At 69.7% G+C, this 52275-nt stretch carries 55 protein-coding genes, 1 pseudogene and 1 riboswitch; of the genes and pseudogenes, 5 read left to right on the top strand and 51 right to left on the bottom strand.

Features of this window, described 5'->3' with window-relative positions; all coding sequences use genetic code 11:
- Positions 1-1374 (top strand): annotated as a pseudogene (locus ACWER9_RS23760) (hypothetical protein); the annotation flags it as partial.
- Positions 1375-1566: 192 nt separating this feature from the next.
- Here ACWER9_RS23760 and thiC read toward each other — a convergent pair.
- The 7 genes from thiC to thiE all read right to left on the bottom strand — a co-directional run bounded on the left by thiC (position 1567) and on the right by thiE (position 7332).
- Positions 1567-3159, bottom strand: coding sequence for a phosphomethylpyrimidine synthase ThiC (gene thiC / locus ACWER9_RS23755; protein WP_452303908.1), 1593 nt, complete (start codon positions 3157-3159; stop codon positions 1567-1569).
- A 17-nt stretch (positions 3160-3176) separates the two neighbouring features.
- Positions 3177-3962: a bifunctional hydroxymethylpyrimidine kinase/phosphomethylpyrimidine kinase gene (gene thiD, locus ACWER9_RS23750; protein WP_452303907.1), complete on the bottom strand. Its 786-nt coding sequence runs from the start codon at positions 3960-3962 to the stop codon at positions 3177-3179.
- Positions 3959-4591 carry a thiamine phosphate synthase gene (locus ACWER9_RS23745; protein WP_452303906.1) on the bottom strand — a complete coding sequence of 211 codons (633 nt, stop codon included), beginning with the start codon at positions 4589-4591 and terminating at the stop codon, positions 3959-3961. The genes thiD and ACWER9_RS23745 overlap by 4 nt, the downstream gene beginning before the upstream one ends.
- Positions 4588-5367 (bottom strand): thiazole synthase, encoded by a 780-nt coding sequence (locus ACWER9_RS23740; protein ID WP_452303905.1) that lies wholly within the window; start codon positions 5365-5367, stop codon positions 4588-4590. Before ACWER9_RS23740 ends, ACWER9_RS23745 begins: the two co-directional genes overlap by 4 nt.
- Positions 5364-5564 carry a sulfur carrier protein ThiS gene (gene thiS / locus ACWER9_RS23735; RefSeq protein WP_452303904.1) on the bottom strand — a complete coding sequence of 67 codons (201 nt, stop codon included), beginning with the start codon at positions 5562-5564 and terminating at the stop codon, positions 5364-5366. Before thiS ends, ACWER9_RS23740 begins: the two co-directional genes overlap by 4 nt.
- A complete protein-coding gene (thiO, locus tag ACWER9_RS23730) occupies positions 5555-6709 on the bottom strand; it encodes a glycine oxidase ThiO (protein ID WP_452303910.1) in 1155 nt (384 codons plus the stop codon). Before thiO ends, thiS begins: the two co-directional genes overlap by 10 nt.
- Complete coding sequence (thiE, locus tag ACWER9_RS23725) at positions 6706-7332, bottom strand: thiamine phosphate synthase (protein ID WP_452303903.1); 627 nt, start codon at positions 7330-7332, stop codon at positions 6706-6708. The genes thiO and thiE overlap by 4 nt, the downstream gene beginning before the upstream one ends.
- Positions 7327-7436: riboswitch (TPP riboswitch) on the bottom strand. Its footprint overlaps the gene before it by 6 nt.
- A gap of 311 nt (positions 7437-7747) precedes the next feature.
- On the opposite strand from thiE, the gene ACWER9_RS23720 reads away from it, so the two are divergent.
- Positions 7748-13579: a ThuA domain-containing protein gene (locus tag ACWER9_RS23720; RefSeq protein WP_452303902.1), complete on the top strand. Its 5832-nt coding sequence runs from the start codon at positions 7748-7750 to the stop codon at positions 13577-13579.
- Between the two features lie 72 nt (positions 13580-13651).
- Positions 13652-14188 carry a hypothetical protein gene (locus tag ACWER9_RS23715; RefSeq protein ID WP_452303901.1) on the top strand — a complete coding sequence of 179 codons (537 nt, stop codon included), beginning with the start codon at positions 13652-13654 and terminating at the stop codon, positions 14186-14188.
- 296 nt (positions 14189-14484) lie between these two features.
- Here the strand turns inward: ACWER9_RS23715 and ACWER9_RS23710 are convergent, their stop codons facing one another.
- Together ACWER9_RS23710 and ACWER9_RS23705 are read right to left on the bottom strand one after the other, a co-directional pair.
- Positions 14485-15447 (bottom strand): aldo/keto reductase, encoded by a 963-nt coding sequence (locus ACWER9_RS23710; protein ID WP_452303900.1) that lies wholly within the window; start codon positions 15445-15447, stop codon positions 14485-14487.
- A gap of 176 nt (positions 15448-15623) precedes the next feature.
- Positions 15624-16196 (bottom strand): peptidoglycan-binding domain-containing protein, encoded by a 573-nt coding sequence (locus ACWER9_RS23705; RefSeq protein ID WP_452303899.1) that lies wholly within the window; start codon positions 16194-16196, stop codon positions 15624-15626.
- Between the two features lie 165 nt (positions 16197-16361).
- Between ACWER9_RS23705 and ACWER9_RS23700 the strand changes: the two genes are divergently transcribed.
- Positions 16362-19163, top strand: coding sequence for a BTAD domain-containing putative transcriptional regulator (locus ACWER9_RS23700; RefSeq protein ID WP_452303898.1), 2802 nt, complete (start codon positions 16362-16364; stop codon positions 19161-19163).
- Positions 19164-19197: 34 nt separating this feature from the next.
- Here the strand turns inward: ACWER9_RS23700 and ACWER9_RS23695 are convergent, their stop codons facing one another.
- Both ACWER9_RS23695 and ACWER9_RS23690 read right to left on the bottom strand, forming a co-directional pair.
- Positions 19198-20877: an ABC-F family ATP-binding cassette domain-containing protein gene (locus ACWER9_RS23695; RefSeq protein WP_452303897.1), complete on the bottom strand. Its 1680-nt coding sequence runs from the start codon at positions 20875-20877 to the stop codon at positions 19198-19200.
- Between the two features lie 40 nt (positions 20878-20917).
- Entirely contained in the window at positions 20918-21523 is a 606-nt protein-coding gene (locus ACWER9_RS23690) for a class I SAM-dependent methyltransferase (RefSeq protein ID WP_452303896.1), read from the bottom strand.
- A 102-nt stretch (positions 21524-21625) separates the two neighbouring features.
- Here ACWER9_RS23690 and ACWER9_RS23685 point away from each other — a divergent pair, with 102 nt between their 5' ends.
- A complete protein-coding gene (locus tag ACWER9_RS23685; RefSeq protein WP_452303895.1) occupies positions 21626-22738 on the top strand; it encodes a hypothetical protein in 1113 nt (370 codons plus the stop codon).
- A gap of 11 nt (positions 22739-22749) precedes the next feature.
- Here ACWER9_RS23685 and truA read toward each other — a convergent pair whose 3' ends face one another.
- From truA to ACWER9_RS23485, 40 genes are all read right to left on the bottom strand, one after another.
- Positions 22750-23580, bottom strand: a complete 831-nt coding sequence (gene truA, locus ACWER9_RS23680) for a tRNA pseudouridine(38-40) synthase TruA (protein WP_452303894.1) — start codon at positions 23578-23580, stop codon at positions 22750-22752.
- A gap of 68 nt (positions 23581-23648) precedes the next feature.
- Positions 23649-24206: a 50S ribosomal protein L17 gene (gene rplQ, locus ACWER9_RS23675; protein ID WP_452303893.1), complete on the bottom strand. Its 558-nt coding sequence runs from the start codon at positions 24204-24206 to the stop codon at positions 23649-23651.
- A 34-nt stretch (positions 24207-24240) separates the two neighbouring features.
- A complete protein-coding gene (locus tag ACWER9_RS23670) occupies positions 24241-25263 on the bottom strand; it encodes a DNA-directed RNA polymerase subunit alpha (RefSeq protein WP_007465227.1) in 1023 nt (340 codons plus the stop codon).
- 98 nt (positions 25264-25361) lie between these two features.
- A complete protein-coding gene (gene rpsD, locus ACWER9_RS23665; RefSeq protein WP_007465229.1) occupies positions 25362-25988 on the bottom strand; it encodes a 30S ribosomal protein S4 in 627 nt (208 codons plus the stop codon).
- Between the two features lie 13 nt (positions 25989-26001).
- Positions 26002-26409 (bottom strand): 30S ribosomal protein S11, encoded by a 408-nt coding sequence (gene rpsK, locus ACWER9_RS23660; RefSeq protein WP_007073011.1) that lies wholly within the window; start codon positions 26407-26409, stop codon positions 26002-26004.
- 86 nt (positions 26410-26495) lie between these two features.
- A complete protein-coding gene (gene rpsM / locus ACWER9_RS23655) occupies positions 26496-26876 on the bottom strand; it encodes a 30S ribosomal protein S13 (RefSeq protein ID WP_030329917.1) in 381 nt (126 codons plus the stop codon).
- Positions 26877-27142: 266 nt separating this feature from the next.
- Entirely contained in the window at positions 27143-27256 is a 114-nt protein-coding gene (rpmJ, locus tag ACWER9_RS23650; protein WP_043965539.1) for a 50S ribosomal protein L36, read from the bottom strand.
- A gap of 89 nt (positions 27257-27345) precedes the next feature.
- On the bottom strand, positions 27346-27567 hold the full coding sequence (gene infA, locus ACWER9_RS23645; protein ID WP_007073013.1) for a translation initiation factor IF-1: 222 nt from the start codon (positions 27565-27567) through the stop codon (positions 27346-27348).
- 339 nt (positions 27568-27906) lie between these two features.
- Positions 27907-28458 carry a DUF1707 SHOCT-like domain-containing protein gene (locus ACWER9_RS23640; protein WP_452303892.1) on the bottom strand — a complete coding sequence of 184 codons (552 nt, stop codon included), beginning with the start codon at positions 28456-28458 and terminating at the stop codon, positions 27907-27909.
- A gap of 122 nt (positions 28459-28580) precedes the next feature.
- On the bottom strand, positions 28581-29432 hold the full coding sequence (gene map, locus ACWER9_RS23635) for a type I methionyl aminopeptidase (RefSeq protein ID WP_452303891.1): 852 nt from the start codon (positions 29430-29432) through the stop codon (positions 28581-28583).
- Between the two features lie 87 nt (positions 29433-29519).
- Positions 29520-30173 carry an adenylate kinase gene (locus tag ACWER9_RS23630; protein WP_452303890.1) on the bottom strand — a complete coding sequence of 218 codons (654 nt, stop codon included), beginning with the start codon at positions 30171-30173 and terminating at the stop codon, positions 29520-29522.
- The gene (gene secY / locus ACWER9_RS23625; RefSeq protein WP_452303889.1) at positions 30174-31502 is read right to left on the bottom strand and encodes a preprotein translocase subunit SecY; all 1329 of its coding nucleotides are present in this window, start codon (positions 31500-31502) and stop codon (positions 30174-30176) included. It lies immediately after the preceding gene.
- Between the two features lie 232 nt (positions 31503-31734).
- On the bottom strand, positions 31735-32178 hold the full coding sequence (gene rplO, locus ACWER9_RS23620) for a 50S ribosomal protein L15 (protein WP_030329906.1): 444 nt from the start codon (positions 32176-32178) through the stop codon (positions 31735-31737).
- Positions 32178-32360, bottom strand: coding sequence for a 50S ribosomal protein L30 (gene rpmD, locus ACWER9_RS23615; protein ID WP_007465262.1), 183 nt, complete (start codon positions 32358-32360; stop codon positions 32178-32180). The genes rplO and rpmD overlap by 1 nt, the downstream gene beginning before the upstream one ends.
- Positions 32360-32974, bottom strand: coding sequence for a 30S ribosomal protein S5 (rpsE, locus tag ACWER9_RS23610; protein WP_088987583.1), 615 nt, complete (start codon positions 32972-32974; stop codon positions 32360-32362). The genes rpmD and rpsE overlap by 1 nt, the downstream gene beginning before the upstream one ends.
- A gap of 33 nt (positions 32975-33007) precedes the next feature.
- The gene (rplR, locus tag ACWER9_RS23605; RefSeq protein WP_091402381.1) at positions 33008-33397 is read right to left on the bottom strand and encodes a 50S ribosomal protein L18; all 390 of its coding nucleotides are present in this window, start codon (positions 33395-33397) and stop codon (positions 33008-33010) included.
- The gene (gene rplF, locus ACWER9_RS23600) at positions 33394-33936 is read right to left on the bottom strand and encodes a 50S ribosomal protein L6 (RefSeq protein ID WP_357355002.1); all 543 of its coding nucleotides are present in this window, start codon (positions 33934-33936) and stop codon (positions 33394-33396) included. The genes rplR and rplF overlap by 4 nt, the downstream gene beginning before the upstream one ends.
- Before the next feature lie 16 nt (positions 33937-33952).
- Complete coding sequence (gene rpsH, locus ACWER9_RS23595) at positions 33953-34360, bottom strand: 30S ribosomal protein S8 (RefSeq protein WP_007465270.1); 408 nt, start codon at positions 34358-34360, stop codon at positions 33953-33955.
- Between the two features lie 116 nt (positions 34361-34476).
- Positions 34477-34662: a type Z 30S ribosomal protein S14 gene (locus ACWER9_RS23590; protein ID WP_007465272.1), complete on the bottom strand. Its 186-nt coding sequence runs from the start codon at positions 34660-34662 to the stop codon at positions 34477-34479.
- A 1-nt stretch (position 34663) separates the two neighbouring features.
- Entirely contained in the window at positions 34664-35230 is a 567-nt protein-coding gene (gene rplE / locus ACWER9_RS23585; protein ID WP_452303888.1) for a 50S ribosomal protein L5, read from the bottom strand.
- A complete protein-coding gene (gene rplX / locus ACWER9_RS23580; protein ID WP_007465276.1) occupies positions 35230-35550 on the bottom strand; it encodes a 50S ribosomal protein L24 in 321 nt (106 codons plus the stop codon). Before rplX ends, rplE begins: the two co-directional genes overlap by 1 nt.
- Positions 35547-35915 carry a 50S ribosomal protein L14 gene (rplN, locus tag ACWER9_RS23575; RefSeq protein WP_007073026.1) on the bottom strand — a complete coding sequence of 123 codons (369 nt, stop codon included), beginning with the start codon at positions 35913-35915 and terminating at the stop codon, positions 35547-35549. The genes rplX and rplN overlap by 4 nt, the downstream gene beginning before the upstream one ends.
- 97 nt (positions 35916-36012) lie before the next feature.
- The gene (rpsQ, locus tag ACWER9_RS23570; protein ID WP_112584814.1) at positions 36013-36291 is read right to left on the bottom strand and encodes a 30S ribosomal protein S17; all 279 of its coding nucleotides are present in this window, start codon (positions 36289-36291) and stop codon (positions 36013-36015) included.
- On the bottom strand, positions 36288-36524 hold the full coding sequence (gene rpmC, locus ACWER9_RS23565) for a 50S ribosomal protein L29 (RefSeq protein ID WP_007465283.1): 237 nt from the start codon (positions 36522-36524) through the stop codon (positions 36288-36290). The genes rpsQ and rpmC overlap by 4 nt, the downstream gene beginning before the upstream one ends.
- The gene (gene rplP / locus ACWER9_RS23560; protein ID WP_007465292.1) at positions 36524-36949 is read right to left on the bottom strand and encodes a 50S ribosomal protein L16; all 426 of its coding nucleotides are present in this window, start codon (positions 36947-36949) and stop codon (positions 36524-36526) included. Before rplP ends, rpmC begins: the two co-directional genes overlap by 1 nt.
- Before the next feature lie 3 nt (positions 36950-36952).
- Positions 36953-37822: a 30S ribosomal protein S3 gene (rpsC, locus tag ACWER9_RS23555; protein ID WP_091402401.1), complete on the bottom strand. Its 870-nt coding sequence runs from the start codon at positions 37820-37822 to the stop codon at positions 36953-36955.
- Positions 37822-38280, bottom strand: a complete 459-nt coding sequence (gene rplV, locus ACWER9_RS23550; protein ID WP_007465297.1) for a 50S ribosomal protein L22 — start codon at positions 38278-38280, stop codon at positions 37822-37824. The genes rpsC and rplV overlap by 1 nt, the downstream gene beginning before the upstream one ends.
- 41 nt (positions 38281-38321) lie before the next feature.
- Positions 38322-38603, bottom strand: coding sequence for a 30S ribosomal protein S19 (gene rpsS, locus ACWER9_RS23545; protein ID WP_007465299.1), 282 nt, complete (start codon positions 38601-38603; stop codon positions 38322-38324).
- A 12-nt stretch (positions 38604-38615) separates the two neighbouring features.
- On the bottom strand, positions 38616-39455 hold the full coding sequence (gene rplB, locus ACWER9_RS23540; protein ID WP_030329891.1) for a 50S ribosomal protein L2: 840 nt from the start codon (positions 39453-39455) through the stop codon (positions 38616-38618).
- A gap of 12 nt (positions 39456-39467) precedes the next feature.
- The gene (gene rplW, locus ACWER9_RS23535) at positions 39468-39770 is read right to left on the bottom strand and encodes a 50S ribosomal protein L23 (protein WP_007465304.1); all 303 of its coding nucleotides are present in this window, start codon (positions 39768-39770) and stop codon (positions 39468-39470) included.
- Positions 39767-40417: a 50S ribosomal protein L4 gene (rplD, locus tag ACWER9_RS23530; RefSeq protein ID WP_030329890.1), complete on the bottom strand. Its 651-nt coding sequence runs from the start codon at positions 40415-40417 to the stop codon at positions 39767-39769. The genes rplW and rplD overlap by 4 nt, the downstream gene beginning before the upstream one ends.
- Positions 40414-41079 (bottom strand): 50S ribosomal protein L3, encoded by a 666-nt coding sequence (gene rplC / locus ACWER9_RS23525; protein WP_452303887.1) that lies wholly within the window; start codon positions 41077-41079, stop codon positions 40414-40416. The genes rplD and rplC overlap by 4 nt, the downstream gene beginning before the upstream one ends.
- Positions 41080-41090: 11 nt before the next feature.
- On the bottom strand, positions 41091-41399 hold the full coding sequence (rpsJ, locus tag ACWER9_RS23520) for a 30S ribosomal protein S10 (protein WP_007073037.1): 309 nt from the start codon (positions 41397-41399) through the stop codon (positions 41091-41093).
- Between the two features lie 350 nt (positions 41400-41749).
- Positions 41750-42943: an elongation factor Tu gene (gene tuf, locus ACWER9_RS23515; RefSeq protein WP_030489585.1), complete on the bottom strand. Its 1194-nt coding sequence runs from the start codon at positions 42941-42943 to the stop codon at positions 41750-41752.
- A gap of 210 nt (positions 42944-43153) precedes the next feature.
- On the bottom strand, positions 43154-45250 hold the full coding sequence (gene fusA, locus ACWER9_RS23510; protein ID WP_452303886.1) for an elongation factor G: 2097 nt from the start codon (positions 45248-45250) through the stop codon (positions 43154-43156).
- A gap of 74 nt (positions 45251-45324) precedes the next feature.
- Positions 45325-45795: a 30S ribosomal protein S7 gene (gene rpsG, locus ACWER9_RS23505; RefSeq protein WP_007465317.1), complete on the bottom strand. Its 471-nt coding sequence runs from the start codon at positions 45793-45795 to the stop codon at positions 45325-45327.
- 1 nt (position 45796) lies between these two features.
- Positions 45797-46171, bottom strand: coding sequence for a 30S ribosomal protein S12 (gene rpsL / locus ACWER9_RS23500; RefSeq protein WP_007465318.1), 375 nt, complete (start codon positions 46169-46171; stop codon positions 45797-45799).
- A 505-nt stretch (positions 46172-46676) separates the two neighbouring features.
- Positions 46677-47057: a hypothetical protein gene (locus tag ACWER9_RS23495; protein WP_452303909.1), complete on the bottom strand. Its 381-nt coding sequence runs from the start codon at positions 47055-47057 to the stop codon at positions 46677-46679.
- Positions 47058-47856: 799 nt separating this feature from the next.
- Positions 47857-48225 (bottom strand): hypothetical protein, encoded by a 369-nt coding sequence (locus tag ACWER9_RS23490; RefSeq protein ID WP_452303885.1) that lies wholly within the window; start codon positions 48223-48225, stop codon positions 47857-47859.
- Between the two features lie 94 nt (positions 48226-48319).
- Positions 48320-52207, bottom strand: coding sequence for a DNA-directed RNA polymerase subunit beta' (locus ACWER9_RS23485; RefSeq protein ID WP_452303884.1), 3888 nt, complete (start codon positions 52205-52207; stop codon positions 48320-48322).
- Between the last annotated feature and the right edge of the window lie 68 nt (positions 52208-52275).

The following is a 52275-nucleotide window of genomic DNA, read 5'->3' as shown; positions in this document are numbered from 1 at the left end:
GCCGCAGGCCCGGCCGCCGCAGGCCCGACCGCCGCAGGCCCGACCGCCGCAGGCCCGACCGCCGCAGGCCCGACCGCCGCAGGCCCGACCGACCCGGACGCACCCGTCTCCGCCACCCGCAGCGCTGCCCGGACGGGCACCGTCACGACCAGCGCGGACACCGACACGACCAGCACGGGCACCGACACGACCAGTGCTGGCGCTTCCGATCACGGGACACCCGAGGCAGCGCCGACGAGCAAGCCGCGACGGACCCGCAAGGCGAAGGCCAATCCGGACACCACCACCTCCGACGCGGCTGACGACACGGCCCCGGCCAGCCCGGCAACCACCCCCGAGCCGAGCACCGGCCGCGCCACGAAGGGCACGCGGCCAGGCAAGTCCGCCGACACCACCGGCTCCGAGGTGAAGCGCGCACCGGCCGCCACCGCCTCCGACGCGAAGCAGGCACCGGCCACCGCGGCAACCGTCGGAGCCGGCGCGACGCAGGCGCCGGCCGGCCCGAAGCCCCCCGCGACGGCCGACGCCGCACCGGCACCGACCACCGCCTCCGGCACCGCTGGTGCCGACGCCACCGCATCCCCGAGGGTCCCGAAGACCGGCACGGGCAGCACCACGGCACCGGCCGCCGCGACCAGGGGTTCCGCAGTGGCCGGGGCCGGTGACACGGACACCGCACGGCCCGCCGCCGAGGACGTTTCCGCCGCAGGGTTGTTCGAGGCCACCGCCGCCGGTGACCCGGACGCCCACCTGTGGACGCCGACGCCGTCGGCCTGGCCGGTCACCTCGACCTGGGCGGTGCCACCACAGGCCGCACAGCCGGGAGCGACGGCATCGGAGGGGCCGAGCGGGTCTGCCGAGCCGACCGGCCCGACAGCCCGGCCCCGGCACCGGGCGCCGTTGCCGGACCTGAGCCGGGCTGGCACCTGGAACGCATTCGACACCTCCCGGCGGGGCAGGTCGGCGGGATCGCCGGACAGTTCGCCGGCACCGACGGCGCCTACCGATGCCAGCGAGACGACCGCTCCGGCCGAACGTCCGGGCCCGACCGGCGCGCCCGCGAACGCCGCAAGCGCCCCCACCGGCACTGCCGATACGGCGCCTGCCGACGGCACGTCCGCAGCGTCGACGTCGCCGAAGGTGGCAGAGCAGCCGTCCCGGCGTGGGCGGCTCGGCGGGCTGTTCCGCCGCAACCGGTCCCGCGCCGACGAGGAGAGCCCCAAGACGTCGGACGAGGCGGAGCCGCTGGCGTCCCAGGACGAGGAGTTCGTCGACTGGGTGGCCGGTCTGAGCAAGCCGGTGACGGACAACGACCCCGGGCAGGAGAACGACCGCAGATCACTGCGCTCCACCGGTCGACACCACCGCGACTGACCCACCCCGACCGACCTGCCGCGGTCGACCTGCCCCGGTCGACCTGCGTCACGCGGCGTTCAGACCCACCGCCCAACCGCTTGATCGACTCGGGTTCATTGATACCGGGCCAACCCACCGACCGGGACACCCCGACATCCGTGAACCCGAGTTGATCAATCGAAGCAGCCGCGCCGGACCGGGCTGGGCAGATCAGGCGAGCGGGAGGTACACCCGGCCGCCACCGGAGACGAACTCCTCCGACTTGTCCTTCATGCCGCGTGCCGCGTACTCCTTGAGCTCTTGGGTGATCTTCATGGAGCAGAACTTCGGGCCACACATCGAGCAGAAGTGCGCGGTCTTCGCGGGCTCGGCGGGCAGGGTCGCGTCGTGGTACGAGCGCGCCGTCTCCGGGTCCAGCGAGAGGTTGAACTGGTCCTCCCAGCGGAACTCGAACCGCGCCTTCGAGAGAGCGTCGTCCCAGGCCTGCGCGCCGGGGTGCCCCTTGGCCAGGTCCGCCGCGTGCGCCGCGATCTTGTACGCGATCACGCCCGCCTTCACGTCGTCCCGGTCCGGTAGGCCGAGGTGCTCCTTCGGCGTGACGTAGCAGAGCATCGCGGTGCCGAACATGCCGATCATCGCGGCGCCGATCGCCGAGGTGATGTGGTCGTACGCCGGAGCGATGTCGGTGGTCAGCGGACCGAGCGTGTAGAAGGGCGCCTCGTGGCACCACTCCTGCTGGAGGTCCACGTTCTCCTTGATCTTGTGCATCGGCACGTGACCAGGGCCCTCGATCATCACCTGGACGTCGTACGCCCAGGCCACCTTGGTCAGCTCGCCGAGGGTGCGCAGCTCGGCGAACTGCGCCTCGTCGTTGGCGTCCGCGATCGACCCCGGGCGCAGCCCGTCACCGAGGGAGAACGTCACGTCGTACTTCGCGAGGATCGCGCACAACTCCTCGAAGTTCGTGTAGAGGAAGTTCTCCTCGTGGTGCGCCAGGCACCACGCCGCCATGATCGAACCGCCCCGGGACACGATCCCGGTCACCCGGTCCACGGCCAGCGGCACGTACGGCAGGAGCACCCCGGCGTGCACGGTCATGTAGTCCACGCCCTGCTCGGCCTGCTCGATCACGGTCTCCCGGAACACCTCCCAGCTCAGCTTCACCGGGTCGCCGCCGACCTTCTCCAGCGCCTGGTAGATCGGCACCGTCCCGATCGGCACCGGCGAGTTCCGGACGATCGCCTCCCGGGTCTCGTGGATCCGCTTGCCGGTGGACAGGTCCATCACGGTGTCCGCGCCCCAGCGGGTGGCCCAGGTCAGCTTCTCCACCTCCTCGGCCACCGAGGAGCTGACCGCCGAGGTGCCGATGTTGGCGTTCACCTTGACCAGGAACGCCTTGCCGATGATCGCCGGCTCGCACTCCGGGTGGTTCACGTTGAGCGGGAGCACCGCCCGACCGGCCGCGATCTCGGCCCGTACCAGCTCCGGGTCGACGTTCTCCCGGATCGCCACGAACTCCATCTCGGGCGTCACCACACCGGCCCGCGCGTACGCCAACTGGGTGGGCCGACGGTTACCCCGCCCGGCGAGCGGCGTGCCCGCACCCCGCACCGGCGCCACGTCACCCCGCTCGGCGATCCACGGGCCCCGCAGTGCGGGCAACCCCACCGACGGGTCCGAACCGGGCCCGGACGTGTCGTAGAGCCGCACCGGCGGCAGGTCGCCGGTCAGCCCCACCTCCGCAAACGGCACCCGGACATCCGGCCGGGACCCCTCGACGTACACCTTGCCTCGTGCGTGCATGACAGCCTCCCTGGTGATCAAGCGGACCAGCCGAAGTGGTTCAACGGCCCGCGCCCCGCGCCCAGCTCCCAGCCCCGCGCGCCGGTCAGCGCACGGAGCACGTACTCCTTGGCGGTCCCCACGGCGGCCGGCACCGGATCGCCCAGACCGAGCCGCACCGCGATCGCCGCCGAGAACGAGCACCCGGTGCCGTGGGTGTGCCGGGTCTCCACCCGGGGCGCGCGCAACAGGGTGGTGACGCCGCCACCGTGCAGCACGTCGACCGCCTCACCCCCGTCCAGGTCACCGCCGGTGACCACCACGTACTCCGGGCCACCGGCCCCCAGGGCCTCGGCGGCCACGACCATCGCGGCCACGTCGTCCACCGGGCGTCCGGTGAGCGCCGCGGCCTCCGCACAGTTCGGGGTCGCCACCCGGGCGTACGGCAGGAGCCGCTCCACCGCGCCCACCACGCCGAGCCGGTGACCACTCGTGGCGACGAGCACCGGGTCGACGACGAGCTGCGGCAGTCGACCGTCCCGCGCCGCCTCGGCCACCACGTCCGCGATCGCCGGGGTGCCGAGCATTCCCGTCTTCACCGCGCAGACGGCGAAGTCGCTGAGCACGCTGTCCAACTGCTCGGTGACCGTGCGTGGAGGCAACGGCAGCACCGCGTCGACACCCCGGGTGTTCTGCGCGGTGACCGCGGTGAGGACGCTGGTGCCGTACGCGCCCAACGCGGCGAAGACCTTCAGGTCGGCCTGGATGCCGGCGCCGCCGCCGGAGTCCGAGCCGGCAATGGTGAGGGTGGTGCGCGGTGTCACGTATCCCCCTTGGTTGCGGTTTGGGTCAGCTCAGGGGTGACCGCCTCTTGGAAAGCGCTGGTCAGGGTGGCGGCTGTTTCGGTGGTGTTCTTTGCTCGCATGAGCGCGCCCAGCACTGCCACTCCGGTGGCTCCGGCTCCTACGCAGGCGGTCACCTGGTCTGGGGTTTCGATTCCGCCGAGGGCCAGCACGGGCACCGGGCTGACCTCGATCAGCTTGCGGAGGCCGTCGGTGCCCAGGGGCGGGCCGTAGCCGGGTTTGGTCTTCGTCGGCCAGACCGGGGAGACGGTGGCGTAGTGCTCGGTGGACAGGCGGTCCAGCTCGCTCCGGTCGTGGCAGGAGCGGCCGACGAGGCCGTGGGTCGGCGGTGGGTACGGGCCGGCAGCGGGCAGGTGCACGGCGTCGCCGCCGAGCGGGTCGGGGCCGGCCACGACGAGGGTTCCGCCGACGTCGGCGAGGATGGCGCGCAGGTCGGCGGCGAGGGCGGCCCGCTCGGCGCGCGGCAGATCCTTCTCCCGCAGCACCACCCAGCGCACTCCCCCGGCCACCGCCCCCGCCACGACCCGGTCGAGCCCACCGCGCGCGACGAGCCGATCGGTCAGGACGACGATCCCGGACGGCGGGGTCACAGCTCGGGTCTTCCCTCGTCGGGCGTGGAGGCGAGCGCGTGGAAGCGACGCTCGATCCGGCCGGCGCCGGCGGCGAGACGCCCGGCCTCGACCGCGTACCGCATGGCGGTGGCCATCGCCACCGGGTCGGCCGCCCGGGTGACGGCGCTCGCCAGCAGCACCCCGTCGCAGCCCAGCTCCATGGCCAGGGCCGCGTCGGACGCCGTGCCGATGCCGGCGTCGAGGATCACCGGCACGTCCACGACCTGCCGGATGAGTCGAATGTGGTGCGGGTTGCCGACCCCGAGCCCCGACCCGATCGGGGAGCCGGCCGGCATCACCGCGGCGCAGCCCACGTCGGCGAGACGGCGGGCGAGCACCGGATCGTCGCTCGTGTACGGCAGCACGGTGAAACCGTCGGAGACCAACTCCTCGGCGGCGCGGAGCAGCTCCACCCCGTCGGGCAGGAGCGTCCGCTCGTCGCCGATCACCTCCAGCTTGACCCAGTCGGTGTCGAACGCGTCCCGGGCCAGCCGGGCCACCTTCACCGCCTCGGTCGCGGTGTGGCAGCCTGCGGTGTTCGGCAGCAGGCGTACGCCGCAGCGGTCCAGCAACTCCAGCAGCCCGCCCGTGGAGCCCGGTGCGGTGCCCACCCGGCGCAGCGCCAGCGTGACCAGCTCGGTGCCGGAAGCCCGGATCGCCTGCTCCAGCACGTGCAGGTTCGCGGCACCGCCGGTGCCGAGGATCAACCGCGAGGTGAAGGTCTGTCCACCCAGCTCGAACGGCACCCCGCTCACCCGCCCTGCGCCGCGGTGAGCACCTCGACCCGGTCACCGTCGCACAGCGCGCGGGCCGACCAGCCGGTTCGGGGCACCACCTCGCCGTTGATCGCCACCGCCACGCCGCGCGCGTGCGGCACGATGTCGCTGACCAGGTCCGCCACGGAAGCGCCAGCGGCGACGTTGCGCCCGGCCCCGTTCACCGTCAACTCCACAGCTCCCCCTCGGTCGTCGGTTCAGGCCCGCCCCGGGCGGCAGCGCCGTAACGGTCGGCGCGGAAGGGCGTCAGCAGCGGGTCGGGTACGCCGCCGAGCACCAGATCGGCGATCAGGTCGGCGGTGACCGGGGTGAGCACGATGCCGTGCCGGTGGTGCCCGGTGGCGGCCAGGACGTCCGGCCGATCGGGCAGCGGCCCGAGGATCGGCGCGTTGTCCGGGGTGCCGGGGCGCAGCCCGGCGACCGCCTCGACCAGCTCGTACTCGGCGAGTTCGGGCAGCAGGTCGACCCCGGCGCGCAGCAGCCGCTGCACGGCGCCGGCGGTGACAGTGGTGTCCGAGCGCTCCTCGACAGTCGCGCCGAGCACCACCTCACCGCCGGCGCGGGGCACGAGGTAGACGTGCTCGCCGTCGGCGTACCCCCGGATGACGTGCCGGAAGCCCGGCGCGACGCCGTCGGGCGCGCGGAGCCGGAGGACCTGGCCCTTCACCGGCCGCACGGGCAGGCCGGTGAGCGCAGCGGTCTCGCAGCCAGCGGCGACCACGGTGACCTTGGCGTCCACATCGGACAGGTGTCGGACCGGCCGTGGCACGAGCACCGCGCCGGCCCGCTGCGCGGCCGTGCGCAGCGCCGGCACCAGCAGACGGGGGTCGACCTGGTGGTCGGTGGGCGCGAGCGCGCCACCGCGCACCCGTGGGGCGAGCGCCGGCTCGCGGTCGCGCAGCTCGCTGGGGCGCAGCGGCGTCACGGGCAGGCCCAGACCCTGCTGGTACGCCCAGAGCCGGCGCGCCTCGGCCAGGTCGTCGCCGGTGAGGCCGACCATCAGGGTGCCCTCGGTCCGGTAGCCGATCTCGACGCCGGTCGTAGCGGTGAGCTCGGCGGCGAACGCCGGCCAGCGGGCGGCGGACGCCAGCAGCAACCCGGTCAGCTGCCGCTCGCCGAAGTACGCCTCGGCGACCGGGGAGAGCATGCCGGCGGCGACCGCCGACGCCCCCGAGCCGGGTGCCGGGTCGTGCAGCTCCACCCGCAGCCCTCGGGTCGCGCAACGCCAGGCGATCGCCAGCCCGATGGGCCCCGCCCCCACCACTGCCACGTCCGGCCGGGCCCGGTCGCTCGACGGCGGTGACGGGGACCGGCCGGTCAGCACGTCAAAGCCTCGATCAGCTCCGCGGTCGCCCGTGCCGGGTCGGCGGCGGCACCGACGGCACCGACCACCGCCACCCCGTACGCCCCGGCGGCCCGCAGCGCCGGCACCCGGGCGGCGGTCACCCCGCCGATCGCGATGACCGGGACGTCGACGGCCTCGACGACGGCGCGCACCCCGGCGGGCCCGATGGGATCTGGCAGCCCGGTCTTGGTGCTGGTGCTGTGGCACGGCCCGACGCCGAGGTAGCTGGCTCCCGCCGCGACGGCCTCGCGTGCCGGGCCCGGCGCGCGGGCGGTGGCCCCCAGCACGCCGGTGGGGCCGAGCACCCGGCGGGCAGCGGCCACCGGCAGGTCGTCGGCACCGACGTGGCCACCGGCGGCGCCCACCGCCAGCGCCACGTGCAACCGGTCGTTGACCAGGCAGGTCGCCTCGTACGACACGCAGAGCGCCAGCACCCGCCGGGCCAGGTCGTACGCCTCGCGGTCGGTGGCCGAGTCCTCGACCCGCACCTGCACCACGAGGTCGGCGCGGGCCACGCTGAGGGCGGCCTGAACCACGGCGAGTGGGTCACGACCGGGTCGGGTGTCGGTGATGAGATGCAATCGCCCCAGGGACGGCACGGCAACGCTCCTCCCTGCGCCGGCATTACCCGGATCAGGTTCGACGGTCGGGGGCTGTCAGCCCCCCTCTCAGCCCGGTACACCGGGCTCCCGTGGGTTACTTGCGTGTCACCGTACGACAGATCCGCCGGCCTGCCAAGGCGCGGTCGGCGACGGCCGGCGGGGTGGGCCGGCGGGAGAACGAGCAAGATCCATGGGGCACTTCATACGGTCCTGTTCGGAATGTCGCCCCCCGTTGCAGAACCGTTACCCGTCCGCATCTTGCCCGACATCGAGCCAGCCGAATTAATTTGTTCAGCGATTCGACAAAATGTCGGTGGGGGCACCTTGGCACGGTGTGACCACCGGCTCCATCAGGGACGGCCTTCGGCGAGCCGACTCCCGCGAGCTCTGTCACTACGACACAGGAGGCGGCGTGTCCCGTTCTCGTCGTGCCCGCGTACCCATCACCGCAACCCTGATCTCCCTGGCCATGGCCTCGACCACCCTGTTCGGCGCGCCTGCCCAGGCGGCCGCCCAGGTTCCCCCACGGGATGCGCAAGCCGCAGCCCCGGTCAGCCAGGTGGTGCCGAAGGCGCCAAAGGCCGCGGCCGATCCCTTCTCCGTCCTGATCTTCTCCAAGACCGCCGGCTTCCGGCACGACTCCATCCCCACCGGCATCGCCGCCATCCAGCAGCTCGGCGCTGCCAACGGATTCACGGTGGACAACTCCGAGGACGGCGCAGCATTCACCGACGCCAACCTGGCCAAGTACAAGGCCGTGATCTGGCTCTCCACCACGGGTGACGTGCTCAACGCCGACCAGCAGGCGGCGTTCGAGCGCTACGTGAAGGCGGGCGGCGGCTACGTCGGCATCCACGCCGCGTCGGACACCGAGTACAGCTGGGCCTGGTACGGCGACCTGGTCGGCGCGTACTTCGCCAACCACCCGCAGAACCAGACGGCCACGGTCAAGGTGGAAGACCACGCGCACCCGTCCACGGCCGGTCTGCCGGACCGCTGGTCCCGGTTCGACGAGTGGTACAACTACCAGTCCAACCCCCGGCCGGACGTACACGTGCTGGCCAGCCTGGACGAGAAGAGCTACACCCCCGGTGCCGGCGCGATGGGTGCGGACCACCCGGTCGCCTGGTGTCAGGACTACGACGGTGGCCGGTCCTGGTACACGGGCCTGGGGCACACCCGGGAGTCGTACGCCGAGCCCGAGTTCCTCTCCCACCTGCTCGGCGGGATCCGGACCGCGGCCGGCGTCGAGAACGCCGACTGCGGCGCCTCGAAGACGTCGAACTTCGAGAAGGTCACGCTGGACAGCAACACCAGCAACCCGATGGAGCTGGACATCGCCCCCGACGGGCGGGTCTTCTACATCGAGCGCGACGGTCGCGTGCAGATCGTGAAGCCGGACACCGGCAGCACCGTCACCGCCGTCGACCTGGACGTCTTCACCGGCAACGAGGACGGTCTGATCGGCATCCGGCTCGACCCGGACTTCGCCACCAACAACTGGGTGTACCTGTACTACGCCCCGAACGACGGGGTCACCCGCAACCTGCTGTCCCGCTTCACGGTCACCGGCGACACCATCAGCCTGGCCAGCGAGAAGCAGGTGCTGCGGGTCGACACCCAACGCAACACCTGTTGCCACGCCGGCGGCAGCATGACCTTCGACGGCGACGGCAACCTGTACCTGGCCACCGGTGACAACACCAACCCGTTCGAGTCGAACTCGTACACCCCGATCGACGAGCGGGCGGGCCGCCAGGACTACGACGCGCAGCGCACCTCCGCGAACACCAACGACCTGCGCGGCAAGGTGATCCGGATCCACCCGGAGGACGACGGCACGTACACCGTTCCGGCCGGCAACCTCTTCCCGGCGGGCACCGAGAAGACCCGTCCCGAGATCTACGCGATGGGCTTCCGCAACCCGTTCCGGATCGGCACCGACCCGAAGACCAACACGCTGTACGTCGGCGACTACGGGCCGGACGCCAACACCGACAACCCGAACCGGGGCCCCCGCGGTCTGGTCGAGTGGAACATCGTCACCCCGGGCAACTACGGCTGGCCGTACTGCACGGGCACGAACGAGGCGTACAACGACTACACGTTCCCGTCCGGCCCGAGCGGCGCGAAGTTCGACTGCGCCGCACCGGTGAACAACTCGCCGAACAACACCGGCCTGACCAACCTCCCGCCGGTGGTCCCGGCGACCGTCGACTACGGGTACGCCGGTGACGCGCGCTACCCGGAGATCGGCGGCGGCGGCGCCCCGATGGGTGGCCCGGTCTACCGCTACGACGCCGACCTCAACTCCAACCGGAAGTGGCCGGCGTACTACGACGGTAAGGCGCTGCTCGGCGAGTGGAACCAGAACAAGATGTACACCATGCAGGTGACCCCCGACGGCAAGTCGTTGGTGGACATCAACCAACTGCTCACCGGCATGAGCATGATCCGGCCGATGGACTTCGAGTTCGGCCCGGACGGCGCGCTGTACCTGATCGAGTGGGGCAGCGGCTTCGGCGGCAACAACGACAACTCCGCGGTCTACCGGATCGACTACACCGCCGGTGACCGTGCGCCGATCGCGGCGGCGTCCGCCGACCCGACCTCGGGTCCGGCGCCGTTGACAGTCACCTTCTCCAGTGCCGGCTCCCGGGACCCGGACGGTGGCACGCTCAGCTACGCCTGGACGTTCGGCGACGGGCAGACCTCGACCGAGGCCAACCCGACGCACACGTACGCCACGGCGGGCAACTACACCGCCCAGCTCACCGTCACCAACCCCAAGGGCCGGACCGCGGTGGCGAACGTGCCGGTCACCGTGGGCAACACCGCGCCGACGGTCTCCATCGAGTTCCCGCCGGAGGGCGGCTTCTTCAACTGGGGCGATCAGGTCCGTTACTCGATCAAGGTGACCGACCCGGAGGACGGGCAGATCGACTGTGCCAAGGTGGGGCTGCAGGTGCTGCTCGGTCACGACGAGCACGCCCACCCGCTGGAGCAGCACACCGGCTGCACCGGCACCGTCCAGACGTCGCTCGCCTCCGGGCACGGCGCCGAGGCGAACGTCTTCGCGGTCTTCGAGGCCACCTACACCGACGAGGGTGGTGCCGGCGGTTCCGGTGCCCTGACCGGCCGGCAGATCGAGGTCCTGCAGCCCAAGCAGAAGCAGGCCGAGTACTTCACCGCCACCGGGCGCGCCCCGGTGAGCACCGGCGGGGGCGACCCCGGCGTGCAGCGGGAGACCGGCGCCGACACCGCCGGCGGTGGTCAGAACATCGGGTTCATCGAGGACGGTGACTGGTGGTCGGTCGCTCCGGCGAACCTGACCAACATCACCGAGATCCGGTTCCGGGCCGCCTCGGCCGCCGCTGGCGGTCGGATCGAGGTTCGCGCGGGTGCTGTCGACGGACCTGTGGTCGCCACGGCCACCGTGCCGGCGACCGGCGGGTGGCAGACGTACACGGACGTGAGCGCACCGGTCACCGGCGCCGCGAGCGGCTCGCTGTACTTCCTGGCCCGCGACCCGAACGGCGGAACTGGTTCGCTGTTCAACGTCAACTGGATGGACTTCGTCGGCCGCGGTGTCACCGAGAACGGGCCGCCGGTGGTCAGCGCCACGGCCACCCCGGCCACCGGCACCGCACCGGTCACCGTCGCCTTCGACGGCACGGCCACCGACGCCGAGGGCGACACCCCGCTGACGTACGCCTGGGACTTCGGTGACGGCGGCACGGCGACCACCCTGGACGCCAGCCACACCTACACCAGCGCGGGCACCTTCACGGCCACCCTCACGGTGACCGACAGCAAGGGCGCCAAGTCGTACGCCACCGTGCCGGTGCGGGTCGATGCCCCGGACACGTCCTGCTTCGGGGCGCGTTCGGACGACTTCAACGGCAACAGCCTCGACAAGGAGCGCTGGACCAGCGTCATCCGGGAGAACCAGCTCTACTCGCTCAGTGGCGGAGCGCTCCAGCTGCCCACCGCGGTGGGTGACCTCTACGGCGCTCGCAACGACGCCACGAACCTGGTGCTCCAGCCGGCGCCCACCGGCGCCTGGGAGATGACCACCAAGGTCACCCTCCCGGTGACGGCCAACTACCAGCAGGCAGGCCTGCTGGTGTACGGCGACGACGACAACTACGCCAAGGTGGATCTGCTGTACAACGGCAGCCGTCGGGTGGAGTTCATCCGGGAGACGGCCGGCACGCCTCGCAACGAGGCCGCCGACGCCACCAACGCACCGGCGGGTGACACCGTGTACCTGCGGGTCACCAGCGACGGGACGAACCTGACCGCGGCCGTCTCGGCCGACGGGCAGACCTTCACCCCGGTCGGCCGTTCGGCCGCGCTCGCCGGCATCACCAACCCGCGGATCGGGGTCTTCGCCCTCAACGGCGGCACCGAGGCGCCGGTCGTCAACGCGGCCTTCGACTCGTTCCAGGTGACGCCGGACGCCCCGGCCGGGCCGGTCGACCCGTCGGACGAGTTCAACGGCAGCACGCTTGACAAGTGCCGCTGGGACGCGATCCTGCGGGAGGACCCGAACGGTTACCGGGTCACCGGTGGCGCGCTGCGCATCGACGTGCCGAACGGTGACATCTACGGCACCGACAACACCGGGCCGAAGAACTTCATCCTCCAGACCGCGCCGTCGGGCGACTGGACCCTGGAGACGAAGGTCGACGGCAGTCTGCTGAACGAGCAGTACCAGCAGGCCGGTCTGCTCGTGCAGGCCGACGACGACAACTACCTGAAGCTCGACTTCATCGCGGACAACACGGCCGGCTCGGCGGTGACGCGGCGGATCGAGTTCCGCAGCGAGATCGCCGGGGCGGTACAGAACCCGCAGCCGGAGGTGACCGGGCTGACCACCGCCGTGTGGTTCCTGCGCTTGGCTCGCACCGGCGACACGTTCACCGCGTCGTACTCGGCCGACGGGACGACCTGGACCGCGTTGACGGCGCTGACCAACAGTGCGGTCGGGGCGACCCCGAAGGTCGGGCTGTTCACCCTCGGCGCCAACCAGACGGCGTCGAAGACGGCAGCGTTCGACTACTTCCGGTTGAGCACGAAGGTGGCCGACGAGACCGCGCCGGTGACCACGTCGGCGGTGTCCGGCACCCCCACCGAGGGGTGGCACACCGGGCCGGTGACGGTGACCCTCACCGCCGCCGACGAGGCCGGCGGTAGCGGGCTCGCCAGCACCGAGTACCAGCTGGACGGGGCCACCACCTGGACGGCCTACACCGCTCCGGTGGCCATCAGCGGCGACGGCGAGCACGAGCTTCGGTTCCGCTCGACGGACAAGGCCGGCAACGTGGAGGCGACGAAGACCGTCTCGGTCAAGATCGACGCCACCGCGCCGGTGACCACGGCGACGTTCGCTCCGGCGAACGACTCCGGCTGGCACAACGGGACCATCCCGGTGGTGCTGGCCGCGACCGACGCCGGTTCCGGCGTCAAGACGGTCGAGTGGTCGCTTGACGGTGGCGCTTGGACGCCGTACTCGACGCCGGTCGAGGTGACCGGTGACGGCCAGCACGAGCTGCTGTTCCGGTCGACGGACAAGGCGAGCAACGTCGAGACGCTCAAGTCGGCGGTCTTGAAGATCGACGGCACCAAGCCGACGCTGCTGGTGTCCGGGCTGGCCGACGGTCAGCTCTACGGCGACAGCCAGGACGTCCGGGTGTCGTGGCAGGCCGTCGACCCGACCTCGGGCATCGCGTCCGTGGTCGGCCAGTTGGACGGTCAGACGTACGCCAGCGGCACGCTGCAGGCCATGTGCGACCTGTCACTCGGCCTGCACGAGCTGACCGTCACCGCGACCGACAAGGCGGGCAACAAGACCACCTCGTCGGTCCGGTTCTTCGTCACCACCTCGTTCCGGGACATGCAGAGTCTGCTGGACCGGTTCAAGGCGACGGGGCGGCTCTCGACCAAGGCGCACAAGCAGTTGTCGAACAAGCTCGACGCTGTCCGTGCGTCCGAGGCGGCCGGTGACGACAAGGCGGCCGTCCGGCAGCTAACCGCGTTCCGGACGCTCGCCTCCGACACCGCGCTCGTGGGCGAGGCAGAGGTCCGGAACGTCCTGATCCGGGACGCCGACGCCATGATCGTTCGGCTCGGCGGCGCGGCCAGCAAGGCCGGGGTCAAGGCGAACGACGGTGACCCGGTCAAGGGCACCGGACGGCTCGGTGGCGATGCCACCCGGCTGGCACCCGGTCGCCAGCTCTGATCCGACGAGGCCCCCTCTCCGGCGCTGCGGCGTCGGGGAGGGGCCTCCCTCATCGGTAGTGAGGAGATGTCCGTGACGGGTATCCGCAAGGTGTTTGCCGCCGTGTTCGTCGGACTGGCCCTGTTCGCCGCCGCCCCGGCGGCGCAAGCCGCTTGGGCCGCCCCGGCGCCTGCCGACAAGCTCAAGATCACGGTGGCCGGCGACGGCGCCGAGGGCGTCACCATCCAGGCCACCCACCCCGATGGCCGCCGGCTGGAGCAGGTGGTCCGGTTGGTCCTCACCGCCACCGGCCCGGACGGGCAGCGGGTCGGCCCGGTGCAACTGGATCCACAGCCCGAAGGGCACGGCTTCTACAGCAGCGGCCCGGTTCTCTCCACCGGCACCTGGAAGGTGACGGTGAACTCCCCCGCCCCACTGGCGGGCAAGGCCACCGCGACGGTGCAGGCGAAGGCGGCACAGTCACCGCCGGCGCCCGCGCCGGTCGCGGTAACCACGCCGACGGACGACGCCGGCGGCGCCGCCTGGTGGCCGTTCGCGGCGGCCGGACTCGTGCTCGTCGCCGTCGCGATGGGGGTGGCCATGCTGTTCGGCCGCCGACGCACCACCTGACCGACCGGAGCACCACCTGACCGACCGGCGCACCGAGCAGTGACAACGACCGGGCCGGGCCGCTACGAGCGGCCCGGCCCGGTCTTGCTTCATCGGCCGTTGATCGACTCGGTATTCCGGAAGTCGGGGTGTCCCGCACGAGCGGTCACCCCGACTTCAAGAAACGCGAGTGGATCACGACCCCGCGCACGCCCACGACCCCGCGCACGCCCACGACCCCGCGCACGCCCACGACCCCGCGCACGCCCACGACCCCGCGCACGCCCACGACCCCGCGCACGCCCACGACCCGGCGCTCAGAGGATGGCGCGCAGTGCCGCCAGATCGTCGTCGCTGGGCTCCCAGGTGCCGGCGGCGGCGTTGGCGAGCACCTGCTCGGGCGTGGTGGCACCGGCGATCACCGAGGTCACCGCCGGCTGGGCGGCCAGCCCGCCGATCGCCACCTGGAGCATCGTCAGATCCCGCTCGGCGGCGTACGCCTCGATCGCCTCGAGGGTGTCCCAGTCGGCCGCGGCGAACCGCTCCGCGTACCGGCCACCGCCGGAGAGGCGGCTGCCGGCCGGAGGCTGCTCAGTGCGCCTGTACTTGCCGGTGAGCAGACCGTTGGCGAGCGGGAAGAACGGCAGCATGCCGAGGCCGAACCGCTCGCACGCCGGGATCACCTCGGCCTCCACCGCGCGCTCGACGAGGCTGTAGTGGTTCTGGGCGCTGATGAAGCGGGACCGGCCGTTGGACGAGGCGACCCAGTCCGCGTCGGCGATCTGCCAGCCGGCGAAGTTGGAGTTGCCCAGGTACCGCACCTTCCCGTCCCGGACCAGGTCGTCCAGGGCGGCGAGGGTCTCGTCGATCGGGGTGCCCGGGTCGGGCTCGTGCATCTGGTACAGGTCGATGTGGTCGGTGCCGAGCCGGCGCAGCGACGCCTCCACCGCGCGGGCGATGTACCGCCGGGCGCCACGCGCGCCGTAGTCCGGCCCGTTGAGGCCGTTCATGTCCATGCCGAACTTGGTGGCCACCACCACGTCGTCCCGGCGGCCCTTGAGCGCCTGCCCGAGCAACTCCTCGGAGCTGCCCTGCGGCTCGCCGTAGATGTCGGCGGTGTCGAAGAGGTTGATCCCGGCGTCCAGGGCCGCGTCCACCACCGCTCGGGTGCCGTCGAGGTCCAACTTGCGGCCGAAGTTGTTGCAGCCGATGCCGACCACGGACACCACGAGCCCGGAGTCGCCCAGCCGGCGATAGGTCATCTCAGTCACGAGATCCACCCTATGCCGGCCGGACGTGCCCCACCTCGGCGGCGGCTCGACCGAGCGCACCTCGGTGCAGAGCTCACGGGCAGCGCCGCGGCAAGCTCGGCAGGGCCTCGGCCGACGGCCCGGCCCTCCAGGGGCCGCCGGGCGATCAACGCCCAGCGACCCCTGGAGACGCGCGGAGCTGGGGATCAGCAGGAACGGCTGTTGTAGGTGGCCCAGTAGGGGCCGCCGCCCTGAGGCGGGTAGAACCTGTAGTTCCCGTCGGGCGACCGCTGCAGGACGAACTGGTGCGCGCTGTACGGGCTGCGGGAACCCCTTGCCCCGTGGTACACCACGTACCGCCACCCGTTCTGGTCGTCGTCCTGCACGAGCTTGTCGCCGGCCTTCGTCCAGCTGTTGCGGCCAGCTGAGCCGTCCGCGCCGAGGCTCTTGTCGCGCTGGAAGTTCCTCGTTGCGGCATCGGTCTGGTCGCCGAAGACGCCATCGATGCCGGACGAGGGCAGGTAACCATTTGCCCACAGGATCGTCTGCCACAGGCAGGTGACGTTCGAGTTGCGGTGCGTGCTGACGTTGACGACGCCCTCGTCGTCGAAGTCGTCAGATACCCCACCGGTGCCGTGGACGTACGCCCGGCCGGTGTAGGAGCCGCTTGCCGCAGCCGGCGTGGCGACCGTGACGTTGATGCCGATGGCCAGTGCCGCGCCGACTGCGGGCACCGCAGCCTTACGGAGTACGCGGCGGACGGAGTGGAACGAAGACATGCATCTCCTTGCCTGGGTGGTGTCTACTTCGGATGGGCGACGGAACGCTTGAAAGGTAAGGTGGGGCCGGTACATACGCCGTACAACTGGCGTACAGGTCACCCGCCCCGTCATCCCGCGTGCGGCGCGCCTCCGGATTGCAACGACCACCTGTGAGGTGCCTGGTTGCGTTTCGAGATCCTTGGTCCGTTCCGGGTGTACCGCGAAGGCCAGCCGGTTCCGCTGGGCTCGGTGAAGCAACGTCTCCTGTTGGCCACTCTGTTGCTGCGTCCCAACGAGGTCGTCGGCACCAACGAGTTGACCTCGATGCTGTGGGGCGACGAAGAGCCGGCGTCGGCCGCCGCGAACCTGCGCACCTACGTGCGCGGGTTGCGGCAGTCACTGGGCGACGGGGCGTCCTGGGACGGGATAACCGCTGTGGCGGGCGGATACGTGCTCCGGGTGGGCCTCGACGAGCGGGACCTCGACCTCTTCGACGCCGCGGCGGCTCGGGGGCGCGACGCTCTCGCCGCCTCCGACGTCGCGCGTGCCGAGGCCGAGCTCTCCGCCGCGCTGGGCCTGTGGCGCGGGGCACCACTGTCGGACCTGCCCCTGCGTTCGGCGCTCGCGAGGCGGGTGGCGCAGTTCGAGGAACGCAGGCTACTCGTCGAGGAGGACTACGCCGAGGCGGTGCTGGCGCTCGACGCTCCGGCCGACGTGGTGCGCCGACTGCGGGCCCTGCTCGACCGGCACCCGCTGCGGCAGCGGGCCTGGGGCCAGCTGATGGTGGGCCTGTACCGCATCGGAGACGTGGCCGGCGCCCTGGACGCCTTCCGGCAGGCTCGGCAGGCGCTGGCGGAGGAGACCGGCCTCGATCCCGCACCGGAACTCGTCAAGGTCTATGACGACATCCTGCATCACCGGCCGGAATTGGCAGCGCAACCGCCATCGGGGTCGGACGGGCCGGTGCCGGGGCCGCACATCCTGCGTCCCGAGCAGTTGCCGCGAGCGGTACCCGAGTTCGTCGGCCGCAGCGCCGAGCTGGCCGACCTCGACGCGCTACTGGGCGGCAGTGCACAGAGGTCGAGCACCGTGGTCATCTCCGCGGTGTCCGGCATGGCTGGCGTTGGCAAGACCGCCCTGGCGCTGCACTGGGCGCACCGGGTCGCCGACCGCTTCCCCGACGGCCAGCTCTATGTCAACCTCCGGGGTTACGACGAGGCCGGGGTGGTGTCCCCGCTCGACGCCCTGTCCGAGTTCCTCGAAGCGCTCGGCGTGCCCCACGCCCGGATACCCGCCGGCATGGAGGCCCGTTCTGGCCTCTACCGCAGTCTGCTGGCCTCCCGCCGGATGCTCGTGGTGCTCGACAACGCCCGCGACTCCACCCAGGTTCGCGCCCTGTTGCCCGGTGCCGGCGGCTGCATGGTCGTGGTCACCAGCCGTGACCGTCTCGGCGGCCTGATCGCCGCCGAGTGCGCGGTGCCGCTGACACTGGACGTGCTCACGGCGGAGGAGTCGACGAGCCTGCTCGCCGGCCGGCTCGGGGCCGACCGCCTTTCCGGCGAGCCGGCCGCGGTGGCCGACATCGTCGAGGCCGCTGGCCGGCTTCCGCTGGCGCTGGCGATAGTGGCGGCACGCGTCGCCACCCATCCCACGTTTCCGCTCAACGCCATCGCCGCCGAATTGCACTCCACCGAGGCACGGCTCGACGTGTTGGCCGACGGCGACGTGCGGCGCGTCTTCTCCTGGTCGTACCTGGCCCTGGGGCAGGAAGCGGCCCGATTGTTCACTCTGCTGGGGCTGCATCCCGGCCCGGATCTGACCGCCGCCGCGGCTGCGGCACTCGCGGGCATGCCTCTCGCAGCCGTCACTCCACGACTGCGGGAGTTGACCCGGCTCAATCTGCTGGCCGAGCACACGCCTGGCCGATACGCCTTCCACGATCTTCTACGCGCCTACGCGGCCGAGCTCGCTGAGTCGTCGAAGCGCGCCGACGAACGTGCCGCCGCCCGGCAGCGCCTGTACGACCACTACCTGCACGCCGCCTATCCGGCCGCGCTACTGCTCCAGCCGCAGTGGCCCCCGATCGAGCCGGTGCCGCCGCTACCCGTGCCCGCCAGACGGCCGGTGACCGATCACGGTGGAGCGCTCGCCTGGTTCACGGCGGAGCACCGGGTGCTGATTCGGGTGGTTCGGCAGGCCGCCGAGAACGGGTTCGAAGCGTACGCCTGGCAGGTCGCCTGGGCGTTGAACACCTTCGTCGCACCGCGTGGCCTGTGGCAGGACCAGCTCGACATCCAACGGGTCGCGCTGGCCGCCGCAGAGAAGATCGACGACCTCGCCGGTCAGGCTGCCGCCAACCGGTTGCTCTCCCGTGCGCTGACCCGACTCGGCGACCGCGATGCCGCCGAGCACCGGCTGAAGCGCGCACTCGAGCTGCACGAACGCCTCGGCGATCCGACGGGTCAGGCGCAGACGCTGCACAACTACTGTGAACTCTGCTATCTGGACGGCCGCTTCGACGAGGCCCTCGCACACGGTCGCGAGGCGCTACGGCTCTACCGGCTGGCCGGTAACCGTTCGGGTGAAGCTCGCACACTCAACGCGATCGGTTGGCTGCTGGCCACCACCGGCGACTACGCCCAGGCCATCGAGAGCTGCACCGAAGCACTCGACCGGCAACGACAGAGCGACGACCGCAACGGCCAGGCCGCGACGCTCGACAGCCTTGGCTTCGCCTACGACCGCCTCGGAGAGCGCGACCGCGCGGCCGACTGCTACGAGCAGGCGATCCAACTCTTTCGCGACTCCGCCGACCGCTACCACGAGGCGGAGACCCTCATCCGACTCGGGGACACCCGGGAAGGGATGGGTGACCTGACCGCTGCCGCCTCCGCCTGGCACCAGGCCGTGCGAATCTACGAGGACGTGGGCGAGCCCGCGGCCGAGGAGGCCCGCCGCCGCCTCGAACGCCTGGTCCCGTCCTAGTCGTGTCGGAGCCCGAGTCGCCCGGCGGCGGCGATCACCCGACGTCCCAGACCGGTTCCGGGGTCTCCACCACCTCGCTGTCGCCCCGGAACAGCACGAACCGGTCGAAGGACCTGGTGAACCACCGGTCGTGGGTGACCGCGATCACCGTCCCCTCGAAGGCGTTCAGGCCCGCTTCGAGAGCTTCCGCGCTGGCCAGGTCGAGGTTGTCGGTGGGTTCGTCGAGCAGCAGCAGCGTCGCCCCGGACAGCTCCAGCAGCAGCACCAGGAAACGGGCCTGCTGCCCGCCGGAGAGCGTCCCGAAGCGCTGGTCACCCTGCGCGGCCAGTTCGTACCGACTGAGCACCCCCATCGCCGCGTGCCGGTCCAAACCGGCGCGGTGCTCGTCGCCCCGCCACAGGATCTCGACGAGCGTCTTCGACATCAGCTCCGGCCGGTCGTGGGTCTGGGAGAAGTGGCCGGGACGGACCCGGGCACCGAGACGGGCCGTACCGTCGTGCGCCACCGGCGCCAGCAGACCCGCGCCGTCGACCGGCCCGTTCGCCGGGTCCGGGTCGGTGCCGCCGCGAGCCAGCAGGCGCAGGAAGTGCGACTTGCCGGTGCCGTTGGCACCGAGCACCGCCACCCGATCGCCGTACCAGATCTCCAGGTCGAAGGGGAAGGTCAGGCCGTCCAGCTCCAGCTGTTCGCAGACGACCGCGCGCTTGCCGGTCCGTCCGCCGCTGAGGCGCATCCGGATGTCCTGGTCCTTCGGGGGTACGGGCGGCGGCCCGGCCTCCTCGAACTTGCGCAACCGGGTCTGCGCGGCCTGGTAACGCGAGGCCAAACCGTCGTTGTACGCGGCCTTCTGCTTGTACATCAGCATCAGCTCGCGCAGCTTCTGGTGCTCCTCGTCCCAGCGTCGACGCAGCTCGTCGAGGCGGGCGTGCCGAGCCACCCGCGCCTCGTGCCAGCTGGCGAAGCCGCCCGGGTGCACCCAGGCGCTGCCACCCTCGACGGCGACCACCCGGTCGGCGCTCTGGGCCAACAGCTCGCGGTCGTGCGAGACGTAGAGCACCGACTTCGCCGACTCGCGCAGCCGCGCCTCCAGCCAGCGCTTGCCGGGCACGTCGAGGAAGTTGTCCGGTTCGTCGAGCAGCAGCACCTCGTCCGGGCCGCGCAGCAGCAACTCCAGGGCGAAACGTTTCTGCTGGCCGCCGGAGAGGGTCCGCACCGGCCGGTCCCGGACGGCGTCCCACTGCTTGTCGAGCACGATCGTCGCGACGGTGTCGAAGAGCACCTCGGCGTCGTACCCGCCGGCCTCGCCCCAGGCGCCGAGCGCGTCGGCGTACGCCAGCTGGGCCTTGCCTGCGGCGTTGCTGAACTTGCCGTGGGCCTCGGCGGCGCGCATGGCAGTCTCCGTCTCACCGAGCCGGCGGCCGGCGTCGCGTAGCGACGGCGGAGCCAGTGACAGCGCCAGGTCGGCGAGGGTCGAGTCGTCGCCGATCATGCCGATGAACTGGCGCATCACGCCCAGCCCACCGGCCCGGGCGACGACACCGGTGCGCACCGGCAGGTCGCCGGCGACCATTCTCAGCAGCGTCGTCTTTCCCGCGCCGTTCGGCCCGACCAGGGCTACCTTGCTGCCCTCGCCGACCCGGAACGACACGTCGGCGAAGAGTTCCCGACCGTCGGGCAGGATGTGCCCGACCGCTGCCACGTCCACGTATCCCACGCCGGGATCCTGCCCCAGTGCGCGTCGGGGGTATATCCAATTACCGGGTGACGCGCAGCACCCGGAAGCCCTTCTGGCTGGCGTACCGCTCGACCTGCCAACTCTGCTCGGTGAGCCAGCGTTGCAGCGAGTCGCCGCCGAGGTGCCTGGCGACGACCAACCAGCCGACGCCGTCCGGGGTGAGTCGAGGCAGCCAACGCAGCAGCAGGTCGTGCAGCCCGTCCTTGCCGATCCGGATGGGTGGGTTGGACCAGAGCTGGGCGAAGCGGACGCCCTCCGGAACGTCGTCGGGTGCGCTGACCCGGACCCGGTCGCCCGCGCCCACCCGAGCCGCGTTGGCGGCGGTCAGCTCACGGGCCCGGGCGTTGACGTCGACGGCCCAGATGGTGCTCGCGGGCGCGAGGTCGGCGAGCACGCAGCTGATCGGCCCGAAGCCGCAACCGAGGTCGAGTAGGTCTCCGGCGGTGTCGGCGGCGGGCAGCTCGGCCTTGCGCAGGAGGACTGCGGTGCCTGGGTCGAGTCGGCTTGCGGAGAAGACCCCGCCGGCCGAGGCGAGCCGGTAGTCGCGGTCGGCGACGGAGAACTCGACCTCCCGCGGCGGGGCGTCGCTGGTGGGCTGAGCGGTGAAGTAGTGGTCGCCGGTCACCCGACGATTCTCGCACCGGCCGGTGCCGGGCCTGGCACGGCCCACGCACACATTTACCCAAAATTACCCCCTAAAGGGACAATGACTTCTACTCTAGGCGACATGGTGTATCGGTACCAGTCCGATGAGGACGCTTTCGAGGAGTACCCGGAGCCCGGGTCCGACCTGTCGATGCTCGGCGCCGGTTCGCCCCCGCCGGCCGGGCCCTCTCCGTCGCGCTTCCCCACGCCGTCGCTGCCCCGGCCCAACCAACTCTCGCTGCCATCGTCGGGATCCGCCCCGACCCGCGACATACCACAGCCCGGGCCGGGTCGCGCCACTGCGCCGCAGCCACTGCCGGCTCGCGCCGACGTCCCACCGGCCCCGCCGCGCAGCCAGATCTACACCTCGGCAATGCCGGTGGAGCCGCCCGCCCGGCGCGGCGGCGGCCGACTGTGGCAGGTCCTGATCGGTGGCGCGGCCGTCCTGGTGCTGCTCGCTCTCTGCGGCCTCGGCGCCGCCGCGCTACTCATCGACCGGAACGAAGCCCCGCAGAGCAACCCGACGTACCAGCCGAACGCCGCCCCGACGTCGGCCGCGGCGGATCGGTTGGCCCTCGACTCCCGGGACACCGACCAGGCGCCGCTCACCGCCAAGGAACTCTTCCCCGGCAAGGAACTGAAACTCACCGACGGCCAGCCGAGCTATCAGGTGCTCAAGACCCAGTCCAGTGGCAGTTGCGCCGTCGCCGCCACCGACGAGGTCGCCGACCTGCTGGTCCGCCTCGGCTGCAACCAGATCGTCCGGGCCACACTGAGCACGCCCGACGGCGACCACCTGGTCACCAGCGGCCTGTTCAACCTCACCGACAAGGTCAGCGCGGAACGAGCCCGGGACCGGCTCCGGCAACTGCTCGACGAGCGGCAGGGCCGTTTCCGTGGTCTCACCGCAAACGACGGTGACGGCACCGATGTCCTGGCCAGCGCTCCGGCCCGCGTCGGCTGGCAGGTCCGTGGCCACTACCTGGCGTACGCGCTCGTGGTCCGCAAGGACGGGACGGCGATCAAAGCGGGTGACGCCAAGGTCCGCGAGATCCTGTTCGACATGATCGAGCTGCACCTCAGCCGGGGCGTGCTGCAGAGCCGCGCCGACGGCGGCACCGCCGCGCAACCGACGGCCGCCCCGACCGGCAGTAACGCCAACCAGGGCGGCGACGGGAGCCTGCCGGGCGACTGACCCGGCGGCGGTCAGCCCTCGACCGGCACCCGCAACCGCCTGGTGAGGGTGGCGCGGTCGGCGTACTCGGCCGGATCCGCCGGGTAGCCGACGGCGACCAGGGTCAGCCCTCGCGCGGGTGCCACGGTCACCTCGCTGGACCGCTCCCGCTGGGTCAGCAGCGTGCCCGGCCACTCGGCCGGACGACGGCCGTCCCCGGCCACCAGCATGGCCCCCACCAGGCTGCGCACCATCGCCTGGCAGAACGCGTCGGCCTGCACGGTCGCGACCAGGATGCCGTCCGGGTCGCGACGCCAGTCCAGCCGGGTCACCTCGCGCAGCGTGGTCGCGTTCTCCTTGCGCCGGCAGTACGCGGCGAAGTCGTGCTCCCCCACCAGCCCGGCCGCGGCGGCGTTCAACGCGGCCAGGTCCAACGGCTTCGGCCAGGCCAGCACCTCGTGCCGGCGCAGCGGTTCGGCACCGAAGGGCTCATCGGTGACCCGGTACTCGTAACGCCGGAAGGTGGCCGAGAACCGGGCGTCGAAGTCGGCCGGCACCTCGGTCATCGCACGTACGCGGACGTCGGTGGGGAGCAGCCGGGCCAGGCGACGCAGCAGCCGGCCCTCGTGCTCTCGCCATACCTCCACCGGCAGGTCCAGGTGGCACACCTGCCCGGTGGCGTGCACCCCGGCGTCGGTGCGCCCGGCCACCGTCAGTCCGGTGGCCGTACCGACACCGAGGACCAGGTCCAAGGTCTCGACGAGCACCCCCGCGACGGTGCGCCGGGTCGGCTGGGCTGCCCAACCGGAGAAGCCGGTGCCGTCGTACGAGACGTCCAGCCGCAGCCGGATCCGCTCGTCCACCTCGTACCTCCCGTTACGGGTCGGGCCCGACACCCCCACTGGGGTGCCGGGCCCGACGATGCCCTTGATCAGGCCTTGTTCTCGGTGGCCTCGTCGCTGTCCTCGCGGGCGGCGTCGGTGTCACCGGACGCCGACACCGGCGCCTCGGAGTCCTGGTCGGCCGGGGCCGACTTCGGGGCCTCGTCGGCCGGGGCGAGCGCCTCGACCTTGTCCTGCTGCGCGGCCTTGCGGGCGGCGGTCTTCTTGTTCGCCTTCGGCTCGGCGACCTGAAGCTCCTCCACCAGCTCGATGATCGCCATCGGAGCGGCGTCACCCTTGCGCGGGCCGGTCTTCACGATCCGGGTGTAACCGCCGGGGCGGTTGGCGTACCGGGGCGCGATCTGGTCGAACAGGGCGTAGACCACGTCCTTGTCCTTGACGACGCCCAGCACCCGCCGCCGCGAGGCGAGGTCACCGCGCTTGGCCTTGGTGATGAGCTGCTCGGCCAGCGGGCGCAGCCGCCGGGCCTTCGTCTCGGTGGTCTGGATCTTGCCGTGCTGGAACAGCGCGGTCGCCAGGTTGGCGAGCATCAGCCGCTCGTGCGAGGGGCTGCCGCCGAGGCGGGGGCCCTTGGTGGGCGTGGGCATTTTTGGTGCTCCTCAGTTGTGGCGGCAGCGCGGACTAGAGCTGCTCGGTCTCGCGGTAGTCGTCGGTGTCGTAGTCGGCCTCGCCGAAGGTGTCCACGACGTGCGCCGGGTCGAAGTTCGGAGCCGAGTCCTTCAGCCCGAGACCCATCCCGGCGAGCTTCATCTTGACCTCGTCGATCGACTTCTGACCGAAGTTGCGAATGTCGAGGAGGTCGGCCTCGGTACGCCCGATGAGCTCACCAACGGAGTTGATGCCCTCGCGCTTGAGGCAGTTGTAGGAGCGGACGGTGAGGTCCAGCTCCTCGATCGGCAGGGCGAGGTCCGCCGCCAGCTGGGCGTCCTGCGGGGACGGCCCGATGTCGATGCCCTCGGCGGTCTCGTCCAGCTCACGGGCGAGCCCGAACAGCTCCACGAGCGTCGAACCGGCGGAGGCCAGCGCGGTACGCGGACCCATCGACGGCTTGGTCTCGACGTCGATGATCAGCCGGTCGAAGTCCGTGCGCTGCTCGACACGGGTCGCCTCGACGCGGTAGGTCACCTTCAGCACCGGCGAGTAGATCGAGTCGACCGGGATCCGGCCGATCTCGGCGCCGGACTGCTTGTTCTGCGCCGCCGTCACGTAGCCCCGACCCCGCTCGACGGTCAGCTCCATGTCGAGCCGGCCCTTGCCGTTCAGGGTGGCGAGCTTGAGATCCGGGTTGTGCACCGAGACGCCGGCCGGCGGCTGGATGTCGCCAGCGGTGACGTCGCCCGGACCCTGCTTACGCAGGTACATGCTGACCGGCTCGTCGTGCTCGGAGCTGACGCACAGCTCCTTGATGTTCATGACGAGCTCGACCACGTCCTCCTTGACACCGGGGATCGTGGTGAACTCGTGCAGCACACCGTCGATCTTGATCGAGGTGACGGCCGCGCCCGGGATCGACGACAGCAGCGTGCGCCGCAGCGAGTTGCCCAGGGTGTAGCCGAAGCCCGGCTCGAGCGGCTCGATGGCGAACCGGGAGCGGGTCTCGTTGATCGACTCCTCGGAGAGGGAGGGTCGCTGACTGATGAGCATCTTGTCTCTTCTCTTCCGGGACGCCCGCTATTTGACGCCCACGACACAAACTGTTCCGGTGGCCCGCCCCGGAGGGCGGGCCACCGCAACGAGCCCGACTACTTGGAGTAGAGCTCGACGATCAACTGCTCCTGGACCTGCGTGTCGATGACCTGCCGGGCCGGGAGGGAGTGCACGAGCACCTTCATCTGGCTCGGGATGGCCTCGAGCCACGCCGGAACCGTCTTCGAGCCGGCCTGAGCCTGCGCGACGACGAACGGGGTGAGCTCCTTGCTCTTGCCCCGAACCTCGATGATGTCGTGCTCCTTGACGCGGTACGACGGGATGTCGACCTTCTTGCCGTTCACCGTGAAGTGACCGTGCTTGACCAGCTGGCGGGCCATGTCCCGCGAGTGGGCGTAGCCGGCCCGGTAAACGACGTTGTCCAGCCGCGACTCGAGGATCTGCAGGAGGACCTCACCGGTCTTGGCCTGCTTGCCAACGGCTTCCTCGTAGTAACCGCGGAACTGCTTCTCCAGCACGCCGTAAACCCGGCGGGCCTTCTGCTTCTCACGGAGCTGGAGCAGGTACTCCGTCTCCTTGGTGCGGCCGCGGCCGTGCTGCCCGGGCGGGAACGGCCGGGACTCGAACGGGCACTTCGGACCATCGCACTTGCTGCCCTTGAGGAACAGCTTCATCTTCTCCCGCCGGCAACGGCGGCAGTCAGCACCGGTGTAACGAGCCATCTCTCTCTACCTCTCAGACCCGGCGACGCTTCGGCGGACGGCACCCGTTGTGCGGCTGCGGCGTGACGTCGGAGATCTGCCCGACCTCGAGGCCCACAGCCTGCAGCGAACGGATGGCGGTCTCCCGGCCGGAGCCGGGACCCTTGACGAACACGTCGACCTTGCGCATGCCGTGCTCCATGGCGCGACGCGCGGCAGCCTCGGCGGCCAGCTGCGCGGCGAACGGAGTCGACTTGCGGGAGCCCTTGAAGCCGACCTGGCCAGCGGAGGCCCAGGAGATGACCGCACCGGTCGGGTCCGTGATGGACACGATGGTGTTGTTGAACGTGCTCTTGATGTGCGCCTGCCCGTGGGCGACGTTCTTGCGTTCCTTGCGCCGGACCTTCTTAACAGCGGCTCCGGCACGAGCCTTCGGTGGCATAAGTCTGTGCGCTCCTAGTTGACATTCCGGAACCGGATGCGGCCTGGCCTACCTCGACAGGGCCAGCTGGAGTTCCGGTTCAGGAATTACTTCTTGCCGGGCTTCTTCTTGCCGGCGACGGTCCGCTTCGGGCCCTTGCGGGTCCGGGCGTTGGTCTTGGTCCGCTGGCCACGCACGGGCAGGCCCCGGCGGTGCCGGATGCCGGCGTAGCAGCCGATCTCGACCTTGCGGCGGATGTCAGCGGCGACCTCGCGGCGCAGGTCGCCTTCAACCTTGTAGTTGCCCTCGATGTGGTCGCGGAGCTGCACGAGCTCCTCGTCCGTGAGGTCCCGAGCGCGCTTGTCCGGCGAGATGCCGGTGGCGGCGAGTGTCTCCAGGGCGCGGGTGCGACCGACCCCGAAGATGTAGGTGAGCGCGATCTCCAACCGCTTCTCGCGGGGGAGGTCCACGCCGACTAGACGTGCCATGTGCGGGCGTACTCCTCGTGTTGTGTGGCGGAGGTGTGGACCCGTCCCACCCCGCTACCGGCCGTCCCGTCTTTCCGACGCGATGCGCGCCGGCGACCGGGATCGGTCGCTGCCCGAGCGGGCCCCGGCCTCCGACCGGGGGTCAGCCACGAAGAGGTACGTCTGGCGTACCGCCCGCGGCTGGGACGAGCATGTGTGATGTGTGTGTCGCTGGGGATCTGCCTGGACCAACGCCACCCGGCCGTGCTCCGGCCGGACGGGCTGAATCAGCCCTGGCGCTGCTTGTGGCGCGGGTCGCTGCAAATGACCATGACCCGGCCGTGCCGGCGGATAACCCGGCACTTGTTGCAGATCCTCTTGACGCTCGGCTTGACCTTCACGGTTGCCTTACTTCCCATCTGGCCCGGCGACGCGTTGCGCGAGACCGGACGTCGAAGACGGACACGGGACTTCCCGGCCGTCGTCAGGACTACTTGTAGCGGTAGACGATGCGCCCGCGGGTCAGGTCGTACGGCGAAAGTTCGACGACGACCCGGTCCTCCGGAAGGATGCGGATGTAGTGCTGCCGCATCTTGCCGCTGATGTGAGCCAACACCTTGTGGCCGTTCGCGAGCTCCACCCGGAACATGGCGTTCGGCAGGGGCTCGATGACCCGACCCTCGATCTCAATGGCTCCGTCTTTTTTCGGCATGTCCTCCGCTGTCCTGACGTCGATTGCTCCGGGCGGCCCACAACGTCTTACACGGAAATCTGATCAGAATCAGAAGCCCGCGCCAGCCGCGGCTCCAGCTCCCACCGAAGCGCAGGGTGGGCATGCCGGAGTGGACGCTGTGCGCCGATCTGAAAGTGTACGCCCGCCAGCAGGCGCCCGCCAAACCGACCACCCATCGAACCCCAGGCCCACCCGAACAACCCCCCGCCCGGCCACGTTGATCATGAAGTTGTGGTCATGACACGCCGGAGTCGGCGGCAACAACTTCATGATCAACCGGGGCGTGGGGCACCAGCGGCCAGGACGGCCGGGGTCGGTTCAGGGGGTTGGTGGGGGGTCGTGCGGTTTCTGGGCGCGCTTTGCCTGTTTGCGCTCTCGGCGACGTTGGCGCTTGATGGCTTCGCGTTGGGGCTCCTTCGCGGCGAGCCCTGCCACCGACCGCACCACGAGCACCGCGCCCCACGGCCCCGCCACCCAACCCGGCCAGAAGTAGAGCAGATCCTGACTGAGCAGTGACGTAACCGCCCAGATGGCCACCACGATCGGAACCACCCGGAGATACGGAAACCACACCTCACCCAACCAGCGGGCGGTGACGCCCCTGGCGAGGGCCGGATCTGGTTGGTCACCCAGCAGGCTCACCGTCGGCCCGACGGCGGGCGCCAGGGCCGACCTCTGCGCCGGCGCCACCGGCGGCAGGTCGGTGAGCAGGGCCTCAAGATCGGCGTACGTGCGTGCCGCGTAGGCCCGCTGCAACCGCTCGTCGTACTCGTGCAGATCCAGTCGCCCCTCGTCGAGGGCGACCCGCAACCTGTCGGCCACCGCCGCGCGGTCGGAGTCCGCGGCTCGCATCCCGTCGCGCCCGTCCATGCCGGCAAGCATGCCACCGTCGCGCCAGTCCCGCCTCACCCCGGAGGCCGGTCGATCATGAGGTTGTTGTCAGCCTCACCGGCATGCCAGGGCAACAACTTCATGATCGAAAGCGGGGCCGGTCAGGAGGTCGTCGAGGCGGCGGGCTGGCGGGCGGTGACCAGATCGCCCAGGCGGGCGCGGCCACCGTCGAACGCGGTGAGCACCCAGACCCCGTCCGGCAGCAGCGCCATCGAATGCTCGACGTGCGCGGCCACCGAGCCGTCCCGGGTGACGACCGTCCAGCCGTCGGCCAACTCGACGGTACGCGGCGACGCCATGGTGATCATCGGCTCGATGGCAAGCGCCATGCCGGTGACCAGTCGCGGGCCCTTGCCCGGCCGACCGTGGTTGAGCACGTGCGGATCCTGGTGCATCTCGGTGCCGATGCCGTGCCCGCCGTAACCGTCGACGATGCCGTACCGGCCGCCCTTGCGGACCGCGGTCTCCACGGCGTGCGAGATGTCGGTGAGGCGCCCCTTGCCGCTTGCCGCCCCACGCGCGGCGGCGGCGATGCCGGCCCACATGGCGTCCTCGGCGACCTCCGCCATCTTCAGCAGCGCCGGGTCGACCTCGCCGACCCCGACCGTGATCGCCGAGTCGCCGTGCCACCCGTCCAGCACCGCGCCGCAGTCGATGGAGATCAGGTCCCCGGCCTGCAGCACCTGCTTCGGCGACGGGATGGCGTGCACGATCTGCTCGTTGACCGAGGAGCAGATCGACGCCGGAAACCCGTGATAGCCCTTGAACGACGGGACGCCACCCGCCTCACGGATCGTCGCCTCGGCGATGGCGTCCAGATCGGCGGTGCTCACGCCGGGGGCGACAGCCTCCCGCATCCGGCGGAGCGCCTCGGCCACCACCAGCCCGGCGGCCCGCATCTTCTCGATCTGGTCAGGGGTCTTCAGCTGGATGTCCAGCTGGGGACGACGCATGGAGCGTTTACCTTTCGTTGCCGAACAGCGGGGCACATACCGCGTACCCCGCTGTTCGCACTCTATCCGCCGTGGCCCGGCCGGACCTCAGCCGCTGTACGACCGCAACGCGTCGATGGCCCGGGTGGTGACGTCCTCCACCGGCCCGGTCGCGTCGATCCCGACCAGCTTGCCCTGGGCGCCGTAGTAGTCGACCAGGGGTGCGGTCTTCTCGCTGTACTCGCGGAGCCGCGTGGCGATCGTCTCCGGCTTGTCGTCGTCGCGCTGGAACAGCTCGGCGCCGCACCGGTCACAGATGCCGGGCCGGGTGGTGGCGTCGAACTCGACGTGCCAGATCTTGCCGCAGCCCCGGCAGGTACGCCGACCGGAGAGCCGCCGGATCACCTCGTCGTCGTCGACGACAAGCTCCAGGACCAGATCCAGGGCGGTGCCCAGATCGGCGAGGAGCTTGTCCAGAGCGGCCGCCTGCGGGGTCGTCCGCGGGAAGCCGTCGAGCAGAAAACCCTCGCTGGCGTCGGGCTCGGCCAGCCGGTCCCGGACCATGTTGATGGTGACCTCGTCCGGAACCAGCTCGCCCGCGTCCATGTACCGCTTCGCCTCGACACCGAGCGGCGTGCCCTGGGTGACGTTCGACCGGAAGATGTCTCCGGTCGAGATCTTCGGCACCGAGAGGTGCGCGGCGATGAACTCGGCCTGCGTGCCCTTGCCCGCGCCCGGCGGGCCAACCAGAACGAGTCTCATCTACCGCAGGAACCCTTCGTAGTTCCGCTGCATGAGTTGGCTCTCGATCTGCTTCACGGTCTCCAGACCGACGCCGACCATGATGAGCACAGCGGTGCCGCCGAACGGGAAGTTCTGGTACTGCTGGTTGTCCAGCCAGATGAAGAAGAAGTTCGGCAGGATCGAGATGACGCCGAGGTAGAGCGCGCCCGGCAGGGTGATCCGGCTGAGGATGAAGTCCAGGTAGTCGGCGGTCGGCTTGCCCGGGCGGATGCCCGGCACGAACCCGCCGTACTTCTTCATGTTGTCCGCGACCTCGGTCGGGTTGAACGTGATCGAGACGTAGAAGTACGTGAAGAAGATGATCAGCAGGAAGTAGACCGAGATGTAGATCGGGCTGCTCGGGTTGACCAGGTTGTTCTGGATCCACGACTGCGTCTTGCCCGGGTCGGTCTGGTCGAAGAACTGCAGCGCCAACTGCGGCAGGTAGAGCAGCGACGAGCCGAAGATGACCGGGATCACACCAGCCTGGTTGACCTTGAGCGGGATGTAGGTCGAGGTGCCGCCGTACATCCGCCGGCCGATCATCCGCTTGGCGTACTGCACCGGGATCCGGCGCTGGGCCTGCTCGATGAAGGTGACCGCGGTGATGACCACCAGGACCAGCGCGATGACCAGGGCGAACATGTCCCAGCCCTTGCTGGTCTTGATCTGCCAGCCCTCACTGGGCAGCCGCGCCGCGATCGAGGTGAAGATCAGGACGGACATGCCGTTGCCGACGCCGCGGTCGGTGATCAGCTCGCCGAGCCACATGACCATGCCGGTACCGGCGGTCATCGTCATCACCAGGATGGCCAGGGTCAGCCAGTCCGGGATGCCGGTGCCGGTGGGGATGATCGGGAACTGGTCGCACTTGTTCTGGAACAGCTGGCCGGAGCGGGCCAGGGCCACGAACGCCGAGGCCTGCAGCACACCGAGACCGAGGGTCAGGTAGCGGGTGTACTGGGTGATCTTCGCCTGACCGGCCTGGCCCTCCTTGCGGAGCTGCTCCAGACGGGGGATCACGACGGTCAGCAGCTGCAGGATGATCGACGCGGTGATGTAGGGCATGATGCCCAGCGCGAAGACCGAGAGCTGTAGCAGCGCTCCGCCGGAGAAGAGGTTCAGAAGGTTCACCACCGAGGTGGTGTCACCCTGGATGGTGTCGAGGCACTTCTGCACGTTGCCGTACGAGACGCCCGGGCTGGGGAGCGTTGCACCCAGCCGGTAGACCGCGATGATGCCTACTGTGAACAGCAGCTTCTTGCGCAGGTCAGGCGTACGGAACGCACTGAGAAAGGCGGACAGCAACTTCTTCCTCCTGCGCGAGGCGGGCCGCCGGTGATCCCTGGCGGGTCGGGGTGGATCACGGGCGAGTGCCCGCAATCCATGGCTGGGATGGGACTCTAACAGCCTCACCCCGGTCCGGGCAGATGCGCCCGACTACATAAATCGATTCCGATGTTACCGGGCGCTCAGGCCCCAGGCAGACCATGGCGCCCGCCAGTTGCTCTCAACTGGACGGGCGCCATGGTCGTAAGCCTTACAGCTCGGTGACGGAGCCACCGGCGGCGGCGATCTTCTCCTTGGCCGACGCACTGAACGCGTGCGCAGACACCTGGAGCGCCACACCGCCGAGGTCCCCGGTGCCGAGGACCTTGACCGGGTGGCCCTTGCGGACCGCGCCGGACTCGACCAGCTCCAGCGGACCGACCTGACCACCATTCGGGAACAGCTCAGCCAGTCGGTCCAGGTTGACCACCTGGAAGACCACCTTGAACTTGTTCTTGAAGCCCTTCATCTTCGGCAGGCGCATGTGGATGGGCATCTGCCCACCCTCGAACGCCGCCGAGATGTTCTTGCGGGCCTTGGAGCCCTTCGTACCGCGACCAGCGGTCTTGCCCTTGGAACCCTCACCGCGACCCACACGGGTCTTCGCGGTCTTGGAACCGGGCGCCGGGCGCAGGTGATGCACCTTGATCGTCATTACTCGACCTCCTCGACCTTCACGAGGTGGCTCACAGTGAAGATCATGCCGCGGATCTCGGGCCGGTCCTCCTTGACCACCACATCGTTGATCCGCTTGAGACCGAGCGAACGCAGCGACTCACGCTGGTTGTGCTTGGTCCCGATACCGGACCGGAGCTGGGTGACCTTCAGGCGTGCCATCAGGACGCCACCCCCGCCCGCGACGCCAGCATGGCGGCCGGCGCGACGTCCTCCACCGGCAGACCACGACGCGCCGCGACCTGCTCGGGGGACTCGAGCCCCTTCAGGGCCGCCACGGTGGCGTGCACGATGTTGATCGGGTTCGACGAGCCGAGGCTCTTGGAGAGCACGTCGTGGATCCCAGCGCACTCCAGCACCGCACGCACCGGGCCGCCGGCGATGACACCCGTACCGGCCGAGGCCGGCTTGAGCAGCACCACACCGGCCGCGTCCTCGCCCTGCACCGGGTGCGGGATCGAGGCACCGATGCGCGGCACCTTGAAGAAGTGCTTCTTGGCCTCCTCGACACCCTTGGCGATGGCCGCGGGCACCTCCTTGGCCTTTCCGTAGCCCACGCCGACCGTGCCGTCGCCGTCGCCCACGATCACCAGGGCGGTGAAGCTGAAGCGACGACCACCCTTCACGACCTTGGCGACGCGGTTGATCGCGACGACCCGCTCAAGGTGCGGGGTCTTCTCGACGGGCGCGTTTCCGCGGCCGCCCTCACGGCGGTTGTCGCGGCGACCACCCTCGTTGCCACCGGACCCGCCGCCACGGCGCTGTTGACCTGGCATCAGCAGCCTTCCTTCTCTCTCGTGACGGGGTTGTTAGAACTCGAGCCCGGCTTCGCGGGCAGCATCGGCAAGCGCGGCGACCCGCCCCGCGTACCGGTTGCCACCGCGGTCGAAGACGACCTTGGAGACGCCGGCGGCCTTGGCCCGCTCGGCGAGCAGGGCGCCCACCTTGCCAGCCAGGGCGCTCTTGTCGCCCTCCGCACCGCGCAGCGAGGCGTCCAGGGTCGACGCCGACGCCAGGGTGTGACCCTTGGTGTCGTCGACGACCTGGGCGACCATGTGCCGCAGGGAGCGGGTGACGACCAGGCGCGGACGCTCGGCCGTACCGCTGACATTCTTGCGGACGCGGAAGTGTCGACGCGCACGCCCAACGGCGCGCTTGGCGGCGACACCGCGGCGGCGCTTGAGCAGCGTGGCGCTCACTTCTTACCTGCCTTTCCAGCCTTGCGGCGGATGACCTCGCCCTGGTACTTGACGCCCTTGCCCTTGTAGGGCTCCGGCGGGCGGATCTTCCGGATGTTGGCGGCGACCTCACCGACCTGCTGCTTGTCGATGCCAGCCACGTGGAACAGCGTCGGCCGCTCCACCGTGAAGGTGATGCCCGCCGGGGCGGAGACGACCACCGGGTGCGAGAACCCGAGCGCGAACTCGAGGTCCGAACCCTTGGCGGTGACCCGGTAACCGGTGCCGGCGATCTCCAGGCTCTTGCGGTAGCCCTCGGTGACCCCGACGATCATGTTGGCAACCAGCGTACGGCTCAGGCCGTGGAGCTCCTTGGCCTTGCGCTCGTCGTTCGGCCGGTTGACGCTCAGCTGCCCGTCCTCGGCCCGCTCGATCGTGATCGGCTCGGCGAGGATGTGCTCAAGCTGGCCCTTGGGCCCCTTGACCTTGACGGTCTGCCCGTCGATCGTGATGTCGACGCCGGCTGGCACCGGGATCGACTTACGTCCAATTCGCGACATTTCTACCTGTCTCCCGTTACCAGACGAAGGCGAGGACTTCCCCGCCAACACTCCGCTTGCGGGCCTGCCGGTCGGTCAGCAGCCCCTGGGACGTCGAAATGATCGCCACGCCCAGCCCACCGAGCACCCGCGGGAGCCCGTCCGACTTGGCGTACACCCGGAGACCGGGCTTGGACACGCGCTTGATGCCGGCCAGGCTCCGCTCGCGGTTCTGGCCGTACTTCAGCTCGACGACCAGTCGCTTGCCGACGGCGCCCTCCTCGGGCTCCTCGACCGACCAGGTGGCGATGTAACCCTCGGCCTTCAAGACCTCGGCGATGTTCGCCTTGATCTTGGAGTAGGGCATCTTCACCTGATCGTGGTACGCCTGGTTGGCGTTACGCAGACGCGTGAGCATGTCTGCGATCGGGTCGGTCATCGTCATGGATTTCGTCAGCCTTTCTCGCCGGGGTTCCCGGGGCATCAGCCCCGGGCCTACGGCGAAGAGCAATACCTAATCGGTGCAGGAGTTCCCGGCCGACGGCCGGGACGCGGCCGCCCTTACCAGGAAGCCTTGGACACGCCCGGCAGCTCACCGCGGTGAGCCATCTCCCGGATGCAGACCCGGCAGAGCCCGAACTTGCGGTAGACCGCCTTCGGACGCCCGCACCGCTGGCAGCGGGTGTACGCGCGAACCGAGAACTTCGGCTTCGCGGCCGCCTTGATGATCAGCGCCTTCTTGGCCATCTCAGTTCTCCTTGAACGGGAAGCCCAGGAGCTTGAGCAGCGCCCGGCCCTCGTCGTCGGTCGTGGCGGTCGTGACCACCGTGATGTCCATGCCCCGCTGGCGATCGATCCGGTCCTGGTCGATCTCGTGGAACACCGACTGCTCGGTCAAACCGAACGTGTAGTTGCCGTGCCCGTCCAGCTTGCGTCCGTCCAGGCCGCGGAAGTCGCGGATACGCGGCAGCGCGATGGAGAGCAGCCGGTCCATGAACTCCCACATCCGGTCGCCGCGAAGGGTGACCTTCGCGCCGATCGGCATGCCCTCGCGGAGCTTGAACTGCGCGATGGACTTGGTCGCCCGCCGCACCTGCGGCTTCTGGCCGGTGATCGTGGCGAGGTCGCGGACCGCACCGTCGATCAGCTTGGCGTCGCGAGCAGCCTCGCCGACACCCATGTTGACGACGATCTTGACCAGCCGCGGCACCTGCATGGGGTTGCTGTAGCTGTGCTGCTCGCGCAGCTGGGCCACGATCTCGTTGCGGTACCGCTCCTTGAGGCGCGGCAGGGTCTTTTCGGTAGCCGTGGTCATCACAGGTCCTTACCGGTGCTACGCGCGATGCGGACCTTCTGGCCGTTGTCGTCGATCCGGTAACCGACGCGGGTCGGCTTGCCGTCGGAGTCCAGGACCTGCACGTTCGAGACGTGGATCGGGGCCTCCTGAGTGACGATGCCGCCGGTCTTGGCGCCACGCTGGGTGGTGCTGATGCGGGTGTGCTTCTTGACCCGGTTCACGCCCTCGACCAGGACCTTGTCCTGCCGCGGGTAGGCCGCAATGACCTTGCCCTTGGCACCCTTGTCCTTGCCGGCGATGACGACGACCGTGTCGCCCTTCTTGACCTTCACGGTCACAACACCTCCGGCGCGAGGGAAATAATCTTCATGAACCGCTTGTCCCGCAGCTCCCGGCCCACCGGGCCGAAGATACGGGTTCCACGCGGGTCCCCACCGTCCTTGATGATGACGGCGGCGTTCTCGTCGAAGCGGATGTACGAGCCGTCCGGACGCCGCTTCTCCTTGGCGGTGCGAACGACGACAGCCTTGACGACGTCGCCCTTCTTCACACCGGCACCCGGGATCGCGTCCTTGACCGTGGCCACGATGACGTCGCCGATGCTCGCGTAGCGCCGACCCGAGCCACCGAGAACCCGGATGCACAGGATCTCCCGAGCACCCGTGTTGTCGGCGACGCGCAGTCGCGACTCCTGCTGAATCACGTCTATCTCCTATGTCTGCCGGTTCTCCGGCCGCCGTAGCGGCCGGAGCCTGGCGGAACCTACGCCCGACGCAACGCCGGGCGAGCTCGAGCCTTCGCTACTTGGCCTTTTCCAGGATCTCCACGATCCGCCAACGCTTGGTGGCGCTCAGCGGCCGGGTCTCCATGATGAGAACCCGGTCACCGGTGCCAGCGGCGTTCTGCTCGTCGTGCACCTTCAGCTTGCTCGTACGGCGCATGATCTTGCCGTACAGCGCGTGCCGAACCCGGTCCTCGACCTCGACCACGACGGTCTTGTCCATCTTGTCGCTGACCACCAGGCCCTCACGGACCTTGCGGCGGGACCGCGCGGTGGCGGTGGCGGTGTCTTCGGTCATGATGCAGTCACCTCAGTCGGCGCGGCCGAGAGCCCCAGCTCGCGCTCGCGCATGATCGTGTAGATCCGGGCGATCTCCCGACGGATGACCTGCAACCGCCGGTTGTTGTCCAGCTGCCCGGTTGCGGCCTGCACGCGGAGGTTGAACAGCTCCGCCTTGGCCTCCCGCAGCTTCGTGACCAGCTCCTCCTCGGAGAGCTCACGCAGCTCGGTCGCCTTAACGCCCGCTGCCATCAGGATTCACCCACTTCGCGCGTAACAATGCGGCACTTCATCGGGAGCTTGTGGATCGCGCGACGCATGGCCTCTCGCGCGATCTGCTCGTTGGGGAAGGACATCTCGAAGAGAACCCGCCCCGGCTTGACGTTGGCGACCCACCACTCGGGCGAACCCTTACCGGAACCCATCCGGGTCTCGGCAGGCTTCTTGGTGAGGGCCTGGTCCGGGAAGATCGTGATCCAGACCTTGCCACCACGCTTGATGTGGCGAGTCATCGCGATACGTGCCGACTCGATCTGCCGGTTCGTCACGTACGCCGGCTCGAGAGCCTGGATCCCGAACTCGCCGAACACCACCCGGTTACCACCCTTGGACGCGCCACTGCGGTCCGGGTGGTGCGGCTTGCGGAAGCCCTTCGGGGGCTTGCGCGGCATCAGCATCTGTCAGCCCTCCTGCTGCGTTTCTGCCGGAGCAGCAGTGGCGGCGACAGCTGCGCTGTCGACCGGCTCGCCGCTCGGCGTCTCGGCCTGCTGCGCGATGGTGGTCGCAGCAGCCCGACCGGCCTCGGTGCCACCAGCCGTGGTGCCGGACGAACCCGACCGGCCACGGCGCGGACGCTCGGGACGGTCGCCGCGCTCACCACGACGCGGGCGGGACGGACCGGCCTCGGCCGGAGCCTCCCGGCCCGGGACGGCGTCGCCCTTGTAGATCCAGACCTTCACACCGATCCGACCGAACGTGGTACGGGCCTCGAAGAAGCCGTACTCGATGTTGGCCCGCAGCGTGTGCAGCGGAACCCGGCCCTCACGGTAGAACTCGGTCCGGCTCATCTCGGCGCCGCCGAGGCGACCCGAAACCTGAACCCGGATGCCCTTGCAGACCGGGTTCTTCATCGCCGACTGCATGGCCTTGCGCATCGCCCGACGGAAGCTGACCCGGCTGGACAGCTGCTCGGCCACGCCCTGCGCGACCAGCTGAGCGTCCGACTCGGGGTTCTTCACCTCGATGATGTTCAGCTGAACCTGCTTGCCGGTGAGCTTCTCCAGCTCGCCGCGGATCCGGTCGGCCTCCGCACCCTTACGGCCGATGACGATGCCCGGCCGGGCGGTGTGGATGTCGACCCGGACCCGGTCGCGGGTGCGCTCGATGTCGACCTTGGAGATGCCGGCACGCTCGAGGCCCTTGGACATCATGCGGCGGATCTTGACATCCTCGCCGATGTAGTCCTTGTAGAGCTTGTCCGCGAACCAGCGGGACTTCCAGTCGGTCGAGATGCCGAGCCGGAACCCAGTGGGGTGAACCTTCTGACCCATTACTCGGCGTCCTCCGTCTTGCTCTGCGCTTCGGCCGGTGCGGCCTCCGTGGCCGGGGCGGCCTTCTTCGCCGCGGCCTTCCTCGGCGCTGCCGGCGCGACCGCTTCGACCGCCACGGTGATGTGGCAGGTGCGCTTGCGGATTCGGTACGCCCGACCCTGCGCCCGCGGCTGGAACCGCTTCATCGTCGGGCCCTCGTCCACGAAGGCCTCGCTGACGAGCAGCGCGTCGGGGTCCAGCCGCTCGTTGTTCTCCGCGTTGGCGATCGCGCTAGCGAGCACCTTGTACACCTGCTCGCTCGCAGCCTGCGGCGCGAACTGCAGCACCGTGAGCGCCTCCTTCGCGGGCAGGCCGCGGACGAGGTTGACCACCCGGCGCGCCTTCATCGGCGAGATGCGCACGTGCCGCGCAACCGCCCGCGCGCCCGGAAGCACCGGAGCGTCGCCCTTTCCTGGCATCGCTGTAACCCCTTGTTCCCTCTATCCGTATGCCCGCGGCGTCAGCGCCGACGGCTCTTCCGGTCGTCCTTCTCGTGACCCTTGAACGTGCGGGTCAGCGCGAACTCGCCGAGCTTGTGCCCGACCATCGCCTCGGTCACGAACACCGGGACGTGCTTGCGTCCGTCATGCACGGCGATCGTGTGCCCCAGCATCTCCGGGATGATCGTCGAGCGCCGCGACCAGGTCTTGATCACGTTCTTGGAGCCCTTGTCGTTCTGAACTTCCACCTTCTTGAGCAGGTGGTCGTCGACGAACGGGCCCTTCTTCAGGCTGCGAGGCATGTCTTATCTCCCTCAGCCGCGCTTACGCGTGGCGTAGCGACGGCGGACGATCAGCCGGTCACTCGGCTGGCCCTTACGGCGGGTGCGGCCCTCGGGCTTACCCTGCGGGTTGACCGGGTGGCGACCACCGGAGGTCTTACCCTCACCACCACCGTGCGGGTGGTCGACCGGGTTCATGGCGACACCACGGACGGTCGGGCGCTTGCCCTTCCACCGCATCCGGCCGGCCTTACCCCAGTTGATGTTCGACTGGTCGGCGTTGCCGATCTCGCCGATGCTGGCGCGGCAGCGCACGTCCACCCGCCGGATCTCACCGGACGGCATACGCAGGGTCGCGTACGCGCCCTCACGGCCGAGCAACTGGATGCCGACGCCGGCGGAACGGGCCAGCTTGGCCCCGCCACCCGGACGCAGCTCCACGTTGTGGATCGTGGTACCGACCGGGATGTTGCGCAGCGGCAGGTTGTTACCTGGCTTGATGTCCGCGCCCGGGCCGGACTCGACGCGGTCGCCCTGCTTCATGTCCTTCGGCGCGATGATGTACCGCTTCTCGCCGTCGGCGTAGTGCAGCAGCGCGATGCGCGCGGTGCGGTTCGGGTCGTACTCGATGTGAGCGACCTTGGCCGGCACGCCGTCCTTGTCGACCCGCTTGAAGTCGATCAGACGGTACTGGCGCTTGTGACCGCCACCGTGGTGCCGCGTGGTGATCCGGCCGTGGGCGTTACGCCCGCCCTTCTTCGGCAGCGGAGCCAGCAGCGACTTCTCCGGCGTGGACCGGGTGATCTCGGCGAAGTCCGCGACACTCGAGCCACGTCGGCCCGGCGTCGTCGGCTTGTACTTACGGATAGCCATTGTCTACACCCCTCAGCTGACCGGGCCGCCGAAGGCCTCGATGCGGTCACCGTCAGCCAGCTTCACGATCGCCCGCTTGGTCGCCTTGCGCTGACCGAAGCCGGTCTTGGTGCGCTTGCGCTTACCCTGGCGGTTGAGCGTGTTGACCGTCAGGACGCGGACGTTGAAGATCTGCTGGATAGCGATCTTGATCTCGGTCTTGTTCGCGTCCGGGTGCACCAGGAAGGTGTACCAGTTCCGGTTCAGCTCGCTGTAGCTCTTCTCCGAGACGACCGGCGCCACGATGATGTCGCGCGGGTCGGCGATCGTGCTCACTTGCCACCCTCCTCGGTGGTCTCGGCGGGCACGCCCAGGAACTCGTCCAGGGCGTCCTTGGTGAAGACCACGTCGTCGGCCACGAGCACGTCGTACGTGTTCAGCTGGCCGGACTCGATCAGGTGCACCCGCGGCTCGTTGCGCAGCGACACCCAGTTCAGCTCGTCGGTGCTGCTCAGCACGACCAGGACCCGACGGGCCTCGGTGAGCTTGGTCAGCGTGGCCAGGGCCGCCTTGGTCGACGGCTTCTCGCCCGAGACGAACGCCTCGACGACGTGCACCTGCCCGGCGCGGGCCCGGTCGGAGAGGGCACCGCGAAGAGCGGCGGCCTTCATCTTCTTCGGGGTCCGCTGGCTGTAGTCGCGCGGCACGGGACCGTGCACGACGCCACCGCCGGCGAACTGCGGCGCGCGGATCGAGCCCTGCCGGGCGCGACCGGTGCCCTTCTGCTTGTACGGCTTCTTGCCGCCACCGGCGACCTCGCCGCGGGTCTTGGCCTTGTGCGTGCCCTGTCGGGCCGCCGCGAGCTGGGCCACCACGACCTGGTGCATCAGCGCGACGTTGGCCTGCACGTCGAAGATGTCCGCCGGCAGCTCCACGGAGCCGCTGGTGGTGCCTTCGACGGTGCGCACGTCAACGGTGGTCACTTGGCCGCACCGCCCTTCTTCACCTTGCTCTTGGCCGCGGTACGGACCAGAACGAGCGCGCCCTTGGGACCAGGAATGGCACCCCGGACGAGCAGCAGGTTGTTCTCGGTGTCGACCGCCTGGACGGTGAGGTTCTGCACGGTGTACCGCACGCCACCCATCCGGCCGGCCATCCGGGTGCCCTTGAAGACACGACCCGGAGTGGCGCAGGCGCCGATGGAACCGGGCGAGCGGTGCTTGCGCTCGACACCGTGGCTGGCGCGCAGACCGTGGAAGCCGTGCCGCTTCATCGGGCCGGCGTAGCCCTTGCCCTTGGTCTTGCCGGTGACGTCGATGGTGACGCCGGCCGGGAACTCCTCGACCGTGACTTCCTGGCCGAGCGAGTATTCCCCGGCGTCCGTGGTGCGCAGCTCGACGATGTGCCGGCGCGGCGCCACGTCCGCCTTGGCGTAGTGCCCGCTGACCGGCTTCTTGACCTTGCGCGGGTCGATGGTGCCGTACGCCAGCTGGACCGCGGAGTAACCGTCCTTCTCGGCGCTACGAACCTGGCTGATGACGCACGGGCCGGCCTCGACCACGGTCACGGGAACAACGCGGTTGTTGTCCCAGACCTGGGTCATGCCGAGCTTGGCGCCCAGGATCCCCTTGACTTGCCTGTCCATTTGTCCGGTCCCTACAGCTTGATCTCGATGTCGACGCCAGCCGGCAGGTCGAGGCGCATGAGCGAGTCGACCGTCTTCGGGGTCGGGTCGATGATGTCGATCAGCCGCTTGTGCGTGCGCATCTCGAAGTGCTCGCGCGAGTCCTTGTACTTGTGCGGCGAGCGGATAACGCAGAAACGGTTGATCTCCGTGGGCAGCGGCACCGGGCCCGCGACCTGCGCCCCGGTGCGCGTCACCGTCTCGACGATCTTCCGAGCCGAGGAGTCGACGACCTCGTGGTCATAGGCCTTGAGCCGGATGCGGATCTTCTGTCCCGCCATGGTGGCTTCTGTTCCTTCTCTCGATGCCGCTGTGTTGCGGGCGCCTGTACCGGCTGGCACAGGCCCACTTCGCCGACCCCCGCGGTCGGGCGTGTCGCGCCCTCGGGCCGAGCTCCGCCCCAAGGTTTCGGAGTGGTGCTGACCGCGCGGTGGGTCAAGGCGCCGATCGCATTACCGCGACCTGAACGCCGTGCGAGGGTGGTTGGCGACTGGGCCGCCAACCACCCTACGCTCGACTGCATCGCCACCCGGAGGTTCAGCGAAAGCCGAACACAGGCGACGAACTGTCGTTACGCAACCTGACTAGTATGCCGCACGACCGGCGGCGGGTCTAATCGGGGTTACCTAGTTCACTTGTTAATCTTGGTGACGAACCCGGCGCCGACGGTGCGGCCACCCTCGCGGATCGCGAACTTGAGGTTCTCCTCCATGGCGATGGGCTGGATCAGCTTCACCGACATCGAGGTGTTGTCACCCGGCATGACCATCTCGGTGCCCTCGGGGAGGGTGACGACACCGGTGACGTCCGTGGTCCGGAAGTAGAACTGCGGACGGTAGTTCTGGAAGAACGGGGTGTGCCGGCCGCCCTCCTCCTTGGAGAGGATGTAGACCGTCGCCTCGAACTCCGTGTGCGGGGTGTTCGAGCCCGGCTTCACGACGACCATGCCGCGCTCGACCTCGTCGCGCTTGGTACCACGCAGCAGCAGGCCGACGTTCTCACCTGCGCGGGCGTCGTCCAGGGTCTTCCGGAACATCTCGATCGCGGTGACCTTGGTCTTGAAGCTCTTCTCCTTGATGCCGACGAGCTCAACATCCTCGTTCGGCAGGAGAACGCCGCGCTCGACGCGACCGGTGACGACGGTGCCACGACCAGTGATCGTGAAGACGTCCTCGACCGGCATCAGGAACGGCTTGTCGACCTCGCGCTCCGGCTGCGGGATCGAGGTGTCGACAGCGGTCATCAGGTCCAGCAGCTTGCCGGTCCACTCGGGGTCACCCTCGAGGGCCTTCAGCGCCGAAACCCGAACGACCGGCAGGTCGTCACCCGGGTACTCCTGCGAGGAGAGCAGCTCACGGACCTCGAGCTCGACGAGCTCCAGGAGCTCCTCGTCATCGACCATGTCGCTCTTGTTGAGCGCCACGACGATGTACGGCACACCGACCTGACGGGCCAGCAGCACGTGCTCGCGGGTCTGCGGCATCGGGCCGTCGGTCGCCGCGACCACCAGGATCGCGCCGTCCATCTGCGCGGCACCGGTGATCATGTTCTTGATGTAGTCGGCGTGCCCAGGGCAGTCGACGTGCGCGTAGTGCCGCGACTCGGTCTGGTACTCGACGTGCGCGATCGAGATCGTGATGCCGCGGGCCTTCTCCTCCGGCGCCTTGTCGATCTCGTCGAACGGCGTGTAGGGGTTCAGGTCCGGGTACTGGTCGTGCAGGACCTTGGTGATGGCCGCCGTCAGCGTCGTCTTACCGTGGTCGATGTGACCAATGGTGCCGATGTTGACGTGCGGCTTAGTCCGCTCGAACTTAGCCTTCGCCACTGGTGTCCTCCTGTGGACTTCTTGGTTCGTACGCCCGGCGCGCCGGTCGGCGCTTAGGACTCTGTCGACAGCCTTTCCGGCCTGACGGCCGGAGAGCCTTTGTGGGTTCTGCGGCGATGAAGCCTACAGGCCCGGTCTCACGCGATCCGATCGTGGTGGCCGCGGGCGGGCGAACCCTCCCGCGACCAACCACGAATCACCTGCTCGGAGCTACTCGCCCGTTGCCTTGGCGATGATCTCCTTCGCGACGCTCTGCGGAACCTCGGCGTAGGAGTCGAACTGCATGCTGTAGCTAGCCCGGCCCTGGGTCTTCGACCGCAGGTCGCCGACGTAGCCGAACATCTCCGACAACGGCACCAGAGCCCGGACGATGCGGGCGCCGCTGCGCTCCTCCATCGCCTGGATGATGCCGCGGCGGGAGTTGAGGTCACCGATGACGTCACCCATGTTCTCCTCAGGAGTGGTGACTTCAACGGCCATCATCGGCTCGAGCAGTGCCGGATCGGCCTTGCGGGCCGCGTCCTTCATCACCATCGAGCCGGCGATCTTGAATGCCATTTCCGACGAGTCGACCTCGTGGTACTGGCCGTCCAGCAGGGTCAGCTTCACGCCGACCAGCGGGAAGCCCGCGAGGATGCCGTACTGCAGCGCGTCCTGCGCACCGGCGTCCACCGAGGGGATGAACTCCCGGGGGATGCGGCCGCCGCTGACGGCGTTGGCGAACTCGTAGGTCGGCGAGTCGTTGTCCAGCGGAAGCGGCTCGACGCTCACGATCACGCGGGCGTACTGGCCGGAACCACCGGTCTGCTTCTTGTGCGTGTACTCGACCTTCTCCACCTTGCGGCGGATGGTCTCGCGGTACGCCACCTGCGGCTTGCCGACGTTGGCCTCGACGTTGAACTCGCGGCGCATGCGGTCGACCAGGATGTCCAGGTGCAGCTCACCCATGCCGGAGATGACCGTCTGACCGGTCTCCTCGTCCAGCTGGACGCGGAAGGTCGGGTCCTCCTCGGCCAGGCGCTGGATTGCAGTGCCCAGCTTCTCCTGGTCGGACTTGGTCTTCGGCTCGATCGCCACCGAGATGACCGGCTCCGGGAAGGTCATCGACTCCAGGATGACCGGGTTCGCCGGGTCGGAGAGAGTGTCGCCGGTGGTGGTCTGCTTGAGACCCTGCACGGCGATGATGTCGCCGGCCTGCGCCGACGGACGCTCTTCCCGCTTGTTGGCGTGCATCTGGTAGATCTTGCCGATCCGCTCCTTGCGGTCCTTGGTGGAGTTGACCACCTGGGAACCGGAGTCGAGCGTGCCGGAGTAGACCCGCACGTAGGTGAGCTTGCCCAGGTGCTTGTCCGTCTGGATCTTGAAGGCCAGACCGGAGAACGGCTCCGAGTTGGACGGCTTACGCAGCAGCGGGGTCTCACCGTCGGTGGCCGTACCCTCGATCGCCGGAACGTCGAGCGGCGACGGCAGGAAGTCGACCACGGCGTCGAGCATGGGCTGGACGCCCTTGTTCTTGAACGCCGAGCCGCACAGCACCGGGTTGGCCTTGCCGGCGATGGTGGCACGCCGGATGGCGCCCTTGATCTCCTCGACGGAGACCTCTTCGCCCTCCAGGTACTTCTCCATCACCGCGTCGTCGACGTCGGCGAGGGTCTCCATCAGCTTCTCGCGCCACTCGGCGGCGGAGTCGGCCAGGTCGGCCGGGATCTCCTCGACCGCGTAGTCCTCACCCTTCTGGGTCTCCCCACGCCAGGTGAGGGCGCGCATGCCGATCAGGTCGACGACACCGATGTGGTCGCCCTCGAGCCCGATCGGGATCTGGAGCACCAGCGGGGTGGCGTTCAGCCGGTCGATCATCATCTGCACGCAGCGGAAGAAGTCGGCGCCCGTCCGGTCAAGCTTGTTGACGAAGCACATCCGCGGGACGTTGTACTTGTCGGCCTGCCGCCAGACGTTCTCCGTCTGCGGCTCCACGCCGGCGACACCGTCGTAGACCGCGACCGCACCATCCAGGACACGAAGCGACCGCTCGACCTCGACCGTGAAGTCGACGTGGCCGGGCGTGTCGATGATCTGGATCGTGTGGCCCTTCCACTCACACTTGGTAGCAGCAGAGGTGATGGTGATACCACGCTCCTGCTCCTGCTCCATCCAGTCCATGACGGCAGCGCCCTCGTGGACCTCACCGATCTTGTACGTGATGCCGGTGTAGAACAGGATTCGCTCGGTGGTCGTGGTCTTACCGGCATCGATGTGCGCCATGATGCCGATGTTGCGTACGTTGGCGAGCGCGTCTGCGGCGGCCACTTCAATCCCTACTTATCGTCGTCTCGACTCAACTGGTGGCGGTTCCGGCGCCCGGAGGCGCCGGAACCAGGGTGTTACCAGCGGTAGTGCGCGAAGGCCTTGTTCGACTCGGCCATCTTGTGCGTGTCCTCGCGCCGCTTGACGGCGGCACCGAGGCCGTTGCTCGCGTCCAGCAGCTCGTTCATGAGCCGCTCGACCATGGTCTTCTCACGCCGGGCGCGGGAGTACGTCACCAGCCAGCGCAGGCCCAGGGTGGTTGCCCGGGTCGGGCGGACCTCGACCGGAACCTGGTAGGTGGCGCCACCGACACGACGGCTACGCACCTCGAGGGTCGGCTTGACGTTGTCCATCGCCCGCTTGAGGGTGACGACCGGGTCGGTGCCGGACTTCTCGCGGCAGCCCTCGAGGGCCGCGTACACGATGGATTCGGCGAGCTGACGCTTGCCACGGAGCAGGATCTTGTTCACCAGCTGGGTGACCAGCGGCGAGTTGTACACCGGGTCAGCGACCAGTGGCCGCCGCGGAGCGGGTCCCTTACGCGGCATGTCAGCTCTTCTCCTTCTTCGCGCCGTAACGGCTGCGCGCCTGCTTGCGGTTACGGACACCCTGGGTGTCCAGCGAGCCGCGAACGATCTTGTAACGCACGCCGGGGAGGTCCTTCACCCGGCCACCGCGAACGAGCACGATCGAGTGCTCCTGCAGGTTGTGACCGACGCCGGGGATGTAGGCGGTCACCTCGATCTGGCTGCTGAGCTTCACGCGAGCGACCTTGCGCAGCGCCGAGTTCGGCTTCTTCGGGGTGGTGGTGTACACGCGGGTGCACACGCCGCGCCGCTGAGGAGAACCCTTCAGCGCCGGGGTCTTGGTCTTGGTCGTCTTCGCCTGGCGGCCCTTTCGGACCAGCTGCTGGATCGTGGGCACCGGGTTTCTCCGCTCCCTTCGGCCGCATCCGCGGCCGCGCCGTCTGCTCGTTAGCCGGCCTGATGACCGGCTCTCCTACATTCCGACCAGGGTCACCTTGCGGAGACCCCGGCACCCGCGGTCGGGCGTGTCGCCCTCGTCACGGCCCCGTTGCGCCGCTCTCGCGTGCGTACCGGGTTGTGTCACCGGCGCGCGGGTCGCCCCGCTCCGGGTCTTTGGCTTGTCGCGCCGCCGCCCGTAAGCCGGAAACAGCGCACGCACAATTTGCCCGGGCATGCCCGGGCACAAGGGGAAAGAGTACCTACCACAACCGCCCAGGTCAAAACGGAACGACCCGGCGACTTCTCACACCCGCCGGCCGGATCTCGTCCTGCCCCGTCGCCCGCGATGGGCACCTACGAATACAAGTGTACCGGCTCCCCCGCAGAAGCACCCATCGCCCCCGGCGGGACCGGAAGCCTTCCGCCAGACACCCGTCAGGTGCCGGATCTGTCGGTGATCACCGTCACGTCAGGGCGAGGAGCAGAGCCAGACCCAGGCCCAGGAGGCTGATCAACGCCCCCGCCGCGCCGCAACTGATCCCGGCCATCGCCAGCCCGCGGCCGGTGAACTGGACGGTGGAGGGCGCGGCCGGTCGACGGATCTGCCGCCGGCCGAGGAGCCCGATGACGACCGCCGCGCCACCGGACAGCACACCCAGCGCGGCGAACGCTCCGGAGGCCCAGGCCCCACCGTCGTTCTTGAAGGCCACTCCGAAGCACACCACGAGCAGCGACACCAGCACCGAGGCGACCCCCGCCACCAGCGCCCCGATGGCAAGCCCGGAGGTGACCGGCGGCACGTCCAGGTGCACGACGCCGTAGGGCGTACCGGAGACCGTCTCCACCCGCTTCGGCGGCCGGCGTTGGTCGTCGGTCGGCGGCGGCACCGAACGCCCCGGCGCGCCACCCCACCCGGGGCCGTGCCCCGGCGGCGGACCCCACCCCGGCGGAACTCCGGGCCCCGACGAGGGACCCCAGCCGTGCGGCACACCAGGCCCCGACACCGGCGGACCCCAGCCGTACGGCGCTCCCGGTCCACCCGCCGGCGGACCCCAACCCGGCGGCACACCGGCCCCCGACGACGGCGGACCCCAGCCGTGCGGCACACCGGCCCCCGACGACGGCGGACCCCAGCCGTGCGGCACACCGGGCTCCGACGGCGGCGGACCCCAACCCGGCGGCACCGCAGGTCCCGGTCCACCTGCCGGCGGACCCCAACCTTGCGGCACCCCGACCCCCGGCGCAGGCGGGCCCGAGCCGGGCGGCACACCGGGCCCCGAGCCGGGCGGACCCCAGGCGTGCGGCGTCGGGGCCGGCGCGCTGGAGACCGGGTACGGCTGCGCGGAGCCGGGCGTCGTGGTCGTGCCCCAACCGGTCGGCCCCTCGCCGGGGTGCGGTGCTTGCGAGGGCGTCGGCGCGGTCGTCGGCGGGTCTGGCTCGTCGCCAGGGCCGGATCGCGCCCAGTCACTGGGCTCGGACGGAGGAGCCGGCGGGTCCGGAGGGCCGGCCGGTTCGTCCGCAGCGGGCCGCGCCGGTTCCGTCACGAGGTCCTCCTGTCGAAAGGCCGCCACCGTCGCACGGCGGACACCGGCCAGGCTACCGCCGCGAGCGCCGCCACCCGCGCCCGGCGCGGCCGCTGGCGGCTCAGTCCATGTTCGCCGGGTAGTCGTGGCCGAACGGCGCGCCGGCCAGGCGGACCACCCCGACGACCACCGCGGCCACCACGCTGACCGCGACCAGCACCAGGCCCGCCCAGGCCATCCACTCCCCCCGTCGCAGCCAGACGCCGCCGGTGAGGAAACCCCCCGAGGCGTACGCCTCGCGACGCGCCTGACGGGCGAGTTGCAGGGCCACCGTGGCCGGCACCACGCCACCGACGAACAGCCCGGTCAGCATGCCGATCAGGCCCAGCGCGAAGACCGCCCGTGCCTTCGTGGCGCGGGCCGGGTCCGGGTCCAGCGGGTGACGCTGGCCCTGCTGGGCGACGGACACCTGCCCGGGTGCGGTCGTCATCCCTCCATCATGCCGAACCCGGCCCGGGGGTGGGTGGGCACGGACACGACGAGGCCCCCGGCTTTCACCGGGGGCCTCGTCGTGTGACTGGTGTTTAGCGGTACGACCCGAAGTCGAAGTCGTCCAGCGGCACGGCCTGCCCACTGGCCGGCCCGAACCCGTAGTCGGTCTCCGGGTAACCGGTCATCGAGTAGACCTTGGCCTTGGCCTCCTCGGTCGGCTCGACCCGGACATTGCGGTACTTGCTGATGCCGGTACCGGCCGGGATGAGCTTTCCGATGATCACGTTCTCCTTGAGGCCGACCAGCGAGTCGCTGCGCGAGTTGATCGCAGCGTCGGTCAGCACCCGGGTGGTCTCCTGGAAGGAGGCCGCCGAGAGCCAGGAGTCGGTGGCCAGCGAGGCCTTGGTGATACCCATCAGCACCGGACGACCAGCGGCGGGCTCGCCGCCCTCCGAGACGAGCCGGCGGTTCTCCGACTCGAACAGCGCCCGGTCGACGAGCACACCCGGCAGGAACTCGGTCGAGCCGGAGTCGATGACCGTCACCCGCTTGAGCATCTGGCGGATGATGATCTCGATGTGCTTGTCGTGGATGAGCACACCCTGCGAGCGGTAGACCTCCTGGACCTCACTGGTCAGGTGGACCTGGACCGCCCGCGGACCCATGATCCGCAGCAGCTCGTGCGGGTCGATGGTGCCCTCGGTCAGCTTCTCGCCGACCGCGACGTGACCGCCGTCGTGGGTCCGGAGCTTGACCCGCTTCGAGATCTTGTCGTAGACGATCTCGTCGCTGCCGTCGTCCGGCACCACGATGATCTTGCGCGAGCGCTCGCCGTCCTCGATCCGGATCCGGCCCGGGGTGTCGGCGATGGGCGCCTTACCCTTCGGGACCCGCGCCTCGAAGATCTCCTGCACACGCGGCAGACCCTGGGTGATGTCCTCACCCGCGACACCACCGGTGTGGAAGGTACGCATCGTCAGCTGCGTACCCGGCTCACCGATGGACTGGGCGGCGATGATGCCGACCGCCTCGCCGATGTCGACCGACTTACCGGTCGGCAGCGACCGGCCGTAGCAGGCCGCGCAGACGCCGAGCTTCGACTCGCAGGTGAGCACGCTGCGCACCCGGACGGTCTCCACCCCGGCGGCGACGATCTTGTCGACCCCGATGGAGTTGATGTCCTGACCGCGCTCGGCGACCACGGTGCCGTCCGGCCCCTTGATGTCGTCGGCGAGGGTACGGGCGTGCACGCTCGTCTCGGCGTGGGTGTGGACGACGAGCTTGCCGTCCAGCTTCTCGCCGATCTGCATCGGGATCGCCCGGTCGGTGCCGCAGTCTTCCTCACGGATGATGACGTCCTGCGAGACGTCCACCAGACGACGGGTCAGGTAACCCGAGTCGGCGGTCCGCAGCGCGGTGTCGGCGAGACCCTTACGGGCACCGTGCGTGGAGATGAAGTACTCCAGCACGGACAGACCCTCCCGGTAGCTGGCCTTGATCGGCCGCGGGATGATCTCGCCCTTGGGGTTGGCCACCAGACCACGGATGGCCGCGATCTGCCGGAGCTGGAGCAGGTTACCGCGAGCACCCGAGTTGATCATCTTCCACAGTGGGTTCTCCTGCGGCAGCGCGGTGTCCATCTCCTTGGCGACCTCGTTGGTCGCCTTGGTCCAGATCTCGATGAGCTCGCCGCGACGCTCCTCGGCGGTCATCAGACCACGCTGGTACTGCTTGTCGATCTGGTCGGCGTCCTTCTCGTACCGCGCCAGGATCTCCGCCTTACGCGGCGGAGCGATGACGTCCTCCATGCCGATCGTCACACCGGACCAGGTGGCCCAGTGGAAACCGGCCTCCTTGAGCCCGTCCAGGGTGGCGGCGAGCGCCACCTTAGGGAAGCGCTCGGCGAGGTCGTTGACGATCGCGGAGAGCTGACCCTTGCGGATCTCGTAGTTCACGAAGCGGTAGCCCTGCGGCAGCGTCTCGTTGAACAGCACCCGACCCAGGGTGGTCTCCACGGTCAGCGGGTCACCCTCGACCCAGCCCTCCGGGGCGGTCCACGCCTCGGCACCGGAGCCGTTGTCGACCCCGATCACGCTGCGCAGACGGATCTTCACCGGCGCCTGCAGGTGCAGCTCACCGTTGTCGAAGGCCATCCGTGCCTCGGCGTCCGAGCTGAACGCCCGGCCCTCGCCCCGCTCACCGGCGGTGCGGTGGGTGAGGTGGTACAGGCCGATGACCATGTCCTGGGTGGGCATGGTGACCGGCTTGCCGTCGGCCGGCTTGAGGATGTTGTTCGACGACAGCATCAGGATCCGGGCCTCGGCCTGGGCCTCGGCGGACAGCGGCACGTGCACCGCCATCTGGTCACCGTCGAAGTCGGCGTTGAACGCGGTGCAGACCAGCGGGTGGATCTGGATCGCCTTGCCCTCGACCAGCTGCGGCTCGAATGCCTGGATGCCCAGGCGGTGCAGGGTCGGCGCACGGTTGAGCAGCACCGGGTGCTCGCCGATGACCTCTTCCAGCACGTCCCACACGACCGGGCGCTGACGCTCGACCATCCGCTTGGCGGACTTGATGTTCTGTGCGTGGTTGAGGTCGACGAGCCGCTTCATCACGAACGGCTTGAACAGCTCCAGCGCCATCTGCTTGGGCAGACCGCACTGGTGCAGCTTGAGCTTCGGGCCGACCACGATGACCGAACGGCCCGAGTAGTCGACGCGCTTGCCCAGCAGGTTCTGGCGGAACCGGCCCTGCTTGCCCTTGAGCATGTCGGACAGCGACTTGAGCGGGCGGTTACCCGGGCCGGTGACCGGCCGGCCGCGACGGCCGTTGTCGAACAGCGCGTCGACGGCCTCCTGGAGCATCCGCTTCTCGTTGTTGACGATGATCTCGGGAGCGCCGAGGTCGATCAGCCGCTTGAGGCGGTTGTTCCGGTTGATCACGCGCCGGTACAGGTCGTTCAGGTCCGAGGTCGCGAAGCGGCCACCGTCGAGCTGCACCATCGGGCGCAGGTCCGGCGGGATGACCGGGACGCAGTCCAGCACCATGCCGAGCGGCGAGTTGCGGGTGTTCAGGAACGCCGCGACGACCTTGAGTCGCTTCAGCGCCCGGATCTTCCGCTGGTCCTTGCCGGACCGGATGGTCTCCCGCAGGCTCTCGGCCTCGGCGTCGAGGTCCATGTTCTGGACCAGCGCCTTGATCGCCTCGGCGCCCATGGAGCCGGTGAAGTACTCACCGAACCGGTCACGCAGCTCGCGGTAGAGCAGCTCGTCGGTGACCAGCTGCTTCGGCTCCAGCTTGCGGAAGGTGTCCAGCACCTCGTCCAGGCGGTCGATCTCGCGCTGGGCCCGGTCGCGGATCTGGCGCATCTCGCGCTCTCCGCCCTCCTTGACCTTGCGCCGGACGTCCGCCTTGGCACCCTCGGCCTCCAGCTCGGCCAGGTCGGCCTCGAGCTTGGCGGCCCGTTTCTCGATCTCCGAGTCGCGGCTGTTCTCGGACTGCCGCTTCTCGGCCAGGATCTCGTTCTCGATCGTCGAGAGGTCACGGTGACGCGACTCCGCGTCCACGCTCGTCACGACGTACGAGGCGAAGTAGATGATCTTCTCGAGGTCCTTGGGGGCGAGGTCCAGCAGGTAGCCCAGCCGGCTCGGAACGCCCTTGAAGTACCAGATGTGGGTCACCGGAGCGGCGAGCTCGATGTGCCCCATCCGCTCACGGCGGACCTTGGAGCGGGTCACCTCGACGCCGCAGCGCTCACAGATGATGCCCTTGAACCGCACGCGCTTGTACTTACCGCAGTAGCACTCCCAGTCCCGCTGAGGACCGAAGATCTTCTCGCAGAAGAGCCCGTCCTTTTCCGGCTTCAGGGTGCGGTAGTTGATGGTCTCAGGCTTCTTGACCTCGCCGTGCGACCACTGACGGATGTCGTCGGCGGTGGCGAGACCAATGCGCAGCTCGTCGAAGAAGTTGACGTCGAGCACTATGTCCCCTATGTCGTCGTCTGTACTGCTAATTCTCGGGTGAGGTCGGGGGCCGGCGAGCCGGCCCC

It is taken from the genome of Micromonospora sp. NPDC003944 (assembly GCF_053605225.1).
Note: the sequence above shows the minus strand (reverse complement) of the source record. Positions and strands in the feature narration are given on the sequence as shown.

Bases quoted from the DNA above. Each gene is read 5' to 3' on its own strand.
- rpsH (WP_007465270.1), bottom strand. From the start codon at position 34,360: ATGACGATGACCGACCCGATCGCAGACATGCTCACGCGTCTGCGTAAC.
- rpsG (WP_007465317.1), bottom strand. From the start codon at position 45,795: ATGCCGCGTAAGGGACCCGCTCCGCGGCGGCCACTGGTCGCTGACCCG.
- rpsS (WP_007465299.1), bottom strand. From the start codon at position 38,603: ATGCCTCGCAGCCTGAAGAAGGGCCCGTTCGTCGACGACCACCTGCTC.
- rplE (WP_452303888.1), bottom strand. From the start codon at position 35,230: ATGACCACGGCTACCGAAAAGACCCTGCCGCGCCTCAAGGAGCGGTAC.
- rplB (WP_030329891.1), bottom strand. From the start codon at position 39,455: ATGGCTATCCGTAAGTACAAGCCGACGACGCCGGGCCGACGTGGCTCG.
- ACWER9_RS23640 (WP_452303892.1), bottom strand. From the start codon at position 28,458: ATGGACGGGCGCGACGGGATGCGAGCCGCGGACTCCGACCGCGCGGCG.
- rplP (WP_007465292.1), bottom strand. From the start codon at position 36,949: ATGCTGATGCCGCGCAAGCCCCCGAAGGGCTTCCGCAAGCCGCACCAC.
- rplQ (WP_452303893.1), bottom strand. From the start codon at position 24,206: ATGCCCACGCCCACCAAGGGCCCCCGCCTCGGCGGCAGCCCCTCGCAC.
- ACWER9_RS23670 (WP_007465227.1), bottom strand. From the start codon at position 25,263: ATGCTCATCAGTCAGCGACCCTCCCTCTCCGAGGAGTCGATCAACGAG.
- rpsM (WP_030329917.1), bottom strand. From the start codon at position 26,876: ATGGCACGTCTAGTCGGCGTGGACCTCCCCCGCGAGAAGCGGTTGGAG.
- rplV (WP_007465297.1), bottom strand. From the start codon at position 38,280: ATGCCAGGAAAGGGCGACGCTCCGGTGCTTCCGGGCGCGCGGGCGGTT.
- thiC (WP_452303908.1), bottom strand. From the start codon at position 3,159: ATGCACGCACGAGGCAAGGTGTACGTCGAGGGGTCCCGGCCGGATGTC.
- infA (WP_007073013.1), bottom strand. From the start codon at position 27,567: ATGCCGAAAAAAGACGGAGCCATTGAGATCGAGGGTCGGGTCATCGAG.
- rpsQ (WP_112584814.1), bottom strand. From the start codon at position 36,291: ATGACCGAAGACACCGCCACCGCCACCGCGCGGTCCCGCCGCAAGGTC.
- rpmC (WP_007465283.1), bottom strand. From the start codon at position 36,524: ATGGCAGCGGGCGTTAAGGCGACCGAGCTGCGTGAGCTCTCCGAGGAG.
- rpsC (WP_091402401.1), bottom strand. From the start codon at position 37,822: ATGGGTCAGAAGGTTCACCCCACTGGGTTCCGGCTCGGCATCTCGACC.
- rpmD (WP_007465262.1), bottom strand. From the start codon at position 32,360: ATGGCACGCCTGAAGGTCACCCAGCTCCGGTCCGGTATCGGGACCAAG.
- ACWER9_RS23705 (WP_452303899.1), bottom strand. From the start codon at position 16,196: ATGTCTTCGTTCCACTCCGTCCGCCGCGTACTCCGTAAGGCTGCGGTG.
- rplF (WP_357355002.1), bottom strand. From the start codon at position 33,936: ATGTCGCGAATTGGACGTAAGTCGATCCCGGTGCCAGCCGGCGTCGAC.
- ACWER9_RS23490 (WP_452303885.1), bottom strand. From the start codon at position 48,225: ATGACGACCGCACCCGGGCAGGTGTCCGTCGCCCAGCAGGGCCAGCGT.
- rpsD (WP_007465229.1), bottom strand. From the start codon at position 25,988: ATGGCTCGTTACACCGGTGCTGACTGCCGCCGTTGCCGGCGGGAGAAG.
- ACWER9_RS23630 (WP_452303890.1), bottom strand. From the start codon at position 30,173: ATGAGACTCGTTCTGGTTGGCCCGCCGGGCGCGGGCAAGGGCACGCAG.
- rpsE (WP_088987583.1), bottom strand. From the start codon at position 32,974: ATGCCAGGTCAACAGCGCCGTGGCGGCGGGTCCGGTGGCAACGAGGGT.
- rplC (WP_452303887.1), bottom strand. From the start codon at position 41,079: ATGGACAGGCAAGTCAAGGGGATCCTGGGCGCCAAGCTCGGCATGACC.
- ACWER9_RS23685 (WP_452303895.1), top strand. From the start codon at position 21,626: ATGGTGTATCGGTACCAGTCCGATGAGGACGCTTTCGAGGAGTACCCG.
- rpsJ (WP_007073037.1), bottom strand. From the start codon at position 41,399: ATGGCGGGACAGAAGATCCGCATCCGGCTCAAGGCCTATGACCACGAG.
- map (WP_452303891.1), bottom strand. From the start codon at position 29,432: ATGCGTCGTCCCCAGCTGGACATCCAGCTGAAGACCCCTGACCAGATC.
- rplO (WP_030329906.1), bottom strand. From the start codon at position 32,178: ATGACGATCAAGGTGCATCACCTGCGCCCGGCGCCCGGTTCCAAGACC.
- ACWER9_RS23590 (WP_007465272.1), bottom strand. From the start codon at position 34,662: ATGGCCAAGAAGGCGCTGATCATCAAGGCGGCCGCGAAGCCGAAGTTC.
- rpsK (WP_007073011.1), bottom strand. From the start codon at position 26,409: ATGCCACCGAAGGCTCGTGCCGGAGCCGCTGTTAAGAAGGTCCGGCGC.